The organism is Stenotrophomonas sp. SBJS02 (assembly GCF_020428325.2).
Lineage (GTDB): Bacteria > Pseudomonadota > Gammaproteobacteria > Xanthomonadales > Xanthomonadaceae > Stenotrophomonas > Stenotrophomonas africana.
The window spans coordinates 547,329-604,999 of sequence record NZ_CP109812.1 but is presented as its reverse complement, the minus strand read 5'-3'; the positions used below and the strand labels follow the sequence as shown (position 1 = coordinate 604,999).

Annotated in this window: 47 protein-coding genes and 3 pseudogenes (2 of these 50 cut by a window edge); 29 read left to right on the top strand and 21 right to left on the bottom strand. The window is 64.8% G+C overall.

All coding sequences use genetic code 11. From position 1 onward, the window contains the following. From FQS62_RS02785 to FQS62_RS02725, 13 genes are all read left to right on the top strand, one after another. On the top strand, positions 1 to 461 hold the 3' end of the coding sequence (locus tag FQS62_RS02785) for an FAD-dependent oxidoreductase (protein ID WP_226053642.1). It extends 667 nt beyond the left edge of the window; 461 of the gene's 1,128 nt are visible here — the last part of the coding sequence; its start codon lies off the left edge, out of view; its stop codon occupies positions 459 to 461. Between the two features lie 89 nt (positions 462 to 550). Continuing rightward, positions 551 to 1,333, top strand: coding sequence for an NAD-dependent epimerase/dehydratase family protein (locus FQS62_RS02780; protein ID WP_154348468.1), 783 nt, complete (start codon positions 551 to 553; stop codon positions 1,331 to 1,333). Then, positions 1,330 to 2,160: a sugar phosphate isomerase/epimerase family protein gene (locus FQS62_RS02775; RefSeq protein WP_208042923.1), complete on the top strand. Its 831-nt coding sequence runs from the start codon at positions 1,330 to 1,332 to the stop codon at positions 2,158 to 2,160. The genes FQS62_RS02780 and FQS62_RS02775 overlap by 4 nt, the downstream gene beginning before the upstream one ends. Continuing rightward, complete coding sequence (locus tag FQS62_RS02770; RefSeq protein WP_154348466.1) at positions 2,157 to 2,516, top strand: DMT family transporter; 360 nt, start codon at positions 2,157 to 2,159, stop codon at positions 2,514 to 2,516. The genes FQS62_RS02775 and FQS62_RS02770 overlap by 4 nt, the downstream gene beginning before the upstream one ends. 22 nt (positions 2,517 to 2,538) lie before the next feature. After that, positions 2,539 to 3,375, top strand: coding sequence for a glycosyltransferase family 2 protein (locus FQS62_RS02765; protein WP_208042924.1), 837 nt, complete (start codon positions 2,539 to 2,541; stop codon positions 3,373 to 3,375). Continuing rightward, positions 3,372 to 5,303 carry a hypothetical protein gene (locus FQS62_RS02760; protein WP_208042925.1) on the top strand — a complete coding sequence of 644 codons (1,932 nt, stop codon included), beginning with the start codon at positions 3,372 to 3,374 and terminating at the stop codon, positions 5,301 to 5,303. Before FQS62_RS02765 ends, FQS62_RS02760 begins: the two co-directional genes overlap by 4 nt. A gap of 170 nt (positions 5,304 to 5,473) precedes the next feature. Then, on the top strand, positions 5,474 to 6,898 hold the full coding sequence (locus FQS62_RS02755) for a UbiA family prenyltransferase (protein WP_154348463.1): 1,425 nt from the start codon (positions 5,474 to 5,476) through the stop codon (positions 6,896 to 6,898). Beyond that, on the top strand, positions 6,895 to 8,208 hold the full coding sequence (locus FQS62_RS02750) for an FAD-binding oxidoreductase (protein ID WP_208042926.1): 1,314 nt from the start codon (positions 6,895 to 6,897) through the stop codon (positions 8,206 to 8,208). The genes FQS62_RS02755 and FQS62_RS02750 overlap by 4 nt, the downstream gene beginning before the upstream one ends. A 2-nt stretch (positions 8,209 to 8,210) precedes the next feature. Then, positions 8,211 to 8,942 carry an SDR family oxidoreductase gene (locus FQS62_RS02745; RefSeq protein ID WP_208042927.1) on the top strand — a complete coding sequence of 244 codons (732 nt, stop codon included), beginning with the start codon at positions 8,211 to 8,213 and terminating at the stop codon, positions 8,940 to 8,942. Position 8,943: 1 nt separating this feature from the next. Continuing rightward, positions 8,944 to 9,888: an NAD-dependent epimerase/dehydratase family protein gene (locus FQS62_RS02740; protein WP_208042928.1), complete on the top strand. Its 945-nt coding sequence runs from the start codon at positions 8,944 to 8,946 to the stop codon at positions 9,886 to 9,888. 28 nt (positions 9,889 to 9,916) lie between these two features. Continuing rightward, positions 9,917 to 11,224 (top strand): NAD(P)/FAD-dependent oxidoreductase, encoded by a 1,308-nt coding sequence (locus FQS62_RS02735; RefSeq protein ID WP_088480367.1) that lies wholly within the window; start codon positions 9,917 to 9,919, stop codon positions 11,222 to 11,224. 2 nt (positions 11,225 to 11,226) lie between these two features. Further along, a complete protein-coding gene (locus FQS62_RS02730; RefSeq protein ID WP_208042929.1) occupies positions 11,227 to 11,625 on the top strand; it encodes a GtrA family protein in 399 nt (132 codons plus the stop codon). Next, positions 11,622 to 12,377: an SGNH/GDSL hydrolase family protein gene (locus tag FQS62_RS02725; protein ID WP_088480366.1), complete on the top strand. Its 756-nt coding sequence runs from the start codon at positions 11,622 to 11,624 to the stop codon at positions 12,375 to 12,377. Before FQS62_RS02730 ends, FQS62_RS02725 begins: the two co-directional genes overlap by 4 nt. Before the next feature lie 889 nt (positions 12,378 to 13,266). On the opposite strand, the gene FQS62_RS02720 is transcribed toward FQS62_RS02725, so the two are convergent. Further along, positions 13,267 to 14,730 (bottom strand): hypothetical protein, encoded by a 1,464-nt coding sequence (locus tag FQS62_RS02720; protein ID WP_268923803.1) that lies wholly within the window; start codon positions 14,728 to 14,730, stop codon positions 13,267 to 13,269. Positions 14,731 to 15,028: 298 nt separating this feature from the next. On the opposite strand from FQS62_RS02720, the gene FQS62_RS02715 reads away from it, so the two are divergent. After that, positions 15,029 to 16,228 carry an acyltransferase family protein gene (locus FQS62_RS02715; RefSeq protein WP_088480363.1) on the top strand — a complete coding sequence of 400 codons (1,200 nt, stop codon included), beginning with the start codon at positions 15,029 to 15,031 and terminating at the stop codon, positions 16,226 to 16,228. A gap of 40 nt (positions 16,229 to 16,268) precedes the next feature. Here FQS62_RS02715 and FQS62_RS02710 read toward each other — a convergent pair whose 3' ends face one another. The 12 genes from FQS62_RS02710 to FQS62_RS02655 form a co-directional block, all read right to left on the bottom strand. After that, positions 16,269 to 17,120, bottom strand: a complete 852-nt coding sequence (locus FQS62_RS02710; protein ID WP_226053645.1) for a class I SAM-dependent methyltransferase — start codon at positions 17,118 to 17,120, stop codon at positions 16,269 to 16,271. 23 nt (positions 17,121 to 17,143) lie between these two features. Then, positions 17,144 to 18,844: a rhamnan synthesis F family protein gene (locus FQS62_RS02705; RefSeq protein WP_208042938.1), complete on the bottom strand. Its 1,701-nt coding sequence runs from the start codon at positions 18,842 to 18,844 to the stop codon at positions 17,144 to 17,146. Further along, the gene (locus tag FQS62_RS02700; protein WP_057500402.1) at positions 18,841 to 20,151 is read right to left on the bottom strand and encodes a glycosyltransferase WbsX family protein; all 1,311 of its coding nucleotides are present in this window, start codon (positions 20,149 to 20,151) and stop codon (positions 18,841 to 18,843) included. The genes FQS62_RS02705 and FQS62_RS02700 overlap by 4 nt, the downstream gene beginning before the upstream one ends. Before the next feature lie 142 nt (positions 20,152 to 20,293). After that, positions 20,294 to 21,385, bottom strand: a complete 1,092-nt coding sequence (locus FQS62_RS02695; protein ID WP_226053646.1) for a class I SAM-dependent methyltransferase — start codon at positions 21,383 to 21,385, stop codon at positions 20,294 to 20,296. After that, positions 21,351 to 21,938 (bottom strand): CatB-related O-acetyltransferase, encoded by a 588-nt coding sequence (locus FQS62_RS02690; protein WP_080392876.1) that lies wholly within the window; start codon positions 21,936 to 21,938, stop codon positions 21,351 to 21,353. The genes FQS62_RS02695 and FQS62_RS02690 overlap by 35 nt, the downstream gene beginning before the upstream one ends. Further along, positions 21,935 to 23,329: an ABC transporter ATP-binding protein gene (locus tag FQS62_RS02685; RefSeq protein ID WP_208042931.1), complete on the bottom strand. Its 1,395-nt coding sequence runs from the start codon at positions 23,327 to 23,329 to the stop codon at positions 21,935 to 21,937. The genes FQS62_RS02690 and FQS62_RS02685 overlap by 4 nt, the downstream gene beginning before the upstream one ends. Continuing rightward, entirely contained in the window at positions 23,319 to 24,149 is an 831-nt protein-coding gene (locus FQS62_RS02680) for an ABC transporter permease (protein ID WP_088480360.1), read from the bottom strand. The genes FQS62_RS02685 and FQS62_RS02680 overlap by 11 nt, the downstream gene beginning before the upstream one ends. A 5-nt stretch (positions 24,150 to 24,154) precedes the next feature. Then, a complete protein-coding gene (locus tag FQS62_RS02675) occupies positions 24,155 to 25,339 on the bottom strand; it encodes a cystathionine gamma-synthase (RefSeq protein WP_088480359.1) in 1,185 nt (394 codons plus the stop codon). 123 nt (positions 25,340 to 25,462) lie between these two features. After that, positions 25,463 to 26,833: a pyridoxal-phosphate dependent enzyme gene (locus FQS62_RS02670; protein WP_049446235.1), complete on the bottom strand. Its 1,371-nt coding sequence runs from the start codon at positions 26,831 to 26,833 to the stop codon at positions 25,463 to 25,465. A gap of 300 nt (positions 26,834 to 27,133) precedes the next feature. Further along, the gene (locus FQS62_RS02665; protein WP_005407964.1) at positions 27,134 to 27,370 is read right to left on the bottom strand and encodes an HP1242/YdcH family protein; all 237 of its coding nucleotides are present in this window, start codon (positions 27,368 to 27,370) and stop codon (positions 27,134 to 27,136) included. 324 nt (positions 27,371 to 27,694) lie between these two features. Beyond that, positions 27,695 to 28,579 (bottom strand): OmpA family protein, encoded by an 885-nt coding sequence (locus tag FQS62_RS02660; protein WP_208042932.1) that lies wholly within the window; start codon positions 28,577 to 28,579, stop codon positions 27,695 to 27,697. Then, entirely contained in the window at positions 28,576 to 28,941 is a 366-nt protein-coding gene (locus FQS62_RS02655) for a DUF4398 domain-containing protein (protein WP_005415160.1), read from the bottom strand. The genes FQS62_RS02660 and FQS62_RS02655 overlap by 4 nt, the downstream gene beginning before the upstream one ends. 121 nt (positions 28,942 to 29,062) lie before the next feature. On the opposite strand from FQS62_RS02655, the gene FQS62_RS02650 reads away from it, so the two are divergent. The 3 genes from FQS62_RS02650 (at position 29,063) to FQS62_RS02640 (ending at position 33,044) form a co-directional block, all read left to right on the top strand. Continuing rightward, on the top strand, positions 29,063 to 30,190 hold the full coding sequence (locus FQS62_RS02650; protein ID WP_088480356.1) for a PilT/PilU family type 4a pilus ATPase: 1,128 nt from the start codon (positions 29,063 to 29,065) through the stop codon (positions 30,188 to 30,190). Between the two features lie 129 nt (positions 30,191 to 30,319). Next, a complete protein-coding gene (locus tag FQS62_RS02645; RefSeq protein WP_208042933.1) occupies positions 30,320 to 31,603 on the top strand; it encodes a putative DNA modification/repair radical SAM protein in 1,284 nt (427 codons plus the stop codon). Then, positions 31,584 to 33,044: a UdgX family uracil-DNA binding protein gene (locus FQS62_RS02640; RefSeq protein WP_208042934.1), complete on the top strand. Its 1,461-nt coding sequence runs from the start codon at positions 31,584 to 31,586 to the stop codon at positions 33,042 to 33,044. The genes FQS62_RS02645 and FQS62_RS02640 overlap by 20 nt, the downstream gene beginning before the upstream one ends. 48 nt (positions 33,045 to 33,092) lie before the next feature. Here the strand turns inward: FQS62_RS02640 and maiA are convergent, their stop codons facing one another. After that, positions 33,093 to 33,761, bottom strand: coding sequence for a maleylacetoacetate isomerase (maiA, locus tag FQS62_RS02635; RefSeq protein WP_154348453.1), 669 nt, complete (start codon positions 33,759 to 33,761; stop codon positions 33,093 to 33,095). Positions 33,762 to 33,775: 14 nt separating this feature from the next. After that, on the bottom strand, positions 33,776 to 34,765 hold the full coding sequence (locus FQS62_RS02630; protein WP_208042935.1) for a fumarylacetoacetate hydrolase family protein: 990 nt from the start codon (positions 34,763 to 34,765) through the stop codon (positions 33,776 to 33,778). A 595-nt stretch (positions 34,766 to 35,360) separates the two neighbouring features. Here FQS62_RS02630 and FQS62_RS02625 point away from each other — a divergent pair. From FQS62_RS02625 to FQS62_RS02615, 3 genes and pseudogenes are all read left to right on the top strand, one after another. Then, positions 35,361 to 36,781: pseudogene (locus tag FQS62_RS02625) on the top strand (DEAD/DEAH box helicase). A gap of 231 nt (positions 36,782 to 37,012) precedes the next feature. Continuing rightward, a complete protein-coding gene (locus FQS62_RS02620; protein WP_164158593.1) occupies positions 37,013 to 37,636 on the top strand; it encodes a hypothetical protein in 624 nt (207 codons plus the stop codon). A 92-nt stretch (positions 37,637 to 37,728) separates the two neighbouring features. Continuing rightward, positions 37,729 to 38,352 (top strand): outer membrane beta-barrel protein, encoded by a 624-nt coding sequence (locus FQS62_RS02615; RefSeq protein ID WP_208042936.1) that lies wholly within the window; start codon positions 37,729 to 37,731, stop codon positions 38,350 to 38,352. 127 nt (positions 38,353 to 38,479) lie between these two features. On the opposite strand, the gene FQS62_RS02610 is transcribed toward FQS62_RS02615, so the two are convergent. Together FQS62_RS02610 and FQS62_RS02605 are read right to left on the bottom strand one after the other, a co-directional pair. Continuing rightward, entirely contained in the window at positions 38,480 to 41,074 is a 2,595-nt protein-coding gene (locus FQS62_RS02610) for a M14 family zinc carboxypeptidase (RefSeq protein WP_208042937.1), read from the bottom strand. Positions 41,075 to 41,148: 74 nt separating this feature from the next. Next, on the bottom strand, positions 41,149 to 43,788 hold the full coding sequence (locus FQS62_RS02605) for a TonB-dependent receptor (protein ID WP_088480684.1): 2,640 nt from the start codon (positions 43,786 to 43,788) through the stop codon (positions 41,149 to 41,151). A gap of 193 nt (positions 43,789 to 43,981) precedes the next feature. On the opposite strand from FQS62_RS02605, the gene queD reads away from it, so the two are divergent. Both queD and FQS62_RS02595 read left to right on the top strand, forming a co-directional pair. Beyond that, positions 43,982 to 44,344: a 6-carboxytetrahydropterin synthase QueD gene (gene queD, locus FQS62_RS02600; RefSeq protein ID WP_049444904.1), complete on the top strand. Its 363-nt coding sequence runs from the start codon at positions 43,982 to 43,984 to the stop codon at positions 44,342 to 44,344. Positions 44,345 to 44,460: 116 nt separating this feature from the next. Further along, positions 44,461 to 44,808 (top strand): phasin family protein, encoded by a 348-nt coding sequence (locus FQS62_RS02595; RefSeq protein WP_049444902.1) that lies wholly within the window; start codon positions 44,461 to 44,463, stop codon positions 44,806 to 44,808. 448 nt (positions 44,809 to 45,256) lie between these two features. Here the strand turns inward: FQS62_RS02595 and asnB are convergent, their stop codons facing one another. Continuing rightward, the gene (asnB, locus tag FQS62_RS02590) at positions 45,257 to 47,158 is read right to left on the bottom strand and encodes an asparagine synthase (glutamine-hydrolyzing) (RefSeq protein WP_208044201.1); all 1,902 of its coding nucleotides are present in this window, start codon (positions 47,156 to 47,158) and stop codon (positions 45,257 to 45,259) included. Positions 47,159 to 47,508: 350 nt separating this feature from the next. Here asnB and FQS62_RS02585 point away from each other — a divergent pair, with 350 nt between their 5' ends. Together FQS62_RS02585 and FQS62_RS02580 are read left to right on the top strand one after the other, a co-directional pair. Beyond that, positions 47,509 to 48,198, top strand: a complete 690-nt coding sequence (locus FQS62_RS02585; RefSeq protein ID WP_049444898.1) for a winged helix-turn-helix domain-containing protein — start codon at positions 47,509 to 47,511, stop codon at positions 48,196 to 48,198. After that, a pseudogene (locus tag FQS62_RS02580) lies at positions 48,195 to 49,540 on the top strand (ATP-binding protein). The gene FQS62_RS02585 and the pseudogene FQS62_RS02580 overlap by 4 nt, the downstream one beginning before the upstream one ends. Here FQS62_RS02580 and FQS62_RS02575 read toward each other — a convergent pair. Beyond that, positions 49,537 to 51,006 carry a sensor histidine kinase gene (locus FQS62_RS02575; RefSeq protein ID WP_154348448.1) on the bottom strand — a complete coding sequence of 490 codons (1,470 nt, stop codon included), beginning with the start codon at positions 51,004 to 51,006 and terminating at the stop codon, positions 49,537 to 49,539. The pseudogene FQS62_RS02580 and the gene FQS62_RS02575 sit on opposite strands and share 4 nt — an antisense overlap. A 16-nt stretch (positions 51,007 to 51,022) precedes the next feature. Continuing rightward, a pseudogene (locus tag FQS62_RS02570) lies at positions 51,023 to 51,721 on the bottom strand (response regulator transcription factor); the annotation flags it as partial. A gap of 144 nt (positions 51,722 to 51,865) precedes the next feature. On the opposite strand from FQS62_RS02570, the gene msrB reads away from it, so the two are divergent. From msrB to FQS62_RS02550, 4 genes are all read left to right on the top strand, one after another. Continuing rightward, on the top strand, positions 51,866 to 52,438 hold the full coding sequence (gene msrB / locus FQS62_RS02565; protein WP_049444889.1) for a peptide-methionine (R)-S-oxide reductase MsrB: 573 nt from the start codon (positions 51,866 to 51,868) through the stop codon (positions 52,436 to 52,438). Between the two features lie 2 nt (positions 52,439 to 52,440). Continuing rightward, positions 52,441 to 54,210, top strand: coding sequence for a cytochrome c biogenesis protein DipZ (locus tag FQS62_RS02560; protein ID WP_088480679.1), 1,770 nt, complete (start codon positions 52,441 to 52,443; stop codon positions 54,208 to 54,210). Positions 54,211 to 54,224: 14 nt separating this feature from the next. Continuing rightward, positions 54,225 to 54,962 (top strand): peptide-methionine (S)-S-oxide reductase MsrA, encoded by a 738-nt coding sequence (gene msrA, locus FQS62_RS02555; protein WP_088480678.1) that lies wholly within the window; start codon positions 54,225 to 54,227, stop codon positions 54,960 to 54,962. Positions 54,963 to 55,205: 243 nt separating this feature from the next. After that, on the top strand, positions 55,206 to 56,651 hold the full coding sequence (locus FQS62_RS02550) for an aminotransferase-like domain-containing protein (RefSeq protein ID WP_164158600.1): 1,446 nt from the start codon (positions 55,206 to 55,208) through the stop codon (positions 56,649 to 56,651). Positions 56,652 to 56,773: 122 nt separating this feature from the next. Here the strand turns inward: FQS62_RS02550 and bioD are convergent, their stop codons facing one another. After that, a complete protein-coding gene (bioD, locus tag FQS62_RS02545; RefSeq protein ID WP_088480676.1) occupies positions 56,774 to 57,460 on the bottom strand; it encodes a dethiobiotin synthase in 687 nt (228 codons plus the stop codon). A gap of 68 nt (positions 57,461 to 57,528) precedes the next feature. On the opposite strand from bioD, the gene FQS62_RS02540 reads away from it, so the two are divergent. Next, a protein-coding gene (locus FQS62_RS02540) for a free L-methionine (R)-S-oxide reductase MsrC (protein WP_049444878.1) crosses the window boundary here: on the top strand, positions 57,529 to 57,671 show its 5' end (the start). 340 nt of this gene lie beyond the right edge of the window; the window shows 143 of its 483 coding nt (coding positions 1-143); it begins with the start codon at positions 57,529 to 57,531; the stop codon falls past the right edge of the window.

The window sequence follows — 57,671 nt, the reverse complement described above, 5'->3', positions numbered from 1 at the left end:
AGCACGAGATCACCGAAATGGCGTTGATCCAGCTTCCTCCTGCCCTGGAAGGCATGGGCATCACCGTCATGGACGGGCCCTTCTTCTCCGTCATGCCCTTCCCCACGCGCCAGTCGAGCACGCTTTCCCATGTGCGCTACACGCCCCATACGGCATGGACCGACACGCCGGAGCGCAATCCCTACACCGAGCTGGAAGCCCATGCCCGTTCAAGCCGGATTGATCGCATGCTGCGGGACGCTGCCCGCTACCTCCCCAGCATTTGCAAGGCCAGCTACCAGCAGTCGCTGTTCGAAGTTAAAACGGTCCTGATGAAGAACGAGGGCGATGATGGCCGCCCCATCCTGTTCGAGTCGTATCCCGAACTGCCCGGGTACGCGACAATACTGGGCGGGAAGCTTGACAACATTTACGACGTACTCGGTCATCTGGATACCCTCACCTTCCGGCGTTGCCCTTAGCGCAGGACACGGGATCCGCGGCCGTCCGTACCGCTTCGCCACAATCCTCTCGCACTACCGTCCGGGCTGCCGGGCACCAGGAGCACTCCATGCCTCATGCGCTCATCGGACATACCGGCTTCGTGGGTTCCACCCTGAAGCGCCAGACCCGGTTCGATCATCTGTTCAACAGGAGCAACATCGGGGATGTTGCCGCGCAGGCCTACGAAACAGTGGTCTGTTCGGCTGCGCCGGCGCAGAAATGGATCGCCAACCGTGAGCCCGAAGCCGACAGGGAGAACATCCAGGCGCTGATCAGGACACTGGATTCGATCAGGTGTGACCACCTCGTCCTGATCAGCACGGTGGACGTATTTGCGAACCCGGTCGACGTCGATGAATCGACGCCGGTCGTGACGACCGGACTACATCCATATGGCCTGCATCGGCGCCAACTTGAAGAATTCGTCGAATCCCGGTTCAGGTCGCGGACAATCATTCGCCTTCCCGGCCTGGTCGGCCCCGGCCTCCGAAAGAACGTCATTTTCGATCTGCACAACAACAACAACGTGCACGCCATCGACAGCCGGGCCCGGTTCCAGTTCTATCCTATGGTGAACCTCAATGCGGACATCCAGGTTGCCCGGCAGCAAGGCATCGAGCTGCTACACCTTACCGCTTTCCCCCTGAGCGTCGGCGAAGTGGCTCGGGAAGGCTTCGGGCTGGAGTTCGACAATCAAGTCTCCAGCGTGCCAGCCCGTTACAACATGCTCAGTCGCTACGCCGCCGCTTCCCAGGGGAATGCAGGCTACCAGTATGACCGGGCAGCCACGCTCACCGCCATCCGCGCGTACCATCAGACCGAGCCAGCGCATTCAGTGGCGACGCGATGAGCATCTCGATCTCCAACATCGCCTGGAACCCGGACGAGGACGACGCCGTTGCGCAGCTCCTTGGCGATCTGGGTGTGCGCAACATCGACGTGGCTCCCAGCAAGTACTTCCCGGTGCCTGCAGAAGCCAGCGATGCGGCGATCTCCAGGGTCCGCGGCTCATGGGAAGCGCTCGGCATTCGCATCATCGGCATGCAGTCACTGCTGTTCGGAACGGAAGGCCTGAATGTCTTTGCTTCGGCCGATGTCCAGCTGCGCATGCTTGAACATCTTCGCCACGTGTTCCGTATCGGTTCCGGCCTGGGCGCGACGCGTGCGGTGTTCGGCTCACCACGGAACCGTGACCGGGGCTCGATGCCGCTGCGCCAGGCCAATGAAGCCGGCGCGGAGTTCTTCCATCGCCTGGGTGAAGCCGCCCGCCCGGAAGGCATCACGCTCTGCCTTGAACCCAACCCGGAATGCTACGGCGCGAACTTCATGACGCACACGGAGGCGACCGCCGAAGTCGTGCGCATGACAGGGCACGCGCACATCAGGATGCAGTTCGATACCGGTTCGATCTTCATCAACAGCGAAGACCCCGCCGAACTTCTGGCGCGGCACGCCGACATCGTCGGGCATGTACACCTGAGCGAGCCCAGCCTGGCCCCCTTGGGAACGCGCGGCACCGATCATGCCTCGACGGCCGCCGCCCTGAACCAGTACATGCACGATGCGCCGCTGACAATCGAGATGCTTCGGCCGGCGGATGGAGTAGCGGCACTGAAGTCTCCGCTGCAGTTCGTGCTCGACCACTATCGCGCCCCGTCCTCTGGAGCATCGCCATGAACAAATGGTTGATCCTTTTCGTCGGCATCCTGTGCAACGCGGGAGCCAGCGCGCTCATCAAGGTCGCAGTCAGCGCACCAAGAGAGTTCCCTTCGCTTGCCGATCCAATCGCCGCCTTGCGGAACTGGCCATTCTGGGTAGGCCTCGCGCTGTATGGCGGCGCATTCATGCTGTACTCCATGTCGCTGGCACGCCTCCCTCTCAATGTCGCCCATCCAATCTCCACGGCGGGTGCCATTGCGCTGGTGGCCTGTATGTCGGTGTTCGCCTTCCGCGAAACGATGCCCTGGACAACGATGGCGGGCATTGCATTGATACTCTCCGGCGTTGTCCTGATCACCGTTCACGCCCCCTGACAGATCTACAGTGACTTCCGCAATGACCACTTCCATCCCTCCCAAAGATCTGGCCAGGCGCGACGTACATCGCCAGGTGCCCGCGTTTACGGAGATGCGGTTTCGCGACAAGCGCCACGATCATGCTGTCGTAATTCCGGTGATCAACGAAGGCGAACGCATCCGCGCGCTGCTGTCACGCATGGATGACATCGGCATTGCCGATATTGCCGACGTCATCGTCGTCGATGGCGGAAGCACCGATGGATCGCTGGCCGAGCAGCTGCTACGCGATCACCGCGTCGCGGCACTGCTGGTCAAGACCGGGGCAGGCAGGCTCAGCGCCCAACTGCGCTGTGCCTACGCATTCTGCCTCGACGGCGGATACCAAGGCATCGTCACCATTGATGGCAACAACAAGGATGACCCTGCCCCCATCGCATCTTTCATTGATGCGATGAAGCGGGGAGTCGACTTCGTGCAGGCATCGCGCTTCATCGCTGGCGGAGTTGCCGTGAATACTCCAGCTGCTCGTCATGCGGCCATCCGCATGCTGCATGCACCGTTGCTGAGTCTTTTCTCCGGCTTCAAATGGACGGATACGACGCAGGGCTTTCGTGCCTACAGCAGGGCATTGCTCACCGATCCACGCATCGATGTGTTCCGCGACGTTTTCCAGGGTTACGAGCTGTTGGCCTATCTCTCGTACCGCGCACCGCGCCTTGGCTTCCGTTGCCAGGAGCTGCCCACGGCACGCCGCTATCCGGAAGGAGAGGTCCCGACCAAGATCAGCAGCGTCAGGGGCAACCTGCAGATTCTGCGTGTGTTGCTTGCCGCGATCGCCGGCCGCTACAACCCAACCAACGGGCGCCAACCATGATGATTCGTGCACTCCGTAGCCGTTTCACCGATCCCGCGGCCACTGCGGCGTGGGTGGTCTTTGCCATATCGATGGCAGCGCTGGCGGCCTACCAGCTCAGGCTGCTCAACTTCAGCGAATTTGCCGACGAGACCGAAACCATCGTTGCCGCAAGGATGATGATTGCGGGCAGCAGCCTCTATCGGGAGATTTTCAACCATCATGGCCCGCTTACGTTCCTGCCGGGCATGTTGGTCGAGTTGATGGGTGGGCACTCCATAGCCGCGCATCGCGCGCTGATTGCTGTGTTGCAGCTGGTCTCCCTCGCCGCATTGCTATTCTCTCCATTGATCCGGAACAAGCATGCAATCGTGCGTGTGACCTACACGCTGCTGATTGCCACCATCTATGCGGGGATATTGCCGGCCGGGCTCGGGCACACTTATTCCTATCAGGTACTCTGTGGAATCATGCTCAGCGTGGCGTTCTCGACCTGGTTGCTCCCGCAGTTGGCAGGAGAACCTCGTGTCGGCACGGCCAGGACCGTTGTCGGAAGTGCGCTGGTCGCTTCGATCCCGTTTCTTGCGATCACATACATTCCAGCCGCGATGGCATTCCTTGTCGCATCCGTGCAGAAGGACAACTGGAGCAAGGTACTTTGCGGGACCGTCGCAGCCATCGCGTTCAACTTCGTGCTCCTCGTGTGGACAGGTTCTGTCAAGGGATACCTTGCCTTCCACATCTACCTGAATGCCGTACTCCTTCCACAGTACAACGAGGGACATGGCCTGCTGAAGCTGATTGGAAACGCCTTCCACGCGGCAACATCAGACCTGGGGGGATTGCTCCTGCTGGGTCTCATCGTGACCGCCCTTGCGGCTGTTGCGCGCAGACGCCCAGCACTTCCCTGGCGTGAGATCCTGATCGCACTGGGAGTGGGCTCGATGCTCATTCGCGGCCTTTACATCCATGGCCTCAGCTATATCTACGTCGCACTCACCATGCCGCTGCTGCTCCTGCACCTGCTCCCGGCGGGGCTCCCCCGTCAGCGCGGTCTGCTGCTCGTACTGTGCTGCATCCTGATGGCTCGACTGATTGTCGGCGGCGCCAAGGAAGACCAGTTGCTGGCCGATCGCAGAATTCCGGAAACAACCGAGTTTGCGCAGCTCGCGCAGAAACTCACCGACCCGGGCGACAGGATCCTGGCCTATTCCTTCCAGAACTACCAGTACCTGGCCGCAGGACGGCTCCCTGCCTCCGGCTATTATTTCTATCTTCCGTGGCAGCGGCAGTACCTCGACCATCCGGTGCTCGGAATACGCATCGATCCGTGCATGGACATTGAAAAGACCCGGCCCAAGCTTGTCATGCTGGATGAGTGGAAGGTATGGGAAAAGTACGACTGGGCAAGCTACGGCGGCTGCGTCATTGACGCGATGGCACGCGATTACATTCGCCTGCCTCACACGCAGTACTACGTCCGCAAGGACGTAGCGGCGGGCATCGGAGTTCTTGCCCAGGCAGACGACAACCTCTCCGTGAGCCCGCCTGTTTCCAAGGGGGACCGCTTTGTCATCACCCGTACCCCGGACAACACCCACGAGACGCCCCGACGGATTGGCCTGCGACTGGCAACCTACGCACGCAGCAACCCCGGGGTGGCCGTACTGACAACCTCGCTTGCGGACGGGACCCCATCCGTCCTGGCCACGCTGGCCCTGCCAAGCATCGAAGACAACGCCTATACCTACATGGAGGTGCCCCCTGGTACAACGGGGCCGCTGTCCTTCGAGATAACGGAGGGCGGCGGCATCAGCTTCTGGGAGGCACGAAAGCCAGATGGGACGACCCAACCCTGCATCATCGTCGAATACCCATCGACGGCCCCCGGGCGTACCCCGGGCTGCCCCCTCGATCTCAAGCGCCTTCTGACGGATGTGAAGCCATAAGCGACAAGTCGGGCCAGGGGCAACGGCTACGCCCCATTCGCGGAGCGCCTCTGGACCGGGGCTGCGGGCGGAACCCGGCAGGACTTCCCGGGCGACCCGCTATAATCGCCGATCTGACGAGAACTGAAGCTTGCCGCTATGCACACTCCTCGATTCGCTGAAGCGGAAACATGCAGAACGTGACCACATCCCGCGCCCTCTGCGTCGACCTCGACGGTACCCTGCTCCGCTCGGACATCCTGTACGAATCGTTGTTGGCGCTGCTCGCCCACAACCCGCTTTACCTGTTCATGATTCCGTTCTGGCTGGTGCGCGGCAAGGCCTACGTGAAGCGCCAACTGGCATCGCGGGTGCAGCTGCCGGCCGAGACGCTGCCCTACGACGAGCGCGTACTGGAGATCCTGCGCACCAGCACGCAGCGCCCACGCGTGCTGTGTACCGCCTCGGACCGACTGCTGGTGCAACCCATCGCCGATCACTTGGGGTTGTTCGAGGAGGTCATGGCCAGTGACGGCCATACCAATCTTTCCGGCAACAACAAGGGCCATGCGCTCGCGGCGCGCTTTGGGGAGCGCGGCTTCGACTACATGGGCAACGGCCGGGTCGATCTCAAGGTCTGGGCACACGCCGGTGGTGCGATCGTGGTCAACAACGACGCGTCTCTGGCCCGCGATGCGGCCCGCCAGACCGAGGTCCTGGCCCATCTTCCCGCGCAGAACGGCAACCTGCTGACCTGGATCAAGGCCCTGCGTGTCTACCAGTGGCTGAAGAACCTGCTGGTACTGGTGCCGCTGCTGACCGCACACCGCTTCCTGGATCCGGCCTCCATCGCCGATGCTGGCGTGGCATTCCTGGCCTTTGGCCTGTGTGCGTCCGGTGTCTACCTGCTCAACGACCTGCTCGACCTCACTCCGGACCGCATGCATCCGCGCAAGCGCAAGCGTCCGTTCGCGGCAGGTACGCTGCCGTTGCTGCATGGGCTACTGCTGGCACCCCTGATCACGCTGGCGGGCTTCGCGCTGGCCTTCGTGTGCAGTGCAGAGTTCGCGCTGGTGCTGCTCTGCTACTACGTGATGACCCTGAGCTATTCACTGAAGCTCAAGCGCATCGTGATGATCGATGTGGTGATGCTGGCCGCGCTTTATACCGTGCGCATCATCGGCGGCGCGGTGGCGATCGGTTCGGAACTCTCGTTCTGGCTGCTGGCGTTCTCGATGTTCGTGTTCCTCAGCCTGGCCATGCTCAAGCGCTATACCGAACTGGCGTCGGCACTGGCCAATGGCAAGGAAATGGCCATCGGCCGTGGCTACTCGGTGGCCGATCTGCCACTGGTGCAGTCGCTGGGCGCGGCTGCGGGTTACATCGGCGTGCTGGTGTTCGCGCTTTACATCAACAGCCCAGAGAGCCTCGAGCTCTACAGCAATCCCAAGCTGCTGTGGCTGCTGTGCCCGATCCTGCTGTACTGGATCAGCCGCATGTGGATCGTCTCCCACCGTGGCGACATGCATGACGATCCGATCGTATTCGCGGCGATGGACCGCGGCAGCCAGATCGTCATCGCGTTGTGCGTGCTGATCGTACTGACCGCGATATGACCCTAGTGAGCGGCTCATCCTGGGGACGCTACCCGCGCGTGCAACAGCGCGTCGTCCCCGTGCTTGATCGCGAGGATGGCCTGGCGCTACCTGGCGACGGCGGCAGCGTGTTGCCGCATGGCAACGGCCGCAGTTACGGTGACAGCTGCCTGAATCCAGATGGCACCCTGCTAACCAGCCGTTCCCTGGACCGCTTCATCGCCTTCGACCCGGCAACCGGCGTCGTGCGCTGCGAGGCCGGGGCCACGCTGGCCGACATCATCGACATCGCCCTGCCCACTGGCTGGTTCCTGCCGGTCACGCCGGGCACCCGTTACGCCACCGTGGGTGGTGCCATTGGCAACGATGTACATGGCAAGAACCATCACCGCGCCGGTACGTTCGGCCATCATGTCCGCCGGCTGCAGCTGCTGCGCAGTGACGGCACGCGACTGGAGCTGGCACCTGGCGATGCCAGCGGACTGTTCGAAGCGACCATGGGCGGCCTCGGCCTGACCGGCTTCATCACCTGGGCCGAATTGCAGTTGCGGCGTGTTCCTGGCCCGTGGATCGAAACCGAATCGATCCGCTTCGACAATCTCGATGAATTCTTCAGTCTGTCGCGGGAATCGGCTGACGCTTTCGAGTACACCGTGGCCTGGATCGACTGTCTGGCCAGTGGCAAGCACTTGGGACGCGGGCATTTCCTGCGCGGCGACCATGCACCGGGCAACCCGCAGGCAGCCACGCCCAGCTCGGCCCCGCGCCGCAGCATGCCGATGGTGCCGCCGGTGTCGCTGGTCAACCGGCTGACCCTGCGACCGTTCAACACGCTCTACTACTGGCGGCAGCCGGCGCGACGCGCCCGTCATGTCTCGCACTACCAGAGCTACTTCTACCCGCTGGACGGCATCAACCACTGGAACCGCATGTATGGTCCGCGCGGCTTTCTGCAACACCAGTGCGTGCTGCCGCCAGAGACGGCCCGCGACGCGACTGCGGCCCTGCTGGCCGAGATCGCCCGCAGCGGCCGCGGCTCGTTCCTGGCCGTGCTGAAGGAATTCGGCAGCCGTCCCTCGCCGGGCATGCTGTCCTTTCCCCGCCCAGGCACGACGTTGGCACTGGACTTCCCCAATGACGGCCCGGAGCTGCTGAAGATGCTCGACCGCCTTGACCGCATCGTCAGCGAGGCTGGCGGCGCCGTCTATCCGGCCAAGGATGCGCGCATGTCCGGCGCGCTGTTCCGCCAGGCCTACCCGGCCTGGGAGGCCTTCTCCCGCTACATCGACCCCCGATTCTCATCCGGCTTCTGGCGCCGGGTGATGGAGTAAGCATGCAGAAGATCCTGATCATCGGCGCCACCTCGGCGATTGCAGAAGCCGTCGCCCGCCTGTATGCCGCCCGCGCGGCTGCGATCTATCTGGTGGGTCGCAACGCCGGCCGATTGGACACCATCGCCGCCGATCTGCGGGTGCGCGGCGCACAGCGCGCCGAGTACGGCGTGCTCGACGTCAACGATGTGGCCGCCCACGGTGCACTGCTTGATGCAGCCTGGAACACGCTGGGTGGTATCGACACCGTTCTCATTGCCCACGGCACCCTGCCCGACCAGGCTGCCTGCGATGCCTCGGTGGACCTGTCGCTGCGCGAGTTCGCCACCAACGGCACCTCCACCATCGCGTTGTCCGCGGCGCTTGCGCAGCGCCTGCAGACCGGCGCCACCCTGGCGGTCATTTCCTCGGTCGCCGGCGACCGTGGCCGCGCCAGCAACTACCTTTACGGCAGCGCCAAGGCTGCGGTCACCGCCTACCTGAGCGGCCTCGGCCAGCGCCTGCGTCCGGCCGGCGTCAACGTGCTGGTGATCAAGCCGGGCTTTGTCGACACCCCCATGACCGCCGCCTTCAAGAAGGGCGCCCTGTGGGCGACCCCGGACAAGGTCGCTGCGGGCATTGTGAAGGCCATCGGCAAGCGCAAGGCCGTGGCGTATCTGCCCGGCTTCTGGTGGGCGATCATGATGATCATCAAGAACATTCCCGAGTTCGTTTTCCGCAGGATCAAGCTCTGACATGGCAGACAAGAACGACAAGATCGTCCTGACCGGCGCTGCAGGCCTGGTGGGGCAGAACCTCATCGTCGAGATGAAGCAGCAGGGCTATACCCGGTTGGTGGCGATCGACAAGCACGCCCACAACCTGGAGATCCTGCGCGGCCTGCACCCCGACGTAGAGACGATCCTGGCCGACCTTGCGGAGCCTGGCGACTGGGCGCAGGCCTTCGAAGGCGCGCGCCTTGTCGTGCAGCTGCACGCGCAGATCACCGGCAAGACCACCGACCTGTTCGTGCGCAACAACCTGACCGCAACCGGCCACGTACTGGCTGCGTGCAAGGCCGCTGGCGTGCCCTACATGGTGCACATCAGCTCCTCGGTGGTGAACTCCGTCGCCAAGGACGACTACACCAACACCAAGCGCGAGCAGGAACAGATGGTGGTGGCCAGTGGCCAGCGCCACTGCGTGCTTCGCCCCACCCTGATGTTCGGCTGGTTCGATCCCAAGCACCTGGGCTGGCTGTCGCGCTTCATGGCGCGCACGCCGGTGTTCCCGATTCCGGGCGATGGTCGCTTCATGCGCCAGCCGCTGTACGAGCGCGACTTCTGCCGCTGCATCGCCAAGTGCATCGAGACCGAACCGGACGGCCAGGTGTTCGACATCGTGGGCGATACCCGCGTGGACTACGTTGACATCATCCGCACCATCAAGCGGGTCAAGAAGCTGCACACACTGATCGTGCACATCCCAATCGGCTTCTTTGCGTTCCTGCTGAAGATCTACAGCCTGTTCAGCAGCAAGCCGCCCTTTACCGCCGATCAGCTCAAGGCACTCAGTGCCGGTGACGACTTCAAGGGTGTCGATACCGAGGCGGTGTTCGGCGTGAAGCAGACCCCGTTCGAAGCCGCCATCCGCGAAAGCTATACCGACCCACGCTACAGCCATATCGTGCTGCAGCGCTGATCCGACAGAACAGACGAAGACTTCCCTCATGTCCAATTTCGCCATCATCGGCAGCGGTCCCATGGGCCTCATGGCAGCGCTGGAGCTGCTCAAGCAGGGCCACCAGGTCGACATCTACGAACGCGATGACCGCATCGGCGGCATGTCCGCGGATTTCGACTTCGACGGCCTGCGTATCGAGCGCTATTACCACTTCATCTGCAAGACAGACTACCCGTTGTTCAAGTTGCTCGACGAGATGAAGTTGTCTGATCGCCTGCATTGGACAGACACCAAGATGGGCTATTACTACGAAGGCAAGCTGCACAAGTGGGGCACGCCGTTCGCGCTGCTCGGCTTCCCGCATCTGGGTCTTGTCGACAAGGTGCGTTACGCCCTGCATGTGATGCACACCAAGGGCATCCGGGACTGGACCGCCCTGGACAAGGAGAATGCCCGCGACTGGATCACCCGCTGGATCGGCCCGAAGGCCTATAAGGTCATGTGGGAGAAAGCGTTCGCCCTGAAGTTCTTCGAATACCAGAACGACCTGTCGGCATCGTGGATCGGCACCCGCATCAAACGCGTGGCGCTGTCGCGGCGCAACCTGTTCAACGAGAGCATGGGCTATCTGGAGGGCGGATCGGCGGTGCTGCTTGAAAAGATGGCCGCGGAGGTACAACGCCGTGGCGGTCGAATCCTGCTGTCACAGCCGATCGAGGAAGTGACGGCGGTCGATGGCAAGGTCACCGGCATCCGCACCGCCAGCGCACACCAGGCGTATGACGCGGTTGTTTCGACCGCACCCATCCAATACGTGCCGAAGATGGTACCGGCACTGCCGAAGGCCTTCGCCGAGCAGGTCGATGCCATCGAGAACATCCCGGTGGCCTGCGTGATCCTGAAGCTGTCGCAGCCGGTCAGCGAGAACTTCTGGATGAACATCAGTGATGACCGCATCACCATCCCGGGCCTGATCGAGTACAGCAACCTCAATCCGGGCAAGGGTCCGGGCGAGCACATCGTGTACGCGCCGTACTACATGCCCAAGACCCACCCGAAGTGGCAGTGGAGCAACCAGCAGCTGATCGACGAAGTGATCAGCTACCTGCCGATGATCAATCCGGCGTTCAAGCCCGAGTGGATCAAGGCCACGCACTGCCACCGCTACGAGTACGCGCAGACCATCTGCCCGCCGGGATTCCAGGACATGCTGCCGCCGATGAAGACGCCGCTGCAGGGCTTCTACATGGCCGACACCGCGTACTACTACCCGGAAGACCGCTCGATCAACGAGAGCATTGCGGTGGGGCAGACGCTGGCCGAGCTTGCCTCCCGAACCCTGGTCAAGCAGTGAAGATGCCTGCCCTGTCTCGGCAGTTCATCCTGTTCCTGGTTGCAGGCGGCCTCGCGGCTGCCGTCAACTTCGGCTCACGTATTGTCATCAGCCAGTGGTTGCACTACGTGCCTGCCATTGTGATCGCCTATTGCCTGGGCATGATCACCGCATTCACGCTGAACAAGTTGTTCGTGTTCGGCCAAGCCAGCAACCGGCTGCATCACCAGATGCTCTGGTTCGTCGTGATCAATCTGGCGGCAGTCGCGCAGACCGTGGCGATCAGTCTTCTGCTCGCACGCTGGTTGCTGCCAGCACTGGGCGTGGATTTCCACAACGAAACGATTGCCCATGCCATCGGCGTCGCTGTTCCCGTAATCACCAGCTACATCGGTCACAAACGATTCTCTTTCCGCTCATGACTGCCACCTCCGCATGTTCTGCCTGGCTGGCCCTGATCGCAGCAGTATTCGCCGCACAACCGACCCATGCGGCAACGACGTCTGCCCCCGCAGAGGATCAGCGCTGCATCGCGAGGCTTGTAGCGGACCTCGACAGAACATGGCCGGACAACGCTACGATCAACATTGTTGCATTTGGTCACAGCGTTCCCGCAGGCTACGCCGCCACGCCCGTGGTAGATAAGCGTAATGCCTATCCCCGACTGCTGGAGGACGCTCTGCTGGATCGTCATCCGCACGCAGTGCTGAATGTGATTACGTCGGCGGTAGGGGGTGAGAACTCAGACCAGGGTAGTGCGCGCTTCAGCCGAGATGTGCTCGATCATCATCCCCGGATGGTCCTGATTGATTTCGGACTGAATGATCGGAGTCTTTCCTTGGCGAAATCAATGTCCAACCTAGAGGGCATGATATCCAAGGCCCGTGAGGCGGACATCTGCCCCGTGCTGCTCACGCCCACCTGGGACATGGCATCGAATCCTTCCGACCCGGCCGACGCTCTTGCCACCCAAGGCGAAATGATCCGCCAGCTTGGTGAACGCACTCACACCCCCGTCGTCGACAGCCTGGCTGCATTTGCGGCGTTCCGAGGCGATCGGGGGCAACTGATGGCGCAGTCGAATCACCCCAATCGCAAAGGCCACGAACTGGTGCTTCAACAGCTGCTTCGGTTGTTCCAGCCTCATCAGAATGTGCCTGCACACGCAGACTGATCGTCGCCCGGCGCTGATCCTTCACGAGGAAGGTATCTTTGCCTGCAACCTGCGCAACGTGATCGTCGCACCCGCACATTGCACGTCGCCCTGCGGACCGCTCTGCAGCACGTGGATCTGAGCCTCCTCAGGCAGTCGACTGCCATCAATTGTCACCTCATACCCGGCATGTTCGAGGCCAGGCTGTTGGAAGTGTGCGCTGACGTCCGGACGAGGCACCTGGGAGGTCGCGACGCGGTAAGACACCGTGTCGCCACTTGTGATCAGCAGGAAGGTTCCATCGTTTGTCTTGCCTTGACGCCCATCCAGCGCAGCCCAGCCACGAATCGTGAACAGGCGCTTGGGCAAATCCATGCTTGCGCTGACAGGCTGTTGATCGGCTTCATCGATGTTGCAGTCCCCGGATACGGGGTAGGAGGACAGCGGCTGGGCCGCCTGCCAATCAGGTACCAGGATCCGGTCAGCTTCAACCGACAGGGGAACGTCAAGGCGGGAGAATGCAACGCGGTAGTCCAACTTCCACAGGAGGCTGGTCCCGCGGTCGCCAGCAACACCGAACGAAACCACCCGCTTCGCGTCCAGCAGCTGGTGCATGTAGCTGGAACGGAGAGCAATGAAGTCCTTTGCATCGGACACCGTTGGTGAGAGCAGGAAGCCGGTCTGCGCCATGCCTGCGATCATTCGATAATCGGCGGTACTACCATCTTCGTAGCGCACCTTCATCGACAGCTTGGGGGCTTTGTAGAACGTTGAAAACAGCTTGCCCAGCAGAGTGGGTTGAATATCCAGCGTCACCCATACCGGCTCCTGCCACGCTGCCACAGCAACGTCTTTCCCGAGGACGGCATTGACTTCGGACAACCTGACGGGCTGAAGCACCTCATTAGCCTCATCCCGCCGTTCGAGGACCGCGTACCCCCCTTCGAGCGCCTTGGGCGTGAAAGCAGCCAACAAGGACAGCCAGCTCGCGCCGTCTTCCAGCGCCGGGTAGCGATGATCGATGGGATCGGCGTTGAAGTACACGCGAGCAGGGGGGCTGCTGCAAGTGCTTGGCGTTCGCCCGCAACAAGGCAGGTGTGTAGACCGAATAACTCTGCAGTACGGGACGTGGCTTCCAGGTCGCACCAGAGCCAATCAGTGCCGCAAGGTCGACGGGATAGACATCGGCCTCCCCGACATAACCGGCGAAAGGCGCGCGCTGGCCGAATCCGGCGGTGATCGCCGCATACTGCGTGGACAACACGTCAGGCTGGGTCAGGCGTTGCCAGGTCCCCAAAAGCGGTTTGCGCACCATCTCGGCAAATCGGGCAACACTGCTGTCCCAGCCGACGCGGGCGTAAGTGTGGGTGATGCCGGCCCATGCGAGCATCGCCACCACGAACGCCGTCGCCCCCCAGCGCCCCCGTCGCGTCAGTACGATCAGAAATCCAACATATGCAAGAGCGACAGCGGCGACGAATGCATGCTCATCGTGCCGGACGAAGCCAGACTTGAACGCAACGAACAGATAGGCCGCGACCATCACTGGTGCATACCAGTATTCCCGCACCGGGCGCTGCACGGACAGGAACATCAGCACAGGCGCCGCCAGCAGATAGAAGACAATGTCGCGCAGGCTTCCGCTTACCGACATCGCATCGGTATAGCCCGAGACAATGGGCGCCTGGGCGATGAAGTAGCCCGGCAGGTCCAACAGACGCTGTCCGCTCGCCAACCACGCAGTCAGCAGGGAAATCCCGGCAACGGCAATGATCAAAAGAACGGAACGTCGCTGGACGCGCCAGTACATGATCACACTGACCAGCACCGCCAGGCCAAGCAGCAAGCCAAAGTTCCCTTTGACCAGTGGCAGGATAGCCGAAGCTGTCGCCAGCAGGCACAGGGCGGCGGTGTACGCACGCCCGCGTTGCAATCCCCGGTGCAACACGAATGGGATCAGCACCGGGACCAGCATGAACACCGCATCACGACCCCAGGCCAAACTGATCACGACTGGCAGGATCAGCAGAAACACACGCTTGCGTGCGGAGGCAACCGCAAAGAAGCCGGCGAACAGCGCGACGGCGATGAGCGCGGACCCCAACAGCATCATCCAGTCGGTGGCAGGGCTGTAGACACGCGTGTAGATCGAGGCCAGCGGCCCAAAAGTGAACACGATGTCCTTGCCAAAGCGAAGATGCTCGGCCGTGGCAATATTCATCGCGTAACTCCAGGACCCATCCAAACCCGGGAAGGGCATGGCGGGAGCCAACGGCGTGATCATCAGCACGGTCAGGACACAGGCAATGACAGACGCCAGTCTTCCCCAGGCTGATGCCTTGTCCTCGGTGTTGGGCACGTTGTATTCCGGCATGCTGTTTCCTGTTTCGGTAGGTGGGCGGGATGAAGATGCCGATCCAGCACGTGGCCGCAGCACCCATTGACACTGCCGGTTCGCTGTAGACAATCATCCCTTCAGGGTCGGCCAGGCTGCCGTACGCATCCCGGCGGCGGCGATCTGATACGCCATGAAGCTTGAGCGCCCATTGTAGTCCAGCGATTTAGCGCAAGGCAGATCGAGTTCCCGCAAACCTGCCAACCGCTTGCCAACTTCATATCCGCCTTTTCCAGGCAGCCCTGCAACCCCGCCTGCTGGACCAAGAGCCTCTTTGATGCGATCGCTCAACTCCCCAGTCACACAGGACAATACCTCGAACCCAGGCAGGCCCACGTCCATACGGCGGGGTGAAAGGCTGCATTTCCTCGACGCCCTGCGAGGCATCGCCGCGACCTACGTGGTGCTGTTCCATCTGGTCTATGTGGGAGGCGTGGCAGCTCCATCCTGGTTGTCCGGATTCGTCGCCCAGGGCGGGACCGGCGTCATGCTGTTCTTCGTCGTGAGCTGTTTCTCGCTCTTCTTCACCATGCCTGCGAGATTGAAAGAAGCGCGACCGATCGTGTCCTTCTTTACCCACCGCTTCTTCAGGATTGCCCCCCTGTTCTACGCGTGGCTCGTGGTTACCTGCATCCTGATGACGCAGGTGTATCACCTTCCGGTTACCCCTGCTGCGGTGTTGCAGAGCATATTCTTCGTGTTCAACCTGGTACCGGGAAACCAGAGCGGCTTGGTCATGGCCAGCTGGACCATTGGCGTGGAGATGCTCTTCTACGCCATTTTCCCGATCATCTATTTCCGCACGCGGAATGTCGTGGAGGCATGGTCGCTGCTGCTGGCTACCCTCCTTGCTTACTTCGCGATGATTTTCATCCTGCCTCATCTCCCGCTTTCGCCGGAGACAGCGGCCAGCATCGAGCAATGGCTGTTCATCAAAGACCTGCCGATCTTCGCATTCGGTGCCGTGTGCTATTACATGCTCAGAGAACGCTTGGTCAATGAACCCGATGAGCAGGAGCGTTCACTGGGAATTCTTCTGCTGCTGGCTGCTGCGTGCATCTTTGTGGCGCGCAGCAACAGCTGGGTGGACGACAGAATATTTGCGGGTCATCCCTACATGTGGCCAGCGGTCTGGTATTCATTGCTGATCATCGGGTTGGCGCTCAATCCCATTCGCCTGCTGGTGAATCGACTCACGCGTTTCCTGGGCACGATCAGCTATTCGCTCTATCTTGCACATGGTCCGGTTATCAACACACTGCGCCCATGGTACGACCGGCTCAATCAGCATCATGACTGGCCAGCGACGCAGACCTACATGATCGCGGCTATCGGCACTCTGCTGGTGTCAATTGCCATTGCCTACGCCACGTACCGCCTGATCGAAGTTCCGTTCATCCGCTATGGGAAAGTGTTTTACTCGCGTTTCTTCGGTAACAGGCAGGACGCCGTAACATCACGGCAGATCGGCAGCTGATCGAATCCAGGCACTGGGCTGACCCGTGCCCGGACACCGTTCAGGCAGAAAGCGTAGCCCGCAACTTCCTCACTGCACGCTGTGCGAATGTCGCGGGTTTGCGGATGGTGAAAACGCCTTGGGGAAGCTGTTCGGTCGCTTCGATGAATGAGATCGATTGTGCCAGCCGGCCGATCTCGCGTTCGACGAACGCTGGCGGCATTGCTGCCCAGCCGTAGTTGGATGCTTCCAACACCTCAGCGTTGCCAGCTACGGCAGCGTACACATGCTCACCGGCAGCGTAGCGACGACGGGCGTCGGCCGGGTCAGCAAACATTCTGGCGTAGTCTTCCTCGTACTGATTGCGGTCGCTGAGCTTGTAGGAACAGGCCTCACACAATTCCAGGAAGCGGTCCGTAGTGGTGGTCAGCACCAGACTTCCCCCCGGTTTCAATACCCGCATCAGCTCAGCCAACCAGAGGCGTGCCGAGGCTTCGGACAGATGCGAGAACACCGAGAACGCGTAGATGACCTCGAATCGCCCATCCGGGTGCTGCAGTCGGCCGTTGGGCTGGATCTGGGAAAGATTGCCCAGTACGCCGGTTGAGCGCGCAACCTCGAGGATCTCGGGATCGACATCAACGCCATACAAGTGGGACGGATCGACGTCATTGAGAAAGAATCGCAGGATACGACCCCAGCCGACACCAAAGTCCAGCACCGGCGAGTTGCGACGCAAACGGTGGCTGCCCGTCTTTACCAGCTGGTAGAAGTGAAATGCCTCCGCTAGAGCGGCCTCGTTGGATTTCCCGACGAATACCTCCTGCTGATAGGCCGGCGGGAAGCCCGGCAAACCCAGCGAAGGATCGTTAATGGAACGGACAATGCGTTCGTACCACAACCCGTCATCCATCTTGGGCTCCATCGATTCTGTAGTCAGGTAGGGAGTACAGATATACCCTGATTCACGTAATTTTCATGACACAGCGCAGCATCCGGCTGACGGGTGGTCGCCGCAAAGTAGCCCGCCTGCTCCACCCATAGCACGAAAAGCCGCTCGATCACGTGGGCCAGGGTGGCATCCAGCTGCCCAGCTTCCGGGTCGAACTCACTCAGGGCCAGCGCCCGCTCCCGCAGGGCATTCAGCGCCGCGGGGCGGAACCAGAACATCGTTCCCGCAAAGAAGCCCAGCCGGACACGTGCGTCCTCGATGCCGGTTTCTGCGGCCAGGCGACGCAGCCGTTCCTCATTGCCGCCCCAAAAGCGGGCATTGCTGACATAGGCGTGCTCGGGACCGACGATGCCGCAACTGGACTCATGCTTGAAGGCGCGCAGGATCTTCAGCACCGTGTGTGAAGAACCCAGCAGGGACTTCATCAACTCATCCCGCCACTGGCCACCGCCATCGTGGTACACGCTCTTCTTGGAGTGGATCTTGCAGACCGCGTCGTAGCGGTCGAGCAGGCCGGTATTGAGCAGGCTGACGAAGGGACCGACGTCGCGCCCGATGTTCGGATGCACGAAGACGAAGGCACGCACCTTCCGCTCTTCGAAAAAGCGCACAGCCACCCGACGATCAGCAACCGATTTCACGGACACGAACAGATCATGATCAACGATCATGTTCTTCATGTAGCCCTGGATCGATTCGATCAGGTCCAGATGATAGAGATGAAGCACGATGGCGAACCGCGACTTCAGCTTGTCAGCAGGAATGGCGCCGACACCATAGCGCTGCAGTTCTTCCTGTGAAATTCCGTCACTGGACTGGGCGAGCAGCGGCATTGCGTTGACACGCGTGGCCCGCATCCTGGCGACTTCCTCCTCGACCTGGCCCAGGCGCACCGGGTCGGCGATCAGGCTGGACAGGCCAACGTCCTGCACGCCATTGGGATCATCGCGCAGCACTTCGGTCTTGATGAAACCAAACTGCCGGTAGATGTCATCCCACAGGTAGTGGACCAGGTTGGCCTGCTGGATCTCGAATGCCCCAGGGGCAGCCACACTGTCCGGAGCCGCATCGCGCTCGCGCTTGCGTTTCAGGCGTGCGACCAGCTTCTGCATACCCTCCGCGCCAGGCTGGAACGCCGAAGCAATGCGTACACCGTGATGCAACAGCCACTGGGTCAAGCCGATTTCGTAGGAAAGAATGATTTCCCACTTGTCATCGAGCACCCGTACATCGCGCCAGAACTGGTGGAAGTACTGACTGAAGAAAACGTCCTTGCGGAACACCATGAAATACGACTGCAGGTGGCGGCTGACCTGCTGCGACTCGGTCATCGACCACGCGCCACACTCCACCTCCGCCATCTTCGCGAAGGCACGATCCAGGCCCTGCGGATCAATCATCAGTACACTGTCATTGGCGATGATCAGCTCGTCGTAGGCATACAACGCCTCCACGGCCAGTACACCGGTCCGGAACGAGTAGAAATCGTATCCGACGTTCTCGCGGACGATGACTGTGATGCGCTCATCCAGGCCTACCACCTGGTCAGGGGCCAGCCGGGTCGACACCAGCACGATGCGCTCCGCGTGCCGCAGCACGCCTTCGAGCAACCGACGCGTGAAGTCAGTCAACCGGCCTTCGGCGTCGAAGTGGGCTACAACTGCAACGCGACGGACGGAACTCATGCGTGCCACGCGTGATAGACGCGCACCGCGAAGGAACGCAGGCGGGGGAAGGGCCGCAGGCAACGGCCAATGAATGCGCGCAGGCCAGGCTTGGGCACCGAAGAGATGCCCTGCGGATTGGTCCTGCGTACCTCGGCCGAGAGCAGAACCACATCGTTGACCAGGCGTTCGCGGTCATCCAGAAGCGCCTTCATGCGCTCGCCGCCGAGTGCGCGCAGCAACGCTTCATCCTTCATCAGCGCCTCATCACCGTCGGCTCCGTTCAGCGCCGCATGGGTCGCTTCCAGGTAGGCCAGGCCGTGCTTCAGGTCCGGCTCCAGGTGGCAGCCCTCGCCCCACTCGTTCCAGGCATTGATGAACAGAATCTGGTCTTCAGGCGCGTTGTTGACGCGGGTGTACTCGACCAGGCGGCGCAGCCAGTACTCGTAGATCGACGGCGAGGCGTCCACCAGCGTGTGCGAGGTGTGCTGGCGCCGCGCGGTATTGTCCCAGGACGGCACGATGCCACGGTACCAGCGGAAGTCGGGCTTGGGCCGGCTGATGGACTGGGCGACCACCTTGCGGTAATCGACGAGGCCACCACGGAACTCGGGGTTGGTGATGTCGATCGGTCGCGTCAGACGATTCTCCGCGCCGATGAAGGTATGCGGCGGGAACTCCGCGGCCGCGTCATAACCCCAGTCACGCGGATCCACAATGCCGTAGAACTGCACCGCCACGAGATGGATCTCGCCCACGCCATTCTCGCGGGCCACTTGGCGCCAGCGCGCGACGGTTTCCTTTGCGTCCGGGAACAGGTCGGCACGGTAGACCAGCAGCATGGGCTTGCCATCGACCTTGATCGCACGACGATCCTTCAGCAGCGGCAGGATGTCCTCCAGAAACCGGCGATCCTCATCGGCGCCGTGCTTCTGCTCGAGCAGCACATCCTTCTCGAGCCCGTCCCAAGTGCGGGTCCAGTTCTCGTTGGCCCAGCACACGCAGAACGGGAACTCGATGTCACTCTTCAGGTAGTTGTCCAGCGGCAGCTCGAGGATGCGGCGGCCGTCAAACCAGTAGTAGTAGAAGCAGAACCCGTGGATGCCATACAGCGAGGCCAGTTCGGCCTGTGCCCGCATGTTGTCGATCAGGCGCAGATCATAGAAACCCAGCTCGCGCGGGATGTGGGGCTGGTAATGGCCGACGAAGTTCGGCTTTCCCTTGGCGACGTTGGTCCACTCGGTAAAGCCAGGTCCCCACCACTCCGAATTCTCCGCGACGGGGTGGTACTGCGGCAGATAGAAGCAGATTGGCTTGACGGTAGACATGTTCATCCCTAGGAGGTGGTTCAACCCAATCTGCTGATGGGTCTCTTGAAAAAATCGATTGCTGGAGTGCGGCCCTCTACTTTCCCCTGCGACGCCCGGCACTCCTTCTAACGTAACATCCTGCTCGTTGGCAGGGCGTGGATCAGCGGCGCCACCAGGGCTGCAACAGCCTGTCCATCGACCGTGCCTGCGAATCCAGGTGCGGGCCCAGTGCAGCCTGAATGTCCTCAACCGTCCTGGCACGCTCCTCGGCGACGATGCGGCGCAGGTCCTCTGCCGTCACCGCGCTATGCTCGGCCCGCTCCCGCGCCTGCTGTACCTGCTGCTCGGCCTGCCGCACCTGCTCCCGGCCATCACGCACTTCCTGCTCCAGTTGCAGGCAACGCTGCTGCAGCTCATGGCCCAGCGTTCCGAGGCGATTGACCTCGTTGCGCGCATCCGCCAGCCCTGCATTTACCCGCTCGACCTCTTCGGCGCGCTTGATGTTGCTGCCCAACGCGTCGAAAAAGCGATTGATCGGCGCAAAGTCGCCTGCGGCTGCACGGGCCGCGAGGTCTGCCAATGCAGGAACACGCTGCCGGCCGACCAGCAACACACCCAGGCCATGGGTATGGGTGAATTCGAACGCCGGATACTGCTGACTGATCTCGCTCCAGTACTGCCAGACACCGAAACCGCGCTCCCGGACGCAGGTGTCATGGAAGATCACCACTGCCCGATCGGATAGCTTGGGCAACCAGGTTTCAAAGTCCTCACGAACCGCCTCGTAGGTGTGCAGGCCATCGATATGCAGCAGATCGATCGAGCCGTCTGCGAAGTACGGGAGGGCTTCGTTGAAACGCATCCGCAGCATCTCGGAGATGCCGGCATAGTTGCGCTGCTGGTACTCGCGCAATGCGTTGTAGATCTCATCACCATAGTAGCCGGCGTGCTCGTCACCTTCCCAGGTGTCGATGGCAAACACGCGCGCAGTGAGCCCCTGCTCCTGCACCGCCTGGCAGAGCGCAAGGAACGAGGAGCCACGATGTGTACCCAGCTCGACGATCGACTGTGGCTGCAACTGCTCGACCAGCCATGAGGCAAAGGGAATGTGACCCAGCCACGCGCTCAGCGACAGTTCGCGCGGGGAGATCAGCATGCTGTTCGACAGCGGAAAATCGTTCATGGGACAGCCGGTTTCTTGAGAGATGTTCAGAGAGTCAGGACGCACTGGCGGCAGCGATGAAGGCTTCAACGTCACCGCTGCAGAGCAGCGATTCGAAGGCACGGATGCGATCGATCGGCCAGTTCCACCAGGCAATCGCCTGCAGGCGGGCAATCGTCTGTTCGTCATAGCGACTGCGCACCACCTTTGCAGGATTGCCCGCAACGACGGCGTAGGGGGGCACGTCCCGGGAAACCACTGCCCCCGCACCGATACAGGCGCCATCGCCCACGGTCACGCCGGAAACGATCATCGCACCATGCCCGATCCAGACGTCGTTGCCGATGCGGGTGGGCCCCTTGGTGTGCGGATGCCCGTCGTGGCCTGCGCCGGGGGAATTCAGCGCGATGCGCAATGGATAGGTGGTCACCCAATCCAGACGGTGCTCGCCGCCCCCAAAGATCACTACGTCATCGGCGATCGAACAGAACGCCCCGATCTCGATGCGTTCACCTTCCGACCATACCTTCAGTTGCGGAGAACCATAGGTGTATCGACCGACGCTGATGCGCGGGTCGGTACTGGCCAGTGGTGGAATGAAGCCGTGCGCTTCGGTCACCGTCGGTCCCTGCGATGCGCTCACTGCGGCTCTCCTGTCGGCTGCGGCTGACGGGTGCGGACCATGGTCACTTCCTCGAACGGGATACCGACCAGGCCATAACGCAGCTTGGGCGAGGCCACCCGGATCAGCACCGCATCATGCAGCCAGGCGTGCTGGGTGTTGGTGTACGGGTCGCCTTCGGCGATCGAGACGGTCATCGAGTACTCGCCGTTGGGCAGCAGCGGCAGGGTGAACCGGAACGACGCTTCCAACCCGGTGCCACCCTCCACTTCCATCGGCGGCTGGATATAGGTGTAGGTGTGTTCACCGAACAGCGATTGCCCAAGGCGATCCTTGACGAAGAATCCGATCAAGGGACTCGTCAGGGGATCATGCGCAGTCGCGCGGATTTTCAGCACGACATGCTCGCCACCGGCAAACGTCGTGAAGGGCTCACCGTCCTCGTTGCACAGGGTGACCGAGTCGATGCTTGCCACGCCGGACTGCCAACCGGCTGAATTGGCGACGTTGTCGAACAGCTCGACCTTCAGGTCCTTCTCGATCCGGGCTGGCGACGGGATGCCAGGCGATGCGTCCGCGGCACGGGCAGCGGCCTGCCGTGACTGCAGCTTGACCGTATCGCCATACACTTCCTGCGAGCAGTATTCGATGTAGGCGTTGCAGGTTTCCTGCGCAGTGCCATGCATGCGCATGTCGCCGCGATCCAGCCAGACGGCACTCTGGCAGAAGTTCAGCACCGAAGAGGTGTCGTGGCTGACAAACAGCAGCGTGCCGTTCTCACGGAACTTGCGCAGGTAGCGCATGCACTTCTGCACGAAGATCGCATCACCGACCGCCAGCGCTTCGTCGATCACCAGGATATCGGCATCGACATGCGCGATCACGGCAAATGCCAGACGCACGTACATGCCGCTGGAGTAGGTCTTGACCGGCTGTTCAAGGAAGTCGCCGATGTCGGCGAATGCCACGATGTCGTCGTACTTGCGATCGATCTCCTCGCGCGAAAGGCCGAGGATCGAGGCGCTCATGTAGACGTTCTCGCGTCCGGTGAATTCCGGATTGAAGCCGGCACCAAGCTCGAGCAATGCGGCCACGCGACCCCGCACGGTCACTTCGCCGTGGGTTGGCTGCAGGGTGCCGCAGATGATCTGCAGCAGGGTCGACTTGCCGGAGCCGTTGCGACCGATGATGCCCACCGTGTCTCCACGGCGCACCTCGAAGTCGACGCCCTTCAGCGCCCAGAACTCGCGGTAGTACATGCCACCGGGTCGGCCGAGCAGACGGGAGAGTCGCGGCAGGACAGCCTGCTTCAGGCGGTCCTGTGGCTGCGAATACACCTGGAAGCACTTGGTGACACCGGACACCCGGATCGCAAGATCGTCCGGTTCGTGCGCGGATACATTAGATGACATCGGCAAAACCCCGGCGCATTTTGTGGAAGCAGACATAGCCCAGCCAGGCGACCACGGCGGCGAGAATGGTGTACTTGCCCAGACCGATGAAATCAGGTGCCTTGCCCCAGATCAGCACCTCCCGCGACTGCTCGATGATGAAGGTGAGCGGGTTCAGGTAGATCCACTTGCGCATGTTCTCCGGCAATGCGGTCACCGGATAGAACACCGGCGCCAGGAACAACAGCACGGTGGTGAAGATGCCGGTCATCTGGCCGATATCGCGCACGAAAACACCCAACGCCGACAGCAGCCAGGCCAGGCCCATCGTGAACAGCACCAGCGGGAACACCACCAACGGGAAATACAGCGCGGTCACGGGCAGGACGCCACGGATCAGCAACTGCGCCAGCAGCAGCACCACCAGGGTCACCAGCGCATGGAACAACGCCGCCCCCATTGCCACCCAGGGCAGCGTATCGAGGGGGAACACCACGCGTTTGACGTAGCTGGCATTGCCGACAATCAGGCTGGGGGCGCGGTTGACGCACTCCGCAAAGATGCCGTGTACGAGGATGCCGACGAACAGGATGATCGCGAAGTCACCCTTGTGTGCCACATCCCCACCCCATCGGGCGTTGAAGACCACCGAGAACACGAAGGTGTACACGGCGAGCATCAACAACGGGTTGAAGAACGACCACGCCAAGCCCATCAACGAGCCACGGTAGCGGCTGATGACCTCGCGCTTGGCCAGCTGGTAGATCAATACGCGGTTGCCGAGAAAACTGCGCACCATCGCCAGTGGCGAAACCGAGCTGTTGGCGGACGACACGGTCATCGGATTCACGCAGCAGTACCCGCCAGCGCCCGCTCCAGATCCACCTGCAGATCCCCCAGCTCCTCCACGCCCACGCTCAGCCTTACCAGCGCATCGCTGATACCCAGCTGTTCCCGCCGCGCGACCGGAATCGAGGCGTGCGTCATCACCGCCGGGTGGTTGACCAGGCTTTCCACGCCGCCCAGCGACTCGGCCAGGGTGAACAGTTCGGTCTTCTCGCAGAAGCGCTTGGCCGCTTCGAAACCGCCCTTGAGCACGATCGAGACGATGCCGCCGTAACCGGCCATCTGCTTGCCGGCCAGCTCATGCTGCGGGTGCGACGGCAGGCCCGGGTAGATCACTTTCTCCACCGCCGGGTGCTTTTCCAGCCACTGGGCCAGGGCCAGCGCGTTGGCGCAGTGCGCCTTCATGCGCAGCGGCAGGGTCTTCAGGCCACGCAGGGCCAGGAAGCTGTCGAACGGGCCCTGCACGCCACCCACCGAGTTCTGCAGGAAGGCCATCTGCTCGGCCAGTTCGGCGTTGTCGCCGACCACGACCATGCCGCCGACCATGTCCGAGTGACCGTTGAGGTACTTGGTGGCCGAATGCAGGACCAGATCCGCACCCAGCGCCAGCGGACGCTGCAGCATCGGCGAGGCGAAGGTGTTGTCGACCACCACGATCAGGCCATGGCGCTTGGCGATGGCGGTGACCGCGGCGATGTCGACGATCTTCAGCATCGGGTTGGTCGGGGTCTCGATCCACACCATCTTCGTCTTCGACGTGATGGCGGCTTCGAACGCGGCCAGATCGGTCAGGTCGACGAAGCTGAAGTCCAGCCCGGCGGTGCGGCGACGCACCCGCTCGAACAGGCGGAAGCTGCCGCCGTAGATATCGTCCATTGCCACCACGTGACTGCCGGCGTCCAGCAGTTCGATCACGGTCGAGCTCGCCGCCATGCCCGAGGCGAAAGCGAAGCCGCGGGTGCCACCTTCCAGCGATGCCACGCAACGCTCATAGGCGAAGCGGGTCGGGTTGTGGGTACGCGAGTACTCGAAGCCCTGATGCTCACCCGGGCTGGACTGCGCATAGGTCGAGGTGGCGTAGATCGGCGGCATTACCGCGCCAGTGCTGGGGTCCGGCGACTGGCCACCGTGGATGGCCAGAGTAGCCAGGGCCAGGGCGCGATCCTGGGAAGTAGCGTTGGACATGTTGTTTCCTGAGGGGCGCCGACGCACGGCGCCATCGAAGGTGCGGAAGTCTACCAGCGCGGCCTTAACGACCTTTGACGCGGATAAACCGGGATTCAGCAGCGAACGTCTTCGATCAGCGGCTTACTGCACGCGACGGCGCAGGTAGTTCAGCAGGTCGATACGGGTGATCAGGCCCAGGAAGGCGTCGCCGTCCATCACGATCGCCACCTGGCCACGGTCGAACACCGGCAGCAGGGCCTCGATCGGCGACTTCACATCCAGCCGGTCCAGCTTGCTGACCATCGCGGTAGCGACGCTGTCGCGGAAACGGGCCTCATCGCCATAGACATGCAGCAGCACGTCGCTTTCGTCGACGATGCCGACCAGCTGGTCACCGTCCATCACCGGCAGCTGCGACACGTCATACAGCTTCATGCGCTGGTAGGCCGTGGTCAGCAGATCGTTCGGGCCGATCACGACGGTATCGCGCTGGCCGTACGGGCGCAGGATCAGGTCGCGCAGGTCGCCGTGCTGTGGGCGCTCCAGGAAGCCGTTGTCCAGCATCCAGTAGTCGTTGTACATCTTCGACAGGTATTTATTGCCGGTATCGCAGACCAGTACCAGGACCTTCTTCGGCGTGGTCTGTTCCTTGCAGTACTTCAGCGCAGCCGCCAGCAGGGTGCCGGTGGACGAGCCGCCGAGGATGCCTTCCTTCGCCAGCAGCTCGCGCGCGGTATGGAAGCTCTCACCGTCGGTGATGGCGTAGGCCTTCTTCACCCGGCTGAAATCGGAGATGGACGGCAGGAAGTCCTCGCCGATGCCTTCCACCAGCCAGCTGCCCGACTTGTCGTTGAGCACGCCGTCATTGATGTATTCGGCCAGGATCGAACCGACCGGGTCGGCGAGCACCAGCTCGGTCTTCGGCGACAGCTTGGCAAACGCGCGCGACAGGCCGGTCATGGTGCCGGAGCTGCCGCAGCCGAACACGATGGCGTCCAGATCGCCGCCCATCTGTTCCAGAATTTCCGGGCCCGTGCCGAATTCATGCGCGGCCGGGTTGTCCGGGTTGCCGAACTGGTTGATGAAGTAGGCGCCCGGGGTCTGTTCGGCGATGGTCTTGGCCAGATCCTGGTAGTACTCGGGATGGCCCTTGGCCACGTCCGAGCGGGTCAGACGCACTTCAGCGCCCATCGCCTTCAGGTTGAAGATCTTTTCCCGGCTCATTTTGTCGGGAACGACCAGGATCAGCTTGTAGCCCTTCTGCTGGGCGACCAGGGCCAGGCCCAGGCCGGTGTTGCCGGCTGTGCCCTCGACCAGGGTCGCGCCCGGCTTCAGGTCGCCTCGCTGCTCTGCCGCCTCGATCATCGACAGGCCGATGCGATCCTTGATCGATCCGCCCGGGTTGGCGCTCTCCAGCTTCAGGTAGAGCTCGCAGACGCCGGTGTCCAGGCGCTGGGCCTTGACGATCGGGGTCTGGCCGATGAGTTCGAGGACGGAAGAATGGATGGGCATTCGGAGGACTTTCGGTTCGCGCCACACAGGGCCGGACCGATGATTATCCGTCGGATGGCGATGAATGTCAGGTCGGCGCGGCGCCGGGCCGCAAGCCCGCAAAAAGAGATGCGGACGGCCCCGGATCGACGAGGAGACCGGTACCGCCCGCATCGGTGAGTCGTACCTGCAGGCCAAGGCACCACCGCTTGTGGTGCCTTGGCGCGGCCGCCTCATCGGCGGTGCCGCGATGCCGGGGCAGGAGCGCCGGGCGGGGCCATCGATGGCCGGGTCACGCCGTTCCGGGCGTGACGGGGTGCGTCAAAGTGTGGGGGACGTCGTTGGGAGCGGTGTTTCGTACATTCGCAGAAGTCGTTGCTTGGCCAGCAGCTTCTCACGCTTCATGCGACCCAGGGTGACATCATCGATCGGGAGTACACCCAACTCCGCGTCCATGCACTTCTTGTTCAACTTGCGGTGCTGGTCATGGAGTGCCCTGAACTCCGGATCACGCGCGCGGCGGGCGTCGATCTCGCTCTGGGGCTGATCTTCAAACATGATGGACCTCCTTCGACAGATACACGAACGCCCCGGCCGCGAGGCACGGGGCGTTGTTCATGGAGGAGCGCCGGTCGATGGCCACCTGGACGCCTGCAACGACCTGCGGCACTGGCCTGCGCACGTCGATTCGCTGCGGTTCGCGCCCTGTTTGCATCGGCCCGGCCCTCCCATCGTCCGGTCCGCGGCATTGCGTCCCGGACAATTGACCCTACGCCTGCTCAAGGCGGGGTACAAGACCCCTGCGGCAAAAAGACCGAACCCCGCCGGGGCGGGGTTCAGGCTGAATGCTCATCACAACGAAAAACAAACAATATCAAGCAATTACGGGGCGATGATGACCTCGGCCGAGCGCGCCCGGGTGGACGCCGCCTTCTTGCCGCTGACCTGGATCCGGTTGCTGGCGACACCCGCCGCGACCAGAGCATCGCGCAGCGCTTCGGCACGCTTCTGACCCACACCATTGGCGCTGTCATAGGCCTCGATACGCAGGCGCCCCTTCTTGCCGATGTTCAGGTACTCGGCCAGGGCCTTGGCCTGGTTGCGGGCCCCGCCGGACAGGCTGGAGGCGCCAGTGGCGAAGGCGTCACCATTGAAAGTGAAGACTTCGCCACGGCCGTCGAACTTCGAGCCCGGCAGCTTCTGCCCGGACACCAGCTCGGCTTCCTCGCGGGCCAGCTTGGCGGCGTTCTGCTGGGCGGCGCTGAGGCGCTGCTGCTGCTTGCCGGCCACGCTGGTCAGGGCGTTCTCGGCGTCCTGGCGGGCCAGGGTTTCGGCTTCGGCGGCCTGGCGCAGACGCTCAGCCTCCTCGGCCTGCATCTGCGCCTGCATGCGCATCTGCTCGGCTTCCTGACGGGCACGGGCGGCGTCGCGGCGGCTGGCCTCGATCAGCAGGTCGCTGCGGGTCCGCTCCAGGCGGTCGACCTCGCGCGCGGCCATCGCGGCGCGCACGGCGGTCTCGGCAATCTCCACCCGGCGCTCGGCCAGATAGGTAGCCAGCTCCTGGTCGCGGCGCTTGGCCTTGTCCAGGGTGGCGATGGCCTGCTGGGCCTGCATGCGCTCGAAGGCACCCAGCTCAGCGGTGTCGGGATTGGCCTGGATGGCCATCAGGCGCTGGCTCAGCTGCGCCACCATCGGGTTGTCGGCGGCCAAGGCCAGGGGCGGCAGCGCCAGCAGCGCGGCCAGGGTTGCGGCAGTCATCGGCTTCACCGGCGGTCCTCCCCGGTCGACAGCTGGCGTTGCAGCTGGTTGACCTCGTTGCGGCGCAGCTGCAGCTGCGCGGTGACGGTGGCCTCCTCGCTGCGGACGCGGGCCAGGTCGGCATCGGCGGCGGCGCGCAGGGCCATCGCCGGGGCGTTCTTGCGCTCGCGGCGGTCGCCGGCGGCGCGCTGGGCCTGCTCCAGCCCCTGGCGGGCCAGACCGATCAGGTCCGGGGCGTACTGGTCGGCATCGGCCTGGGTGGCCTTGTCGACCGCCTGCCGGGCCTGCGCCAATTCCAGTGCGGCGTCCTGCGCCCAGGCGGGGGCAGACAGTGCGAATGCAAACGCCATCACATACAGGCCGTGGCGCATTCGTGCGAAGCTAAGTCGTTTCATTGGGGAGGCCGTACCGGTTGTCGGTTCACGGCCATTGTCGTCAAGCCGACACCGTGCTGGCAACGGGCGTCGGCCGTTTCGTTGGGGAAAATTCGCAATGGATATCGGCTACTTCCTGAAGCTGATGACCGAAAAGAACGCTTCGGACATGTTCCTGACCACCGGGGCACCGGTCTATATCAAGATCGAGGGGAAGCTTTATCCGCTGGGCAACACCGGCCTGCCGCCCGGCATGGTCAAGAAAATCGCCTACTCGTTGATGGACGAAGGCCAGGTGCCGCAGTTCGAGCGCGAGCTGGAGCTCAACATGGCCATCGCTCTTCCCGAAGCCGGGCGCTTCCGCGTCAACGTGTTCAAGCAGCGGGGCGAGGTCGGCATGGTCATCCGCGCCATCCGCAGCCGCATCCCGAGCATCGAGGAACTGAACCTGCCGCAGGTGCTGAAGGACGTCATCATGACCCCGCGCGGGCTGGTGCTGGTGGTGGGGTCCACCGGTTCCGGCAAATCGACGTCGCTGGCATCGATGATCGACCACCGCAACAGCACCACCACCGGTCACATCCTCACCATCGAGGATCCGATCGAGTACCTGCACAAGCACAAGATGTCGATCGTCAACCAGCGCGAGGTCGGGCTGGACACCCATGCCTTCCACAACGCGCTGAAGAACGCGATGCGTGAAGCGCCGGACGTGATCCTGATCGGCGAGATCCTGGATGCGGAAACGATGGAGGCGGCCATCGCCTTCGCCGAGACCGGCCACCTGTGCCTGGCTACCCTGCACTCCAACAACGCCGACCAGACCATCGAGCGCATCCTCAACTTCTTCCCGGAAAGCGCGCACAAGAACGTGCTGATGAACCTGGCACTGAACCTGCGCGCGGTGATCAGCCAGCGTCTGGTGAAGAACAAGGAGGGCCGTCGCCTGCCGGCCACCGAGGTGCTGATCAACACGCCGATGATCCGCGACCTGCTGCGCCGCGGCCAGGTGCACGAGATCAAGGCGGCGATGGAAGGCTCGCTGGAAGAAGGCATGGAGAGTTTCGACCAGTGCCTGTTCCGGCTGGCCAAGGCCGGCGTCATCGATCAGGAGGAAGCACTGCGTGCGGCCGACTCGCGCGATGGCCTGGCCCTGAAGTTCCGCCTGTCCGAAGGCAGCAGTGGCGAGCACGACCCGTACGCGGACTTCTCTGCGGCCGCACCCAGCATCACCCACGGCTTCTGACGCCACGAAAAAGGGGACGGAGGGGATCAAGTCGTTTGTGCACTTGCGACTTAATCCCCTCCGTCCCCTTTTTCTGAAGAGTTCAGGGCGGTCTCATCCAATGAGACTCCTCATCCGTAGGTTTCCTCAATGGAAACCATCCGCAAGCTGGCCATACTGGCCGATGCCGCCAAATACGACGCCTCCTGCGCCTCCAGCGGCTCGGGCAAACGCGATTCGCGCGCCAGCGGCGGCATCGGCAGCACCGAAGGCATGGGCATCTGCCACAGCTATACGCCGGACGGCCGCTGCGTTTCATTGCTGAAGATCCTGCTGACCAACTTCTGCGTCTACGACTGCGCCTACTGCGTGAACCGGGTATCCAGCAACGTGGCCCGTGCGCGCTTCAGCGTGGATGAGGTCGTCGCGCTCACCCTGGACTTCTACAAGCGCAACTACATCGAGGGGTTGTTCCTTTCCAGCGGCATCATCCGCAATGCGGACTACACCATGGAGCAGATGGTGGAGGTGGCACGGCAGCTGCGCGAAGAACACCGCTATGCCGGCTACATCCACCTCAAGACCATTCCCGAGGCCTCGCCGGAACTGCTGGCCAGTGCCGGGCGTTACGCCGACCGCCTGTCGATCAACGTGGAACTTCCCACCGAAGCCGGACTGAGCGCCTTGGCGCCGGAGAAGACGGTGCATTCGATACGCGGCGCGATGGGCGAACTGCACTGGCGCATCGAGGAAGCCAAGGAAGCGCGCAAGGCCCCCGCAGCGGTGGCGCCGGCGGCCAGCCGCAGTGCACGCCCGCGCCCTCCCCGTTTCGCACCCGCCGGACAAAGCACGCAGATGATCGTCGGTGCTGATGGGGCCAACGATCGGCAGATCCTGGCCAGTGCCGACGCGCTGTATGGCAACTACCGCATGCGCCGGGTGTATTACTCGGCCTTCAGCCCGATTCCAGATGCCAGTCGCCAGCTGCCACTTCAACCACCGCCACTGCAACGCGAACATCGCCTGTACCAGGCCGATTGGCTGTTGCGCTTCTACGGCTATGGCGTGGATGAGATCACCGACAGCGCCGGCGACGGCATGCTGGACCTGGATATCGATCCGAAGATGGCCTGGGCGATCCGTCATCCCGAGCGCTTTCCCGTGGACCTCAACCGCGCACCGAAAGAGCTGCTGCTGCGCGTACCCGGGCTGGGCGTGCGCAACGTGAAGCGGGTGCTGATGGCACGCCGGCACGGCCGCCTGCGGGTGGCCGACGTAGCCCGGTTGAAGGCCCCGATGAGCAAGCTGCTACCGTTCGTGCTGCTGGCCGACCACCACCCGCGCAAGGCGCTGGATGATCCGGCCGCGTTGCGCGCGCAGCTGGCGCCGCCTCCACGACAGGGCTCGCTGTTTGATGCACCGCCCGCCGCCTGACGCGCAGCGCTGGTCGCTGCGGGTGGACCCGCCGTGGTCGCTGGAGCCTTGGCGCGAGGCCGCGCGCGAGGCACTGCTGCGCGACGTGGCACCGCCGCAGCTGGACTGGATCGAAGGCAGTGAGGTTTCGCTGCTGGATGCGCCGGCCGTACAGCTGGCACCGATGCCTGCCGATGCCGCTGCGCCCAGCGTTCCGCGCGACTTCCTCGACCTGGCGGCGACCTGCCTGTGTCATCGCGACCCCCAGCGCCTGGCCCTGCTGTATCGCCTGCTGTGGCGCATTACTCATGGCGAGCGCTCGGTGCTGACCAACCCCGCCGATGCCGATGTCCTGCGCGCGAACGCACTCGCCCAGGCCGTCCGCCGCGATACGCACAAGATGAAAGCGTTCGTGCGATTCCGCGAGGTGCCTGGCCAGCCCGATGCCTTCATCGCGTGGTTCGAGCCAGAGCACAACATCGTTGATCGGGTAGCCCCCTTCTTCGCACGCCGCTTCACCGGGATGCGCTGGGCGATACTGACCCCTTCGCGCAGCGTCGCCTGGGATGGGCAGGCGCTTGCCTTCGGCCCCGGCGCGCGGCGCGAGGATGCCCCGGCCGAGGATGCACTCGAGTCGCTGTGGCAGACCTACTACGCCAACATCTTCAATCCGGCGCGGCTCAACACACGGATGATGATGCAGGAGATGCCGGCCAAATACTGGCGCCACCTGCCCGAGGCGCAGTTGCTGCCGCGGCTGGTTCGCGATGCGGGCGATCGCGTGCAGGAAATGCATGACCGGCCCGCGCAGGCACCGCAGCGCAGGATTCCACTGCGTAGGGACGCTGCGTCGGCGCCCCCCGATACCGGCAGCCTGCAGACGCTGCGACAGCAGGCCAGCGCCTGCCGCCAGTGCCCGCTGTGGGAGACCGCCACGCAGGCGGTGTTCGGCCAGGGGCCGGCCGATGCGCGGGTGATGGTGATCGGCGAGCAGCCTGGTGATACCGAGGATCTGCGCGGCCAGCCATTCGCCGGCCCGGCGGGCCAGCTGCTGGACCGTGCCCTGGCCGAGCTGGGAATCGATCGCGCCACGCTGTACCTGACCAATGCGGTGAAGCACTTCCACCATGAGCGCCGCGGCAAGATCCGGCTGCACAAGCGACCGGAAAGCCGCCACATCCAGGCCTGCCGGCCATGGCTGATGGGCGAGATCGCGCGGGTGCGGCCGCAGGTCATCGTCTGCCTGGGCGCTACCGCGGCAGCCTCGGTATTTGGCCGTGATTTCAATCTGACGCACGACCGTGGACGCTGGCACACGCTGGAGGATGGCACCCGCGGCTACGCCACCGTGCATCCGGCGTGGGTACTGCGGCAGGGCGATGATGCACGCCGCGAGGATGCCTACCGGTTGTTCCGCGATGACCTCGCGCGATTGCTGCAAAAAGGGGACGGAGGGGATTAAGTCGTATGTGCACTTACGACGTAATCCCCTCCGTCCCCTTTTTTGGGATCAGGCGGCGTCGGGCTGGTTTTCCGGACGCGCGCTGTCGAAGGCGTCCAGCGCTTGGCAGGCCGCCTCGATACGGCGCAGGGTCGGGTACGGCGTCAGGTCCAGGCCGAAGCGGTGTGCGTTGTACAGCTGCGGCAGCAGGCAGATGTCGGCCAGTCCGGGGCGGTCGCCGTGGCAGAAGGTGCCGGTGTCGCGGCTGTTGGCCAGCATCGCTTCCATCGCAGCAAAGCCTTCGGCCATCCAGTGCAGGGTCCACTGCATGCGGGCATCGGCCGGCAGCTGCAGGTTGCGCTCCAGATACTGCATCACCCGCAGGTTGTTGATCGGATGGATGTCGCAGGCCACCAGCTGGGCCAGGGCCCGCACCCGCGCGCGGCCGGCGGCGTCGGCCGGCAGCAGCGGCACCTGTGGGAAGCGCTCATCCAGGTATTCGAGGATCGCCAGCGACTGGGTGAGCGTATGCCCGTCATGCAGCAGGGTGGGCACCAGCTGCTGCGGATTGAGGGCGCGATAGGCGTCCAGGTGCTGCTCTCCGCCTTCGCGCACCAGGTGCACCGGCCGCGCCTCCCAGGCCAGGCCCTTCAGCTCCAGGCCGATGCGCACGCGGTAGGCGGCGCTGGATCGCCAGTAGGTGTACAGCACGATGCCGTCGTCAACCAGGATGTCCATCGCCGCCTCCATGCTCAGGGCTTGGCCGCCTGTTCGATGCGCTGCTCGATCGCACCGAAGATGCTGTTGCCCGAGGCATCGAGCATCTCGATGCGGACTACGTCGCCGAAGGACATGAACGGCGTGCTCGGCTTGCCGTCACGCAGGGTTTCGACTACGCGCTGCTCGGCGAAGCACGATGCGCCCTTGCTGGTGTCTTGGTTGGCGATGGTGCCCGAGCCGACGATGGTACCGGCGCCCAGCGGACGGGTCTTGGCCGCATGCGCGACCAGCTGGGCGAAGTTGAACTGCATGTCCACGCCCGCTTCCGGCGCACCGAACCATTTCCCGTTGATGTGGGTCAGCAGCGGCAGGTGCACCTTGCTGTCCTGCCAGGCCGCACCCAGCTCATCGGGGGTGACGAACACCGGCGACAGCGCCGAACGCGGCTTGGACTGCAGGAATCCGAAGCCCTTGGCCAGCTCGCCCGGGATCAGGTTGCGCAGCGAAACATCGTTGACCAGGCCGACCAGCTGGATATGGCCCGCAGCCTGTTCCGGGGTGGCGGCCATCGGCACGTCGTCGGTGATCACCACGATTTCCGCTTCCAGGTCGATGCCGTAGTCCTCGCTGACCACCTTGACCGCATCGCGCGGGCCGTAGAAGCCGGCGCTGGTGGCCTGGTACATCAGCGGATCGGTGTAGAAGCTTTCCGGCACCTCGGCGCCACGGGCGCGGCGCACACGCTCGACATGCGGCAGGTAGGCGCTGCCATCAACGAATTCGTAGGCGCGCGGCATCGGCGCGGCCAGCGCCTGCGGGTCGAGGTCGAACACGCCATCGGCGTCGCCGGCGTTGAGCGATTCGTACAGCGCGTTCAGGCGCGGCGCGATGTGGCTCCAGTCCTCCAGGGCCTGCTGCAGGGTGGCGGCAATGCCGGTGGCGCGCACGCCGTGGCGCAGGTCACGCGAGACGACGATCAGGGTGCCGTCGCGGCCGCCTTCCTTCAAAGAACCAAGCTTCATGGGTGGGTGTCCGGAGTCGTGGGCAAACAAGTTTCAAGTGTAATCAAATATGCGGCGGCGCCAAGCTGCAGCGCGGCATCGTGCCACCCTACCGTAGTGGGGGTTCGGCAGGGCTTGCACCCCTGCACCTGCTTCAAGCCAGGGCAACAGCCGAAGCAACAGCAACAGCGGGCATTCCGTGGGATGGCAGGGCACTGTGGGTTTGCGGGGACGCCACCGGACCCACCCCGCCACCCCTCAGGAAACCAGCTTTTGACGTTGACGTTGCTCCAGCCTCTGCGGGTGCAGGGCGCAGCCCTGCAGAGAGAACCCCTAGCTGAACAGGCCTTTTTGCGTGAAGTCTCAAACATCGTTTAGACTTGCGGAGTCTGCAGCGGCCGTCCGTTTCCCTCCGGGATCGCCGGCGACCAGGGTCCGCCCTCTTCGCCCGCCCCCACTCCGACGCCGTTCGTCACGCATTCCAGCCTGCGCGTCGTGCCGGCTGCACCCAATTCTCGCAGCGCGGTTCACGGGAACGCTCCGAGTCAGCCGATCAGTTTGATCTGCCCCCGTCTGTCCGTTCGGACAGGCGTTTCTTGTACTTGGAGCAATCTCAATGTCTTTTGAATCGCTGGGCCTGGCGCCCTTCCTGCTGCGTGCGCTTGCCGAGCAGGGCTACGAAAACCCGACCCCGATCCAGCAGCAGGCGATCCCGCTGGCGCTGGCCGGTCGCGACCTGCTGGCCGGCGCACAGACCGGTACCGGCAAGACCGCCGCCTTCGGCCTGCCGCTGCTGCAGCACCTGGGTACCGCCTCGCAGGAAGTGCGCAGCGGCCCGCGCAAGCCGCGCGCGCTGATCCTGGCCCCGACCCGCGAACTGGCCACCCAGGTGCATGACAGCCTGCGCGGCTACAGCAAGTACCTGCGCATCCCCAGCGCGTGCATCTACGGTGGCGTCGGCATGGGCAACCAGCTGGACATCCTGCGCCGTGGCGTCGACCTGCTGGTCGCCTGCCCGGGCCGCCTGATCGACCACCTGGAGCGTCGCAGCATCGATCTGTCCGGCATTGAACTGCTGGTCCTGGACGAAGCTGATCGCATGCTCGACATGGGCTTCCTGCCGTCGATCAAGCGCATCCTGGCCAAGCTGCCGAAGCAGAACCGCCAGACCCTGCTGTTCTCGGCTACCTTCGAGGACAACATCCGCCAGCTGGCGCTGGAGTTCATGCGCAACCCGGAACAGATCCAGGTGACGCCGAAGAACACCGTGGCCGAAACCATCACCCACCGCGTGCACCCGGTCGACGGCGGCCGCAAGCGCGACTTGCTGCTGCACCTGCTAGCGCAGGACAGCCGCGAGCAGACCCTGGTCTTCGCCCGCACCAAGCACGGCAGCGACAAGCTGGCCACGTTCCTGGAAAAGTCCGGCATCAAGACCGCAGCAATCCACGGCAACAAGAGCCAGGGCCAGCGCCTGCGTGCACTGGGTGACTTCAAGGCCGGCCGCGTGACCGTGCTGGTGGCCACTGACATCGCCGCGCGCGGCATCGACATCAATGAGCTGCCGAAGGTAATCAACTTCGATCTGCCGATGGTGGCCGAAGACTACGTGCACCGCATCGGCCGTACTGGCCGTAACGGTGCAACCGGCCAGGCGATTTCGCTGGTGGCGCAGGATGAAGTGAAGCTGCTGCGTGCGATCACCCGCCTGCTGGGCCGCGATATGGACATCCGCGACGTACCGGGCTTCGAGCTGCAGACGCCGATCCGCTGGGGCAACAGCGCACCGGGCAAGGCCGAGCACGATACCGGCGAGCGCGCACCGCGCAAGAGCCACGCGCGCCGTCCGCACGGCGATGCGCCACGCCATGCGCATGCGGGCCCAAAGAAGGCCGGTGGCGGCCGTCGCGAGGGCGGTGGCAATGGCCAGCAGCGTGCCGGTGCGGGCGCGGGTCAGGCCAGCGTCGTGGCGGCGGCGGCAATGGTGGCGGCCGCGGTCGTGGCCAGGGCGGCAACGGCGGCGGTCGCGCCGGCTGATCCCGCCGCACCTGCAACGCACGAAGGGGCGCAGCGCAAGCTGCGCCCTTTTTTCTGCGCGTCAGGAATCAGGCATTTCCTGAATGGATCAATACCCACTGTCAGCGTCATCGCGGGCGATGTATGCGTCGCGTGAAATTTGGCTAGACTCGGCCGGCGACATGACGTCGCAGCCGGGCCACGTCACTGCACGTCCCGGTCTGGATTGGTATCTGATTAAGGACAAGCATGATGCGCAAGATTTTCCTGGTATCCGCGCTGCTGATCAGCACTCCACTGACTGCCATGGCCAGTGACGGCATGAGCTACACGTATGTGGAAGGCGGCTGGAACCGGCTCCAGATCAGCTCCAATGCCCACAACGATCCAAAGGCCGATGGTGGCTATGTACGTGGCTCCTTCGCCGTCGCCGAACAGGTCAACGTGTTCGGCGGCTGGTCGCGCGTGAGCGATACCACGCGCTACGCCTATTCCAGTGTCAAAACCACGTTCGACCAGCCGCATCTTGGCCTTGGCTACCACATGCCGATCAGCGACCGGCTGGACTTCACCGCCGACCTGGCGTGGAACCGCCGCAGCGGCAAGAACAAAGTCCACTCCGACGGCGTGACCTACACGAACAAGACATCCGTCAATACAGCCGTCGGCAATGTCGGCCTTCGCGGCAAGCCGTCTGCAATGACCGAAGCGTGGATCAAAGCAGGCTACATCGACGGGAACAACCACTTCGATGGCACCTGGACAGGCACCATCGGTGGTCAGGTCAGCTTCAACCGTACCTGGGGTGTGGTTGCCGAAGGCCAGTTCTACGACGACTTCGCCGAGTACCGTGTAGGCGTACGCGCAAGTTTCTGATCGGGATCTGCATTCTCCTGGCCCCGGACTCCCCGTACTGCGGTGCGGGGCGTCGCTGCTTCGCGTTGTCGCGCCACACAAGGACTTGAAAGATGCGCAAGATGCTCCTGGCAACCTGCCTGTTGCTGGTAACACCACTGCTGGCGTCGGCCAGCGACGAACTCAGCTACACCTATGTGGAAGGGGGCTGGAACCGCCTGCGGCTGGACGCTGACAGCGCGGGTGATATGACCTTCAACGGCGGGTATGTGCGGGGTTCGTTCGCTGTCACACCACAGTTCCATGTAATCGCCGGCGCTTCTCGCGTCAGCGCAAGTGACCATCGGGGCGATGCGCGGGTGAAGACCACTCTCGACGTTCCGTACCTGGGCCTGGGATATCACGCACCGATCAGCGACCGCCTGGACTTCACCAGCGAGTTCGCCTGGAACCACCGTTCGGCGAAGTCGGACTATGGCGTCGACGACGAGCGGTCCCGCCAGACTTCGCGGTTCAACCAGGTGCTGGGCATGGTGGGTGTGCGCGGCAGGTTCACCGACGGCCTGGAAGGCTGGCTGAAAGGCGGCTATGCCAACGGTGGCGATGGACAGGACGCACGCTGGTATGGCGTGGTGGGCGGCCAGGTAAACATCACCGATACCTGGGGCCTTGTCCTGGAAGGCCAACTCGACAAGGACACGACCGAATACAGAGTGGGCGTGCGCGCCAGCTTCTGATCGCCGTTCCCGCTGCGCGGGGCTATCGGGGACGGCGCTGGCGCGTCGTCCTCTTCTGTTGCCGGCCAGTGGCCGGCACTACCGTTTTCCTCTTCCAGGCTCGTGCATGACATGAGCGCGCAGATCCTCAACCCCGCGCCTTGCCCGGATTCACCAGATTCCCGAAGAAGATCGCGTTGATCAGCAGGCGATCCGTACCGTGCCAGTACTTGCGATGCGCCGGATCATCGGCGAACAGCACCACATTGCCCTGCCCCTGCGCCGACACCAGCAGCCACGCACTGCCTGCCACCCGCGCGCGGTTGCGCTCGGACAGATAGCCGTTCACCCGCGGCGGCGTGTCGATGCGCACCACCGTGGAAAACGGGTTCGCGCTCGGCTGCAGCGTCACCGTGTTCTCCTTGTTGATCGCCAGCTGCCGGCGCGGCACGCCGAACGCCAGTGGATGGCTGATATCCACGTCGGCGCTGAGGATGTTGCCGCTGACCCGCTCGATCGCGGCGATATCGCGCTGGTCGCCGAACGCGCGGCGGCTTTCGTCAGCAGTCTCTTCTTCCTTGCCGAGCTTTTCGCCGTCGGCCAGCTTCTGTTCGATCGCCCACTTCGAGGCACTGCCGTAGGTCACCAGCGAACCACCGGCCTGCACCCAGCGCTTCAGTGCAGCCACTGCCGTGGCATCGACGCCCGTATAGGTACCGCCGGACAACACAATCGTGGTGTAGCGGTCCAGCGGCACCTTGCCCAGCTGCTGCGGGTCCAGCTTGCTGGCCGGCAGGTGCAGCTGCTGGTCGAGCAGGAACCACGCCGATCCGATCTCGGTGGCGGCCACGCCCTCGCCCATCACCAGCGCGACCGCAGGCTTGCGCAGCGCTTTCACGCCGTCACTGCCGAGGTCGATGCCTTCGCGGCTGCGGCCGCTGGACAGCGCGTGTACCTGTACGCCCGCCTCGCGCGCGGCGGACGTCACTGCCTCAAGCAGCGCCGCACCCTGCAGCGACTGCCCGGCAACCGGAACGACCAGGCTGCCGGCGGCGAAGCTGATGTCGCCCTGCGCGGTCGCGGTGGTGAACGGCTGGAATGCCGCGCGTGCATTCACGCCCTTGCCCTGCAGCGCGGCCAGCGCGCGCCCGGCGTTGTAGTCGCGCCAGTCGATGGCGTAGGCGAATCCGGCCTCGCCGCCCAGCACCGCGCCCTGCTCCACCGGCAGCGCGGCCACGCGTGCGCCGCCTTCGATGCGGCTGCGGCTGCCCGCAAAGGCCACGCCATACGCCGGTGCGATCGCATAGCTGGTGCTGCCGTAGAACACATCGCCCTTGATCGGCGGTGTCTCGGCAAAAATCGAATGCACCAGGCGGAACTGCGCCTGCTGTACCGGCACCACGTAGGCGCTGCCGGCATCGAAGCGCTGCCCATCGACACTGACTGCACGATCCAGCGCGCGCACCTCGATGCGATGCAGCAGCAACAGTTCCAGCAGGCGCCGGGTCAATGCAGGGTCATGCGCATCGCCGAACACGAAGCTCTTCACCGGCTGCTGCGCGGCCTGCTTCAGCGCGCCCTGGAAGAACTGCTTCTGCAGGTCGAACAGCCCGCTGCGCTCGGTCACCGCGCCACGCACCGTGCCCAGCCCGGTGGCGACCTGGTTGCGGATGGTGAAGGGGAAGGTCAGCAGGCCATTCACCGATTCCTGCACGCGGCCGCGCGAGCTGGCCTGCTCGACGGTAACGCCGACGGCGCCATGGAAGTCCGGATAGGTGGAACCGTACACCGGCGAGAAATTGTCGAAATTCTCGCCCGTGTAGTACAGCGAACCCAAGGCATCCAGCGCCTGCGCGTGGTACTTGGCGAGGGTCTTGTTGAATTCATACGACGCCGCCGGAATCAGCGGGCTGTGCATGCTCTTCGGCGAGGGCTCGAAGTAGTAGGTGCTGTCCTTGCCCATCTCGTGGAAGTCGATCTGCACGTTCGGGTACCACTGGTGGAACACCTCCACCTTCGGCCGTGAGTCCTGCTGGGTCAGGGCCAGCCAGTCGCGGTTGAGATCGGTGAAGTAGTGGTTGGTGCGCCCTTGCGGGAACGGCTCGACGTGCTCCTTGTCGGCCGGGTCGGCAGAGGCTGGATCGGAGGCCCAGGCGTTGTGCCAGTTGGCGGCGCGATCGCGGCCATCCGGATTCTGTGCCGGGTCGAACAGCACCACCGCCTGCTGCAGCCACTGCTGGGTTTCGGCACTGCGGTTGGCCACCAGGTAGTACGCCGTCAGCATCGCCGCCTCGGCACTGGAGGTCTCGTTGCCATGCACGCTGTAGCCCAGCCACACCACCACCGGGCTGTCACCGGCGGCGCTGCGCGGCTGCGCCGGATCGGCCAGGGTCGCGTGCTGCTGGCGGATCTGTTCCAGCCGCGCATGATTGCCTGCAGCGGTGACGGTGGCGATCAACAGCGGGCGACCTTCATAGCTGCGGCCGATCTCGCGCACGCTGATCTTGTCCGAGCGCTTGGCCAGTTCCTGGAAGTACGCCACCAGCTGGTCGTGCCGGGTGTAACGGCTGCCGATCGGGTAACCGAGGAACTGCTCCGGCGTGGGCACCGCTGCATCGAACGCCGCTGCGTCGGTGACCTGCGGGAAGAAGTACGCACTCTGTGCCTGCGCCGGCTGCGGCGAGGACAGTGCGGTGGCGGCGGCAAGCAGCAGCGGAAGAACGGCACGGCGATGCAAGGACACGGTGACTCCCCTGGAACACAACGGCAGACGATCGCGCGGCCGGTCCCCTCAGGTGACCGGCCGCGGCGGATGGATCAGAAGCGGTAATCGAAGCCCAGCGTGAAGTAGCGGCCACGCAGGTCGTACTGGCTGAAGTCATACGGCGCGCGGATGCCCGGGAACGAGGCGTCGTACGGCGGTGTCTTGTCGGCCAGGTTCTGCACCTTGGCATACACGGTCAGCTTGTCGATGCCGGTGTAGGCCAGGTACAGGTCGTACTGGCTGTAGCTGCCGACGCGCTGCTGCACGGCCTTGGCGGCGGTGCTGGCTTCCTGGCGGTAGCTGCTGGTGTAGTACCAGGTCACGGCCGCGTTGAAATCACCGTACTTCCAGTCCAGCGTGGTGGTGGCCTTGTCCTTGGGCAGGGTCGCGCCCAGGTTGCTGCCCGCGTAATCCACCAGCGGGCCACCGACCACGGTCGGGCGACGGTAGTCGCGCACGTGGGTGTAGGCCGAGGACACGGTGAAGTCACCCAGTGCTGCGGTCGGGATGCGCTGGCGCAGCTCGACGTCGATGCCCGAGGTCTTCAGCTCGCTCAGGTTCTGGTAACGGTTGTAGACCGCCTGCAGCTTGCCACGCTCATCGCGCTGCACCGCGCCGGCCACGTTGTCGTTGACCAGGGTCTGGGTGTTGTTGGTGCCGACCAGGTTGTCCAGCTGGATGCGGTAGTAGTCCACGCTCAGGTTGGTGTTGGCCCACGGCGACAGCACCACGCCGAAGTTCACGCTCTTGGTGCGCTCGGGCTTCAGCGCGTTGTTGCCGACGGTGAAGAAGGTGGGATTCTGCCGCGAACCCGGCACGTCCGGATCACGCGGATCGACCACGCTGCCGTAGGCGATGCTGGTGCTATTGGAGTTTTCCGACAGCGACGGTGCGCGGAAGCCCTTCGACGCCGACGCTCGCACCAGCAGGAAATCCAGCGGCTGCCAACGCAGGCCGAGCTTCGGCGAGAACGCATCGCCGAAATCATCGTAGTGATCGGCACGCGCGGCGGCGGACAGCTCCAGCGTCGACGCCAGCGGCACGTTCACTTCGGCATAAGCGGCACTGACCTGGCGCTTGCCGTGCACTTCGGCGATGGCCGGGCGCACCTGCAGGCCGGCATCGATCTGCCATGGGTTGTTGGAATCGAGCTTCTCGCGGCGCCACTCGGCACCGGCAGCGAATCCGATCTCGCCGGCCCAGGTGTGGCCCAGGCTGCCGGAGATCTTGGCGTCGATGCCCTGCAGCTTGGATTCTGCCGGACGCAGCGTGGCGATGTTGATCGAGTCGCGCACCGACTGCGGCGTGGCCGCCGGGTTGAGCAGGTTGTAGCTGCCCGTGGCCAGCGCATCGGCCAGTGCCCAGCGATTGGCGAAGCCACCGGAGACGCTCTCGCGTTCGCTGCTGCGCGCACCGAATGCAGCCACTTCCCAGTCCCAGTGGGCGGTGGTGCCACGCAGGCCGAATACGCCGCGATAGGCCGTGGATCGGTTGGTCTTGATCGTGCCGCCCAGGTCGAAGAAGGTGTACTCGATCGGGATCGCACGACCGTACGGGTTGTAAGGATTGCTGGCCGGCAGCAGCGACGACACCGGCTCGGCCAGGCCGCTGTTGGCGTTCAGTGCGAAGCGGCCGCTCTCCAGGGTGAAGAACGGGCTGCTGCCGAACCACGCGGCGCTCTTGATCTGGCTGTACAGCACTTCGCCGAAGGCCTCGACGTTGTCGTTCAGGCGGAAGGTACCGTTGGCGTAGGCCTGGTAGCGCTTGGTCGAGGGGATCAGCGTGGTGAACGGTGCCTGGTTGAAGCCGCAGGTGTCGCCGGCCAGGCCATCGATCGGCGCGCTGGCCACGCGGGTGGTGCCGGTCGGGCAGTTACCGTTGGCATCGAGCATCGGCACCGAGATGCCGTTGACCAGGTAGCGCGCGCCCTTGGCCGACCAGCCGTTCCAGCGGCCACCCGGCTTGTCGGTGTAGATGCCGCTCCTGGTCAGGTTGCGCTCGTCCTGGTCCAGGCGCTCGCGGTTGTACCCCTGCAGGCTGAAGAGGATGTTGTAGCCATCGGTGTCGAGATCACCGAGGCCGCCGACGAACTTCAGGTTCTGCTCGTGCAGGCCGCCCTGGTCGGCACCGCCGAAGCTGCCGCCGATCTCGGCGCCTTCGAAGTTCTGCCGGGTGATGATGTTGACCACGCCGGCCACGGCGTCGGAGCCGTACACCGCCGAGGCACCGTCCTTGAGCACCTCAATGCGCTCGACCGCGACCAGCGGCAGCGCGTTGAGATCGACGAAGGTGTCGGACAGGCCGCCGGCCGGGAAGCCGTAGTTGGCCAGGCGGCGGCCGTTGAGCAGCACCAGCGTGTTTTTCTGCGACAGACCTCGCAGGCCGATGCCGGCCGAGCCGGAGGCCCAGCCGTTGTTGGTGGTTTCGTTGCTGGCGTTGCCGGTGTTGGCCGAGATCGAACGCAGCACATCGGCCACGGTGGCCTTGCCGGTCTGTTCCAACTGCTGGCGGCCGATCACCTGCACCGGGTTGGAGGCCTCGGTATCGGTGCGCTTGATGTTGGAACCGGTGACGCGCACGGCGGCCAGGGTGCTGGCGTCGCCACTGGCGTCGGCGGAGGTTTCGGCGGCGGCGGACAAAGGCGCGGCCAGAGCGACGGCCAGGGCCGCCACGAGCAGGGTGTGCTTGGGCATGACGATGTGGGGGGAGGTGGTAAGGGCGACGAAGTTCCGCAGTAGTCCATGCCTGGCCGGGGTTCGGCCAATAACATCTCTTCATACGGATATAAGAGAAACTATCATCTCTTCATCCGGATGGAAATACTTACTTCACAAAAGCCCAACATCCGCTCAGGCCGGCCGGCCACCTGCGGCGTACAATCGCGCCATGGAAATCTTCAAAGTCTTCATGCTCGAGGCGGCGCACCGCCTCCCCAACGTGCCGCCGGGGCACAAGTGCGCGCGCCTGCACGGCCACTCGTTCCGGGTGGAACTGAAGGTCGAGGGCGAGCCCGGTGCGCAGACCGGCTGGATCATGGACTTCGGCGACGTGAAGGCAGCCTTCCAGCCGATCTACGACCGCCTGGACCATCACTACCTCAATGACATCCCCGGCCTGGAGAACCCGACCAGCGAGAACCTGGCGGTGTGGATCTGGAACGAACTCAAGCCCAGCCTGCCGGCGCTGAGCGAGATCACCGTGCACGAAACCTGCACCTCCGGTTGCCGTTACCGCGGCCCGGCGGCCTGATCAACCCATTGATCTGAAAGGTGTTTCAAAGGCGCCGTGGGCGCCTTTGTTATTTTTGTTGCATTGCCGCATCAACGGCGTATGCTGCATTGCATCAAGTCACTCCCTGATGCCCCATGGCCGCCGCCTTCAGCGATCGCTTCAGTGATGCCACCCGCCAGTTCGCCGCCGCGGCAACGCGTGCGAACCGGTTGGCATTGGAGAACGCGGAAAGCATGTTCGGCGTGCAGCTGAAGGTGATGGAGCGCAACCTGACCGCGACCGGCGGCTGGCTGGGCGAACTGGCCCGCAGCGACGACGCGGCCGGGATGCTCAACAAGGGCGCACAGCTGTGGCAGGACAACCTGCAGCGGCTGGGTCAGGCCCAGCAGGACGTGGTCGGTCTCGGCCTGGTGGCCGGCAAGGCGTGGTCCGAACTGGTGCAGGGCTACAACGAATCAACGGCGGACGCGAACAACCACTGACGCGACGCAACGCTCATTGCGTGGGTCCCTCCCCCCACGCAATCCGGACCCGGCAGATCCCTCCCTCTGCCGGGTCTTTTTTTTGTCTGGCGTCCGGATACCGAAGTGCGTCTTCGTCCGACGTCTCTGCAGGCTGGAGGGCCCCGCCGGGGCGGGCAGGGGCCTGGACAAATGTCCCCCGGCGCCGGCCCTTGGCCGTCACCTCCTCCTTTACCTTGCCCAGACCCCTGCCTGCCCCGACGAGGCTCGGCTTACGGCAGGTAAAGCGCAGCGCTCGTGGCGCCTTTCAACGAGGCGCCGACGAACTCCGAACGCAGGGCGGATGCCCTTGCGTACGAAGTAAAGGGGGAGGTGACGGCCAACGGCCGGCGCCGGAGGACATTCGTACGCAAGGGCATCCGCCCTGCGCCACGCTGATTCAGTCCGCTGCACGCAATGCAGAAACGGCTCAACGCCCGCGATTGACGTGCCAGTGCTGGTGCCACGCCTGGAACATCAACACGTTCCACAGGTGCGTGTGCCACTTGCGCTCACCCCGCAGGAACGCTTCCCAGATGCCGCGCACGCGTGCCGCATCGAAGCAGCCCTGGTTGCGCAGCAGCTGCGGGTCCAGCAGCGCCTCGGCCCAATCGCGCAGCGGGCCGGCGAGCCAGCGTGCCATCGGCGGGCCGAAACCGCGTTTGGGCCGGTACACCAGCGGCTCCGGCAGATAGCGTGCCAGCAGGTGCTTGAGAATGCGCTTGTGCTCACCGTCGTGATACTTCAGGTGCTGCGGCAGCCGCCAGGCCAAGCGCACCACTTCCATGTCCAACAGTGGCGCACGGGTTTCCACCCCGGCCGCCATGCCGGCACGGTCGACCTTGGCGAGGATGCCCTCAGCCAGATCCATACGGAAATCCAGCAGCTGGATGCGGGCTTCGGCCGGCAGCGCCGTGTCCTGCTGCTGGAAGATCGTCATCGGCTCGCGCGCGCCCAGCACCACCTGTGCCGGCTGCCGCCAGCGCGTCACGCGCTGCAGGTAGTGACCTTCCACGTCATTGGCGGCGACCTCGGCCACCAACGCACGCCAGCCGCCCAGGCGGCCACGCTCGACGTTCATGCGGTTGCCGCTGCGCCGCGCCAGATCGCGCACCCAGTCCGGCAGGCCACCGCACAGGCGCGCATTGCGCAGCGCGCGGCCATAGCTCGGGTGGCCGAAGAACAGTTCATCGCCACCGTCGCCGGTGAGCGCCACCGGCTTGCGCGCGCCCAGCAGTTCACTGGCCAGCAGGGTCGGCAGCTGCGAGGCATCGGCGAACGGCTCGCACCAGACCTGCGGCAGCCGCTGCAGCAGATCCAGGCCCTGGCGCGCGTCCATCCGGTGCAGATGGTGCTGCACGCCCAGATGCCGCGCGACCTGCGAGGCCCAATCGCTCTCGTCATGGCCGGGATCGTCGAAACCGACCGTCCAGGCCTCGATCGGCAGGGTCGATTGCGCCTGCATCATCGCCGTCACCAGCGACGAGTCGGTGCCGCCGGACAGGAACGCGCCACAGGCCAATGGCGAGTGCATGCGTGAAGCGATGGCCTTCTGCAGTACGGCTTCCAGCTGGTCTGTGGCCTGCTCAAGGCTCGGCGCCGGCAGCAGTGGTTCCTGTAATGCGCTCTGCATCGCATCGCGTGCGCACCAGTAGCGCGCGCCCCCCTGCGCGGCCTGGCTGGAGTAACCCGCAGCATGGTCGCTGAGATCGATGCGCAGCACCGCGCCGGCCACCAGCTTGTGGATGCCCCGGTAGATGGTGTGCGGCGCCGGCACATAGTCGTGGCGCAGCAGCAGGCTCAGCGCATCTTGGTCGATGCTCGGCGCGAAGCCGGCGAACGCCTGCAGCGCCTTCATTTCGGAGGCGAACAGGAACTGGCCCTGGTACCAGCCGTAGTACAGCGGCCGCTCGCCGACCGGGTCACGGGCCAGCCACAGCGCGCGCGACTCCCGATCCCAGACACTGAAGCCAAATGCTCCCTCGATGCGCGACAGCGTCCGCTCCACGCCCCATTCAACAATCGCCTGCAGCAGCAGCCGGGCATCGCTGCAGCTGCGCGGCAGCTCGCGCAGCTGCGACTGCAGGTCGGCGCGGTTGTACAGGCGGCCGTCCAGGCACAACACGTAGCGACCGCAGTCAGAGCTCAGCGGCTGCAGCGGCGTGTCGGTCGGCGCCCGGCAGTGCCCCAGTGCGAGGCCGGCCTCGGCGTCGGTCCAGTAGCCGATGCGGCCCCGGCCGCGCTGCTGCAGGGCGCGCAGCATCGGCGCCAGCTGCTGCAGCAGATGCTCGTCCTCGGCCGGCGGCAGCCAGGCGCCAACCACGCCACTCATCGGGCACCTCCGCAGTGGCAGCGGCGGGACGGGTTCAGCAGGCAGGGGGCGGCGGGCGACATGGGGGCGGCACGCGGAACGGAGGAGACTCCATGCTCAGCCCGTCCCCCGCCCTGCGTCAGTCGCGTTGCTGTCAGCGATGGTCACCGGACGTATCACGAAGGTAACGTTTTGTAACGGCAACCGGCTATGCTGGGCGGCAAGTTGTTGCCGGGGCTGAGACCCGGCCGGTGCGCCAGCAACCCCGGCTGAATGGCGCCCGCCCCCGGGACCCGGGCGGCCCGAAGGCTGGGATAGCATCGCCGCGCTCGTGCCGTGGCGGTACGTTTGCGTCCACGGAGGCCTTGAAAATGCTGGATATCGTACTGGTCGAAGACGATGCCCGCCTGGGTACGATGGTCAGTGACTATCTGCAGCGGCATGGTTACCAGGTCGCCCACGAGCGCAGCGGCGAGCGTGCGGTGACCCGGATCCTGGCTGAGAAGCCGGCCCTGGTCCTGCTGGATGTTGGTCTGCCGGACCAGGACGGTTTCGAAGTGTGTCGACAGATCCGGCCCCACTACGACGGCATCATCTGTGTGCTGACTGCCCGCACCGACAACATCGATCAGGTGCTGGGACTGGAGCTGGGGGCCGACGATTACATCGGCAAACCCATCGAACCGCGGGTGCTGCTGGCCCGCCTGCGTGCGCACCTGCGCCGCCATCGCCGGGTCGAACCGCGCGACGGCAGCCTGCGATTCGGCGAGCTGAGCATCGACCCTTCCACCCGCAACGTCCACCTGCAGGGCAGCCTGCTGGAGCTGACCACGGCCGAGTTCGACCTGCTGTTCCTGCTGGCCAGCAACGCCGGCCAGATCCTGGACCGCGATGCACTGTTGCGCGGCCTGCGTGGCATCGCCTTCGACGGCCTGGACCGTTCGATCGATGCACGCATCTCGCGCCTGCGCCGCAAGCTGGGCGACAACCCTGAACAACCGGAGCGGATCAAGACCGTCCGTGGACGCGGCTATCTGTTCAGCCGCTCGGCATGGGGATGAAGCGCACGCCTTCGGCAATGCGCGGCCACGCCTTCCACTTCCTGCGCTACGGCATTGGCTTCCTGGTTGCCCACCTGCTGCTGATCGTGCTTGGCCTGTGGGCCTGGGATGCACTGCTGGAAGACCGCACCGAAGCCAGCCTGCTTGCCGAGATGCGCGGCACCCATGTGCTGCTGCAGCAACGCTTCGCGGAAACACCACGCGAGCAATGGCCCGCCCTGGCACGCGGGCTCGACGCTGACTTCGCCTACGCCCTGCGGATGGTGCCGCTGGCCGAGGCGGAGAAGGCGCTGTCGGCCAACCAGCGACCGCCGTTCAACAACGGCCGGGTGCAGATCGACCTGGAGCACATGCGCAGCCTGCAGCGGATCGGCGACAGCGACTACGCGGTGATGCTGGGGCCACTGGACGAAGCGCTGCCGGACGAGGGCTGGCAGGACAGCGAAGTGTCCGGCGTGGCGATCCTGCTGCTGATCCTGATGGTGGCAGTGGCACTGCCGATGTACGTGATGGTCTACCGCCTGTGGCGCGATGTCTCGCAGCTGGCCCAGGCGCCCGGCAGATGCGCGACGGCCAGCTGGATACCCGCGCGCCGCGCGCCGGAACCGCGCTGGTGCGGCCGCTGGCCAATGCCTTCAATCACATGGCCGAGCAGCTGCAGCAGCTGCTGGAAAGCCAGCGCGTGCTGGCCCAGGCGGTGGCGCACGAAGTCCGCACGCCATTGGCGCGGATGCGCTTCGGCCTGGCCGACCTGGAGGACACCGCGCTCGACGATGTGCAGCGCGATGCGCTGGGCGGGCTGCGTACCGATGTCGATCGGCTGCAGCACCTCACCGATGCCGGTGTCGAGTACGCCGCGCTCGGCCGCTGTCACCAGCTGACCCGCCAGCGCCTGCAGCTGGCGGCACTGGTACGTGGCGTGGTGGCCCAGTTCGCACCGCTGCCGATGCCGGTACAGCAGGTGCTGTCGCCGGCAGGCCTGGTCAACGTCAACCGGCACATGCTGGAACTGGCGCTGCGCAACCTGCTCGGTAATGCCCTGCGCTACGCACGGCGGCAGATCCGTATCGCCAGCACGGTCAACGACGGCTGGCTGTGCCTGCAGGTGGAGGACGATGGCCCCGGCATCGCACCCGAATTGCGCGGCCAGGTGCTGCAACCCTATGTGCGGCTGGATCCGGGCAGCCCCGGGTTCGGCCTCGGCCTGGCACTGGTGCAGGTGGTGGCCGACAAGCATGGCGGCCACGTTGAAGTAACCGACTCCGAACTGGGCGGTGCCTGCATCCGCCTGCACCTGCCGCTGGAAAGCGGCGGTGCCGTGGAGAGCGAGACGACCTGCTAGACCGCGGGTTCGGCACGCGGCAAGGCAAACACGAACAACGCGCCGCGCTCGCTGTCGCGCAGTTCGATCCGGCGCCCGTGCAGCTGCACGATGCGCTGCACGATCAACAGGCCCAAGCCGCCGTTCTCGCCGCGCCGTGCTCCCAACGCAGCCGGTGCCTGGAACAACTGGTTTCGCAGCGCTGGCGCCACCCCGGGGCCGTCATCGGCCACGCTGACCTCCACGCTGTCGGGCGTCGCACGCAGGCGCACATCGATCCGGCCACCTTCCGGCGCATGCCGCAACGCGTTGTCGAGCAGGTTGGTCAGCACCCGCTCGACCAGGCCCAGGTCGGCCCGCACCAATGGCAGGCCCGGCGGGAACTCGGCGTGCAGGTGCTGGTTGCGCGCCTGCGCGGCCAGCTCGAACTTCTGCACTACGTCCTGCAGCAGTTCCGGCAGCGCGAACACTTCCCACTCCAGGCGCACTTCGCCATGTTCCAGCCGCGCCAGCTCGAACAGCGCACGCGCAAGCCGGCCAACCTTGGCGCTCTGCGCCAACGCGATACCGAGGTAGCGGCGGCGCTCATCCGGCGACAGCGTAGCGTCCTTCAACGCCAGCGTTTCCAGATAGCCGTGCAGCGACGACAATGGCGTGCGCAGGTCATGCGAGATGTTGGCCACCAGTTCGCGCCGCTGCAGGTCCTGCTGGCGCAACTGCTGCCATTGCTCACCCAGCCGCTGCGCCATCTGCGCGTGTGCGTGTTCCAGGATCACCAGTTCGTCGCGCTCACCTGGGCGCAGCGGCTCCGGCGGCGGCAGCGGCGTCGGCGCATCGATGTCGAAGGCCTGGATGCGCCGGGTCAGCCGCCGCAGTGGGCGGGTCACCCAATAGAACGCCACCAGCCCGGCCAGCAGGCCGAGCCCCCCCACCAGCACGACCGACCACAGCGTGGTGTTCCATTGGCTGCCGGCGGCGAGATCGTCGGCCAGCATCTGCCGGTGCTCGCCCACCAGCACCACGTACACATAGCCGGCCTGGCGACCCTGCACGATCAACGGTGCGGCACTGAACACCTTGCGGCCGTCCGCGCTGCGCGGGTCATCGCCCAGGATCGGCAACGGCGCACCGGCCAGCAGGCGACGCAGTGGCGCCACGTCCACCCGATTGCGCACCAGATGCCCACTGGGCGCATCGTGGCCGAGAATGCGGCCCTGGTCGTCCAGCAGGTAGACCTCGACGCTGGGATTGACCGCCATCAACTGGCCGAACAGCGCGCGCACCGCCGCATCACGCATGCCGCTGGTATCCATCAGCTCGCTGCGCTGGGCGATGTGCTCGGCCAGGCCCAGCGACAGCCGCTGCACCACCTCCTGCTCGTGGCGGGTATTGGCACGCATCTGCAGCGCCAGCAGTGCCATGCAGCACATCAGCATCAGCGCGGCGATCACCGCCGCCAGCTTCTGCCACAGGTTCGGTTTGATCATGTCGCCGCCCCGGCCGGTCGACCAGCTTGTAGCCGCGCCCCCACACCGTCAGCAATCGCCGTGGATTGGCCGGGTCTGGCTCGATCTTGCTGCGCAGACGGTTGATGTGGGTGTTGACCGTGTGTTCGTAGCCATCGTGCTGGTAGCCCCAGACCTGGTTGAGCAGTTCCATGCGCGCGAACACCTGGTCCGGATGACGGGCGAAGAACAGCAGCAGGTCGAACTCACGCGGGGTCAGTTCCAGCGCATTGCCGTCCACCGAGGCGGTGCGCGCCACCGGGTCCAGTTGCAGGCCGCCCAGTTCGATTGCGCCGGCGTCGATGCGTGCGCTCTGCGCCATCGCCTCGGCACGGCGCAGCAATGCGCGCACCCGTGCCACCAGTTCCGGCATCGAGAAGGGTTTTGCCAGGTAATCGTCCGCGCCCAGTTCCAGGCCGACGATGCGCTGGGTTTCGCTGCCACGCGCGCTGATGATGATGATCGGCACATAACGCGCCATCGCGCGTGCACGCTGGCAGACCTGCAGGCCATCCACGCCGGGCAGCATCACGTCCAGCACCAGCGCATCCCACGGGCCGTCCTGCTCGAGCAGGCGCAGGCCGGCGTCGCCACTGGCGGCATGGGCGACGTCGTAGCCCTCATCGCCCAGATGCATGCGCAGCAGGTCGGCAATGTGGGCATCGTCTTCGACGATCAGCACGCGTTTGGTGGACATCGGCAGCTCGGGGCCAGTGGGGAGGCTGGCTGCATTGTGGCGCGGGATGGCTGCCGATACCTCACGAAAAATTGAATCCTGCGTGAGGATTCGTTGACCCGGGCAGGCGCAGCATGGCCCCGTCGCCCCTTCCCGGAGTCCGCCATGTCCCTGTCCCGCCGCCATCTGCTGGGCCTGGGCGGTGTTGCCACCGCCGCCGGCCTGCTCGGCCTGGGGGCCTGCAGCCGCGCCGCCCCGGCGGCCGCTGAAGCGCGCCCGCCGCGACAGTTCGAAGTCATGCACAGCGATGCGCAGTGGCGCCAGCAACTGACCCCGGCGCAGTACGCGGTGCTGCGCCAGCAGGCCACCGAGCGCCCATACAGCAGCCCGCTCAACAAGGAACACCGGCAGGGCACCTTCGCCTGCGCCGGCTGTGCGCTGCCGCTGTTCTCATCGTCCACCAAGTTCGAGAGCGGCACCGGCTGGCCCAGCTTCTGGGCGCCGCTGCACAACGCCATCGGCGAAGACCGCGACGTCACCTTCGGGATGCTGCGGGTAGAGGTGCACTGCCGCCGCTGCGGTGGCCACCTCGGCCATGTGTTCAACGACGGCCCGCGCCCGACCGGGCTGCGCTACTGCATGAACGGTGCGGCGATGGTGTTCGTTCCCGGCGCCACGGATGGCACCGCCGACGGCTGGCGGGTGCCGGTCGGTTCTTCTCCTGTTTCCGGAGCCTGACCATGCTGCTGTTGCTGCTTGCTTACCTGGGGGGCGCATTGACCCTGCTCAGCCCCTGCATCCTGCCGGTGCTGCCGTTCGTGTTCGCGCGTGCCGACCGTCCCTTCCTGCGCAGCACGCTGCCGTTGCTGCTGGGCATGGCACTGACCTTCACCGTGGTCGCCAGCCTGGCCGCGGTGGGCAGCCAATGGGTGGCGCAGGCCAACCAGGTCGGACGCTGGATCGCCCTGCTGTTGATGGCGTTGTTCGCGGTCGCCCTGCTGTGGCCGCGACTGGCCGACCATCTTCTGGCGCCGTTCCAGCGCGTGGGTGCCCGCTTGAGCGCGCGTGCCGATGCGGCGGATGCCGCGGGGCACGGCGGCGCGTGGACCTCGCTGCTGATCGGCATCGCCACCGGCCTGCTGTGGGCACCCTGCGCCGGGCCAATCCTCGGCCTGGTGCTGACCGGTGCTGCCCTGCATGGCGCCAGCGTCGGTACCAGTGCGCTGCTGCTGGCGTATGCGCTGGGTGCGATCACCGCGCTGGCGCTGGCGGTGTGGGTGGGCGGCCGCGTGTTCCGTGCGCTGCAGGCGCGGCTGGGCCTCGGCGATGTATTGCGCAAGGTGTTGGGTGTGGCGGCGCTGCTGGCCGTAGTGGCGATCGGCCTGGGATGGGATACCGGCCTGCTGACCCGCCTTTCGACGGTCAGCACTGCGCGCATCGAGCAGGGCTTGCTGGACGCGGTACCCGGTGCGCAGCCAGCGGCACCGCCGATGATGATGATGGCCGGTGCCAACGCCGCGGCCGATGCACCGTTGCCGGTGGAAGGCACCCTGCCCGCGCTGGACGGCGCCACCGGCTGGCTCAACAGCCCGCCGCTGACGAACCAGCAGCTGCGCGGCAAGGTAGTGCTGGTCGATTTCTGGACGTACTCCTGCATCAACTGCCTGCGTGCGATGCCGTTCGTGCACGAATGGGAACGTCGCTACCGCGACCATGGCCTGGTGGTGATCGGCGTACACACGCCAGAGTTCGCCTTCGAACGTGACCCGCGCAATGTGATGAAGGCCGTGCAGCAGCTCAAGGTCGAGTACCCGGTGGCGCTCGACAACCAGTACACGATCTGGCGCGCGTTCAACAACCGCTACTGGCCGGCGCAGTACTTCGTCGATGCGCAGGGCAACATCCGCGGGCACCAGTTCGGCGAAGGCAACTATGCGCGCTCGGAACAGATGATCCGTCGCCTGCTGACCGAAGCAGGCCAGACGAATCTGCCACCGCCGGCCGATCCGGCCGCCGCCGATCTGAAGGGCGTGGCCGCGCAGGCCGACATGGGCAATCTGCGCTCGCCGGAAACCTATCTGGGCCACGCCCGCGCCGAGCAGTTCGCCTCGCCCGGCGGGCAGCGCAGCGATACCGCGTTCGACTACACCTTGCCGGCCACGCTCGCGTTGAACCAGTGGGGCCTGTCCGGACGCTGGACCGTCAGCGACGAAGCCGCACAGCTGCAGCAGGCCGGTGGCCGCATCGCCTTCCAGTTCCATGCGCGCGACCTGCATCTGGTGCTGGCGCCGGGCCAGGGTGGAAAGCCGGTGCGCTTCCGCGTGCTGTTGGACGGCAAGCCGCTGCCCGCCGCCGATGCCGGCAGCGATGTCGGTGCCGATGGCAGCGGTGTGGTCGACGAGCACCGCCTGTACCAGCTGATCCGACAGCGCGGCACGATCGGCCCGCACCGCTTCGAGATCGAATTCCTTGACGCGGGCGTGCAGGCCTACGCCTTCACCTTCGGTTGAACCGGGAGCACACGATGAAACTCTCCTTTGAACAAGGCATCGCCGCCGGTGTTGCAGGTCTGGTGGCCACGGCGTTGATCGCCGGTGTGCTGCTGGTCGACCATGGCGCGGCCGCGGCGCCGGTCGAAGCCAGCGCGCAGACCCAGGCACTGCCGGCACCCACCGGCGATGCGGCGTTCCGCGATGACGCGACCCACGCCAGCGTGGTGTTCGCCGGCGGTTGCTTCTGGGGCGTGCAGGGCGTGTTCCAACACGTCAAAGGCGTGAGCAATGCGGTGTCCGGCTACATCGGTGGCAGCGCTGCCAATGCCCGCTATGAGCGGGTCAGCAGCGGCCAGACCGGTCATGCCGAAGCGGTGAAGATCGACTACGACCCACGCCAGGTCAGCTACGGGCAGTTGATGCAGGTGTTCTTCTCGGTGGCGCACGACCCGACCCAGCTCAACCGCCAGGGGCCCGACCACGGCAGCCAGTACCGTTCGGCGATCTTCACTGATGACGCCCGCCAGCAGGCGGCCAGCCGCGCCTACATCGCCCAGCTCGGCCAGGCCGGCAGCTACCGCGCCCCGATCGTCACCCAGCTGGTCAGCGGCCAGCGCTTCCATCCGGCCGAGAGCTACCACCAGAACTACATGACGAACTACCCGCAGGCGGCCTACATCCGCTACTACGACGCACCGAAGCTGACCGCGCTGGGCAAGCAGTTCCCGGCGCTGTACCGGCGCGAGGCGGCGCTGGTGCCGATGCGGTAGCCGGCATTTCCCCTTGGGCTGGCCGACGCTCGGCGGTGCTCTTCTGTAGAGCCGAGCCCACGCTCGGCTGCTGTTGGCGGAAGTGCAGCCGAGCATGGGCTCGGCTCTACACACAAAAAAAAGACGCACGGCCATCCGGCCGTGCGTTTCGAAAGACCGGCCGTGCCCCGATCAGGCCCGGCCGACAACGACATGCTAGGCTCGCCGTCATCATGGGTACAGAACCAGATGACGGGATGTTTGATGGATACAGATGACCAGACTTCGATGATTCCCCCCCGCTACCAACGGCTGTCGGATGAGTTGGCCGAAGCCATCCACGGGGGTCGCCTTCCGGTCGGCAGCCGCCTGCCTTCGCTGCGGCAGATGGCCCTGCAGCGCAGGCTCAGCCTGAACACCGTGATTGCCGCCTATCGCCAGCTGGAGGATGCCGGCCTGGTCATTCCGCGGCCCAAGGCCGGCTTCGAGGTGGCGCCGCGACTGTCGGTGCCGGAACGCTCGCTGCGTGATACCCCGTCCGCGCCCACCGCGCCGTTGCAGCAGGTACTGATGGCCCGCGTGCTGGAGGCACAACGTCGCCCCGGCGTGATCGACCTGGCCTTCGCCGGCCCGCGCGGCCGCCAGTTCTATCCAGGCGCTCAGCTGGCCCGTCACACCGCGCAGGTGCTGCGCCACGGCCAGCAGACGGTGGAGACCTATGCGCGACCGAACGGTTCACCCCGGCTGCTGGCGCAGATCGTGCGGCGTGGCCCGCGCATGGGCCTGCACACCCACAGCGAACGCCTGCTGCTGACCCACGGTGCGATGGAAGCGCTGCAGCTGGCGCTGCGCGCGGTCACCCAGCCCGGTGATGCGGTGGGCATCGAGGCGCCGTCCTACTTCAACCTGTACCCCCTGCTGGCCAACCTCGGTCTGCAGGCCATCGAACTGCCCACCCACCCACAGCACGGACTGGATGTGGATGCGCTGGATGCGCTGCTGGAGCACACGCCGCTGGCCGCTCTGGTGGTGATGCCCACCGTGCACAACCCGCTCGGCTGCACCATGCCGACCGCCGCCAAACAGCGCTTGGCCGAGCTGGTCAACGCACGGCAACTGCCGCTGATCGAGGATGCGGTGTACGCCGAGCTGCAGTTCTGCGAACCGCCGGCACCGCTCCTGAAGGCCTTCGATCGCGACGGCTGGGTGATGGTGGTCGGTGGTTTCTCCAAGACGCTGGCGCCGGACTACCGCATCGGCTGGCTGGATGGCGGGCGCTTCGCCGAGCGCATCGCGCTGCTGAAATTCCAGTCCACCGGCGGTGAGCCGCAGTTGCTCGGCGATGCGGTCGCGGCGTACCTGGAGGCCGGCAGCTACGAGCACCACCTGCACCGCATGCGTCGCCTGTATCGCGAACAGGTCGGGCGGCTGCGCCAGCTGGTGGCCGAGCACTTCCCGGCCGGCACCCGTGCCACCGAACCGCAGGGCGGATTCCTGCTGTGGCTGGAACTGCCGGGCGTGGACACGCGCGAGCTGTTCGAGCGAGCACTGCAGGAGGACATCGTGTTCATGCCCGGCCGGGTGTATTCGCGCGGCGCACGCTACCGCCACTGCCTGCGGTTGTCGTGCTGCCAGACGCTGGATGCACGCTTCATCGGTGCGGTGGAGAGGCTGGGTGCGATCGCGCGGGAGCTGGCGCGGGCTGATTGATAGGTAGAGTCGACTGTTAGTCGACTGCTCTTCACCGGATGCCCGAAAATCCCGCGCTGCGCGCGCGAGTCGACTGACAGTCGACTCTACCCTCTCCGGCATCGATTTCGCGTTTCAGCAATTCAGGCGTCGAGCAGGTGCGCGCTCAGCGCTTCGCCATCCGCCCCCGGCAGATGCGGCAGTCGCCCCCAGTACGGCATCGGCAGGCGCTGCTGCAGTGTGGCGATGTTTTCATCCTGGCGCTGCATCGCCGGGTCGATGTGGTTGCCGATCCAGCCCAGGCACTCCACGCCGCTGGCCTGCAGCGATTGCGCGGTCAGTCGCGCGTGGTTGACGCAGCCCAGCCGCATGCCCACCACCAGCAACACCGGCAACCGCAATGCGCGCACCAGGTCGAGCTGGTCGAGCGTGGCCGAGACCGGCGCCAGCCAACCGCCAACACCCTCCACCACCACCACATCGGCCTGTGCACGCAGACGTTCGAACGCCGCCATGATCGGCGCCAGCTCCACCTGCACGCCATCCTCGGCGGCGGCCAGTTCCGGCGCCAGCGGCTGGCGCAGCGCATACGGGTTCAGGTCGGCATAGTCCGGCACCGGCCAACTGGCCGCCTGCAGCGCCAATGCATCCTCGTTGCGCAGGCCCTGGCCCAGGTCCTCGCTGCCGCTGGCCACCGGCTTCATGCCGACCGCGCGCAGTCCGCGCCGGCGCAGCGCATGCAGCAGTGCAGTGCTGGCCGCAGTCTTGCCGATCTCGGTATCGGTGCCGGTGACGAACAGGGCGGGCGGCAGCGTGGCGGGCAACGGCATCGACGGGCTCCAACGGGGCAACAGAGCGTGCATTATCGCCGGCCCGGCGCGCTTGCTAGACTGCAGGCATGTTCGCCAATGCCTCGCTCACCGGCAGCAAGCCGGAACAATACGCCCAGCTGCTGGAACAGGCCCGTGGCCTGGTCTACGCCGAGTCCGACCGCATCGCCAACGCGGCCAACCTCTCGGCACTGGTCTACCACGCCCTGCC

Bases quoted from the DNA above. Each gene is read 5' to 3' on its own strand.
- FQS62_RS02780 (WP_154348468.1), top strand. From the start codon at position 551: ATGCCTCATGCGCTCATCGGACATACCGGCTTCGTGGGTTCCACCCTG.
- FQS62_RS02775 (WP_208042923.1), top strand. From the start codon at position 1,330: ATGAGCATCTCGATCTCCAACATCGCCTGGAACCCGGACGAGGACGAC.
- FQS62_RS02770 (WP_154348466.1), top strand. From the start codon at position 2,157: ATGAACAAATGGTTGATCCTTTTCGTCGGCATCCTGTGCAACGCGGGA.
- FQS62_RS02765 (WP_208042924.1), top strand. From the start codon at position 2,539: ATGACCACTTCCATCCCTCCCAAAGATCTGGCCAGGCGCGACGTACAT.
- FQS62_RS02760 (WP_208042925.1), top strand. From the start codon at position 3,372: ATGATGATTCGTGCACTCCGTAGCCGTTTCACCGATCCCGCGGCCACT.
- FQS62_RS02755 (WP_154348463.1), top strand. From the start codon at position 5,474: ATGCAGAACGTGACCACATCCCGCGCCCTCTGCGTCGACCTCGACGGT.
- FQS62_RS02750 (WP_208042926.1), top strand. From the start codon at position 6,895: ATGACCCTAGTGAGCGGCTCATCCTGGGGACGCTACCCGCGCGTGCAA.
- FQS62_RS02745 (WP_208042927.1), top strand. From the start codon at position 8,211: ATGCAGAAGATCCTGATCATCGGCGCCACCTCGGCGATTGCAGAAGCC.
- FQS62_RS02740 (WP_208042928.1), top strand. From the start codon at position 8,944: ATGGCAGACAAGAACGACAAGATCGTCCTGACCGGCGCTGCAGGCCTG.
- FQS62_RS02735 (WP_088480367.1), top strand. From the start codon at position 9,917: ATGTCCAATTTCGCCATCATCGGCAGCGGTCCCATGGGCCTCATGGCA.
- FQS62_RS02730 (WP_208042929.1), top strand. From the start codon at position 11,227: ATGCCTGCCCTGTCTCGGCAGTTCATCCTGTTCCTGGTTGCAGGCGGC.
- FQS62_RS02725 (WP_088480366.1), top strand. From the start codon at position 11,622: ATGACTGCCACCTCCGCATGTTCTGCCTGGCTGGCCCTGATCGCAGCA.
- FQS62_RS02720 (WP_268923803.1), bottom strand. From the start codon at position 14,730: ATGCCGGAATACAACGTGCCCAACACCGAGGACAAGGCATCAGCCTGG.
- FQS62_RS02715 (WP_088480363.1), top strand. From the start codon at position 15,029: ATGCGATCGCTCAACTCCCCAGTCACACAGGACAATACCTCGAACCCA.
- FQS62_RS02710 (WP_226053645.1), bottom strand. From the start codon at position 17,120: ATGGATGACGGGTTGTGGTACGAACGCATTGTCCGTTCCATTAACGAT.
- FQS62_RS02705 (WP_208042938.1), bottom strand. From the start codon at position 18,844: ATGAGTTCCGTCCGTCGCGTTGCAGTTGTAGCCCACTTCGACGCCGAA.
- FQS62_RS02700 (WP_057500402.1), bottom strand. From the start codon at position 20,151: ATGTCTACCGTCAAGCCAATCTGCTTCTATCTGCCGCAGTACCACCCC.
- FQS62_RS02685 (WP_208042931.1), bottom strand. From the start codon at position 23,329: ATGTCATCTAATGTATCCGCGCACGAACCGGACGATCTTGCGATCCGG.
- FQS62_RS02680 (WP_088480360.1), bottom strand. From the start codon at position 24,149: ATGACCGTGTCGTCCGCCAACAGCTCGGTTTCGCCACTGGCGATGGTG.
- FQS62_RS02675 (WP_088480359.1), bottom strand. From the start codon at position 25,339: ATGTCCAACGCTACTTCCCAGGATCGCGCCCTGGCCCTGGCTACTCTG.
- FQS62_RS02670 (WP_049446235.1), bottom strand. From the start codon at position 26,833: ATGCCCATCCATTCTTCCGTCCTCGAACTCATCGGCCAGACCCCGATC.
- FQS62_RS02665 (WP_005407964.1), bottom strand. From the start codon at position 27,370: ATGTTTGAAGATCAGCCCCAGAGCGAGATCGACGCCCGCCGCGCGCGT.
- FQS62_RS02655 (WP_005415160.1), bottom strand. From the start codon at position 28,941: ATGCGCCACGGCCTGTATGTGATGGCGTTTGCATTCGCACTGTCTGCC.
- FQS62_RS02650 (WP_088480356.1), top strand. From the start codon at position 29,063: ATGGATATCGGCTACTTCCTGAAGCTGATGACCGAAAAGAACGCTTCG.
- FQS62_RS02645 (WP_208042933.1), top strand. From the start codon at position 30,320: ATGGAAACCATCCGCAAGCTGGCCATACTGGCCGATGCCGCCAAATAC.
- FQS62_RS02640 (WP_208042934.1), top strand. From the start codon at position 31,584: ATGCACCGCCCGCCGCCTGACGCGCAGCGCTGGTCGCTGCGGGTGGAC.
- maiA (WP_154348453.1), bottom strand. From the start codon at position 33,761: ATGGACATCCTGGTTGACGACGGCATCGTGCTGTACACCTACTGGCGA.
- FQS62_RS02630 (WP_208042935.1), bottom strand. From the start codon at position 34,765: ATGAAGCTTGGTTCTTTGAAGGAAGGCGGCCGCGACGGCACCCTGATC.
- FQS62_RS02620 (WP_164158593.1), top strand. From the start codon at position 37,013: ATGCGCAAGATTTTCCTGGTATCCGCGCTGCTGATCAGCACTCCACTG.
- FQS62_RS02615 (WP_208042936.1), top strand. From the start codon at position 37,729: ATGCGCAAGATGCTCCTGGCAACCTGCCTGTTGCTGGTAACACCACTG.
- FQS62_RS02605 (WP_088480684.1), bottom strand. From the start codon at position 43,788: ATGCCCAAGCACACCCTGCTCGTGGCGGCCCTGGCCGTCGCTCTGGCC.
- queD (WP_049444904.1), top strand. From the start codon at position 43,982: ATGGAAATCTTCAAAGTCTTCATGCTCGAGGCGGCGCACCGCCTCCCC.
- FQS62_RS02595 (WP_049444902.1), top strand. From the start codon at position 44,461: ATGGCCGCCGCCTTCAGCGATCGCTTCAGTGATGCCACCCGCCAGTTC.
- asnB (WP_208044201.1), bottom strand. From the start codon at position 47,158: ATGAGTGGCGTGGTTGGCGCCTGGCTGCCGCCGGCCGAGGACGAGCAT.
- FQS62_RS02585 (WP_049444898.1), top strand. From the start codon at position 47,509: ATGCTGGATATCGTACTGGTCGAAGACGATGCCCGCCTGGGTACGATG.
- FQS62_RS02575 (WP_154348448.1), bottom strand. From the start codon at position 51,006: ATGATCAAACCGAACCTGTGGCAGAAGCTGGCGGCGGTGATCGCCGCG.
- msrB (WP_049444889.1), top strand. From the start codon at position 51,866: ATGTCCCTGTCCCGCCGCCATCTGCTGGGCCTGGGCGGTGTTGCCACC.
- FQS62_RS02560 (WP_088480679.1), top strand. From the start codon at position 52,441: ATGCTGCTGTTGCTGCTTGCTTACCTGGGGGGCGCATTGACCCTGCTC.
- msrA (WP_088480678.1), top strand. From the start codon at position 54,225: ATGAAACTCTCCTTTGAACAAGGCATCGCCGCCGGTGTTGCAGGTCTG.
- FQS62_RS02550 (WP_164158600.1), top strand. From the start codon at position 55,206: ATGGATACAGATGACCAGACTTCGATGATTCCCCCCCGCTACCAACGG.
- bioD (WP_088480676.1), bottom strand. From the start codon at position 57,460: ATGCCGTTGCCCGCCACGCTGCCGCCCGCCCTGTTCGTCACCGGCACC.